Raw genomic sequence first — 56968 nt, forward strand, 5'->3', positions numbered from 1 at the left:
CCGAGGCGGCTGTACGAACCCACGGCATTGGGTTTGCGCGCGCTTGTTGCGGCGCGACTCATGGAAGGCGACCTGCCGTTGGGCTCGAAAATCTGAGCCCTTGTAATGGCGAAATGTCACAAATGACCGAAGTGGCGAAATGTCTGCAATGGGTGAATGGCTCAATTCTCGAATGCCGGAAAGAGCAGTGAAATCTCAGGATCACGCCGCCACACCGTCGCCGTGGCGCGAGTCGTGGGCGGACTTCCTGTTTGAGTCACGGCGCGCAGCCGGAAGCAGCGCTCGCGCGGGTGTTGTCCTCGGGTTCCTTGCCGCACTGCTGCGGCTGTCGCTTGCCTCAATCCCCACAGGAGTCCCGCCGATGCTTAACCTTCGAGACGATTTCAGGCACGCCGCCCGGCGTTTGTGGCGGACTCCGCTGTATGCCGCGTTCGCCGCAGTCACGCTCGCGATCGGTATCGCCGCCACCACGTCGCTCTATTCGCTCTTGTATTTCATCGTCTGGCGCCCTGACGCGGTCGTCAATCCGGAACGCATTGTCGAACTGAGGGGCGATACGGTGATCGCTGGCCGGGCGGGAGTGCCGGGGCGATTCTCGTGGGCGGACTGGCAGTCACTGACCGAACAGCAACAGAGCTTCAGTCACGTCGCGGGAATCCACCGCATCGGTGTCTCGATTCTCAACAACGGAGTCACAGACGTCGCCATGGGCGAAGGTGTGACGGGGGACTATTTCGCGATGGTCGGCGTCGGGCCGCTCCATGGCCGCGTACTCAACCGCGCGGATAGCGCGCCTGACGCACCGCCGGTCTCGGTGCTGTCGGCCCGCCTCGCGAGAGCCCAGTTCGGGGACGAAGCTCAGGCGGTGGGCCGCACGGTCAAGATAGGGGGCCAGATCACAGAGATTGTCGGCGTCGTCACCGACAACTTCTTTGGGATTGGGGTCGCGTTCGCTCCTGCAACGCTTTGGCTACCGCTCGAACAGACTCGCACCCTGTCACCGTCACCAACCCCATCGGCCTACTTCGATCCCGCACGCCGGGACCTGCGCTGGCTCACTGTTCGCGGGAGGCTGCGCGACGAGGCCAATCTGCGAATGGCGGCCGAGGAGGTATCGCTCATCGGTCAGCGTGTCGAGGCGGCGTTTCCCAGCATCGGAGTGTCGGAAGGCCCTCGGAGCGGCAGTCCCGCAGGCCGGTACTGGCGCGCAGAGCCGGTCAGTGCGCGAGAGGCCGACACGTTTTCAAGCCTCGGCGTCGCGATGATGGTGGGCGTGACGCTCGTACTGTTGATGGTGTGCTCGAACCTGGCCAGTCTGGGGCTGTCAAGAAGCGCGGCACGACAGCCTGAGTTCGCCGTGCGTCGCGCTCTAGGCGCTTCGCGATGGCGCCTCGTGCGCGAACAACTTGTTGAGTGTTCGCTTGTTGTTGGCCTTGGCGCGGTGCTGGCCTTATGGGCCACGCGGTGGTTTGTCACCATCTTGCACATGGACGTGCCCATCAGCCGAGGCATGACCCTTTCGCTGCAGCCCGAAGTGACCTGGCCGGTCGTCGCCGCTGCCGCAGGCGCCTCGATACTCTCGATGATCTTCGTGGGCCTCGGTCCAGCCTGGCGAGCCACGAGCGCGGACATTCGCCCGCTGATAGCCCAGGACGGGGTAACGACGCGGCCTCGCGTGCGGTCGCAGCACTTGCTCGTAGCCGCCCAGGTGGCTGGTTCGGCAGCGCTGCTGCTGTTGGCGGTCTCAATCATGAACACGGTGACGCGGGCGACCCGATCGCCAGGCGTGGACGTCGACCGAATCGCCGTTGCCACGGTCAGTTTCTACCTGAGTCCGCGTGACGGCGTGGAGGCCGATCGGCTGCGCGACGACATTCTGCGGCGGGTCCGCCAGTCGCCCGGCGTTGAGAATGTGGCCGCGTCCGTCGGATTGCCATTCGGTACGTTCGTCGATCAGGGAAGCTTCGCGGCCAGCGACCTGGACCTTGTGAGTCGCGACGGTGGAGAGAATGCGTATCTGGTCTTCGGCACTGCGGGCCTGATGGACACTCTTGGCGTCCCAATTGTCGCCGGGAGGGCGTTCTCAAACGATGACGTGCGCGAACGACGGCCAGTGATCGTCTTGAGCGAAACCACGGCGCGCGGGGTGTTTGGTTCCACCGAAGTTGTGGGCCGGCCCGTGTGGTTCAAGCGCAGCACACCGGGCACGCCGGGGAGAGAAGCCCCGCAGCAGTTGATGGTCGTGGGTGTTTCGCGCGATACCGACACCTTTGTGATGGGTTCCAGCCGGAGGCACTCCGAGGGTTCGGGTGCCGTGTTCATGCCATTCAGCCGGGATGCGCGCGAGCCAATGATCATCGTGGCCCGGACAACGGGCGATACTGCGGCGCTTGCAGGAGTCGTTCGTCGCACCATTCGCGAAGTGGATCCCGGGCTCGTCGTGGATACCGCAGGGGCTGGGTGGGTCGTACTCAGCGGCCCGTTCCTCTTCCTGGGCGCGCTGGGCTGGGCGTCAACCGGGCTCGGCGTGCTGACCTTGGTGCTTGTCATGACCGGATTGTTTGGTGTCCTGTCCGCGCTTGTCACTCAGCAGACCCGCGAATTCGGCATCCGCATGGCGTTGGGCGGCACCCCAGGTGACCTGCTGCGGCTCGTGGTCCGGCAGGGCCTTCGTCCGGCTCGTGACGGACTGATCATCGGCATTGCCATCGGTGTCCTGTCAAGGATCGCGTTGGGTGCGATCCTCCCGTCGGGCCTGGCGGTCGTCGATGTCTTTGCGTTTGTGGTCGTGCCCGTCGTGATCGTCGCCACCGCCGTGGCGTCAAGCATCATCCCCGCAAGGCGCGCCGCCAGCGTGGATCCCAATGTGGCGCTCCGGCAGCACTGACATCGTCCAGGGTCCAGGGTCCAGGGTCCAGCGTCCAGCGTCCGGGGTCCCCATTCAATCCCTCAATCGCTCAATTACACAATCCCAGAATCCCGCAATCCACCAATCCGTCAATTTCCGATCAGCAATCCGAAATCCGCTATCAGCAATCCCGATCCTCAATCGCTCAATCCTCAACCCTCAATAGCGATAAGATCTGCCAATGTCTTCCCTCTCGCTCGACTGGAAAGGTGATCTCACGTTCGTCAACAGTCCCGGTTCGCCGGCCATCCATCTGGAAAGCAGCACGCCGGGTGTGTCATCCCCGGTTCACGCCCTGGCGTACGCCGCGATGGCGTGTATGGCCATGGATCTGGTGCACATCCTCAAGAAGGGGCGCCACGAGTTGAAGGGGCTGTCGGTGCATTTCGACGGCGAGCGCGCCGCCGACTACCCGAAGCGTTACACCGCCATGCACCTGCGGTTTGATGTCACAGGCGACATTCCCGAAGACGCCGTCGAGCGCGCCCTGGCGCTCTCGCACGAGAAGTACTGCTCGGTGTCCAATTCCATCCGCGCCGACATCGACTTCAAGACTTCGTTCACGGTTACGAAATAAGGGGACGGGTGTCGATTGGTGGAAAAGTCGCGGAAAACGACCTCTGAGGTAGTTTTCGCTGAAATCGAAACGAAAACTACCTCAGAGGTCGTTTTTCAGGACTTTTCCACCGATCGACACCCGTCCCCCTCGCCCACCCCGCGTCGCCCGTACATCGACTGGCTTCGCGGCGTGGCCGTGTTGTTCATGATCGAGTGGCACGTGGTGGATGCGTGGAGCACCGATGCCTCACGACAAGGCGGCGTGTTCACGGCGCTGGCGCTCATCGGCGGCACGGCCGCGCCGCTGTTCCTGTTTCTCGCCGGCCTGGCCATTCCGTTTGCCGCCGCGTCGCAGCAGCGAAAAGGGAAGTCGCTGCGTGACGCCGCCTGGGCGCTGCAGAAACGCGGCTGGCAGGTCTTCCTGTTCGCGCACATCTTCCGGCTGCAGTCGTTCCTCGGCAATCCCTGGGCGCGCGTGGACAGCATCTTCAAGCCCGACATCCTCAACATCCTCGGCCTTGGCATGGTCGTCACCGCATGGTGCTGGGGACGCAGTGACGCGCTGAAACGGCGCGTGGCCTGGCTGTTGGTGCCGGCATTCATCCTGGTCGTGATCACGCCGCTCTCACGAGTCTGGTGGTGGCCCACCTTGCTGCACCCGCGGCTCGAGGCCTACATCAGGCCCAACGGCGGATGGGGCCAGTTCGCGCTCTTTCCCTGGTTGGCGTTTGTCCTGGTCGGCTGCGCGGTTGGCGTCTGGATCGCCCGCTCACGTCCTGCCGCCGACGAACGCCGCTTCCACGGCCAACTCGCTCAGGCCGGCGCCGCCATCGTCATCGTCGGCACCATCGCGGCGTTTGTGCCGTCGCCATTCAACTCCAGTTTCTGGACCACCTCGCTGTCCTTCTTCCTCATCAGGACCGGGGTGATGACGATGGCGTTGTCGGGAGCGTGGTGGTGGATGTCACGAGCGAACGCACACCGGTGGAGTCCGGTGGTGCTGTTCGGGCAGACGTCGCTCTTCGTCTACTGGGTGCACGTGGAGTTGGCGTACGGCATGTTCAGCGCCGCCTGGAAGCGATCGCTGACGCTCGGCGAAACGGCGCTCGCCTATCTCGCGTTCACCGCGCTCATGCTGGTGGCGGCGCGATGGTGGGCGAAGCGCACCGAGCGGCCCTGGATACCGGAGCACCTGCGGGCTTAACGTCCAGGGTCCAGAGTCCAAGGTCCAGGGTTCGCGGAGCTGCTTCGCAGGGCTTTCTTGGAAAAAGCCCCGGCACCGCAAGGTGCCGGCTCAATGAACTCTGGACCCTGGACTCTGGACCCTGGACTCTACCGATCGTTCCAGTTCACGATCGAGTTGAACACCATGTTGAACTCGCCGTGGTTCTGCCACCGGTAGATCGGGTTGTTGGCAAACAGGAGCACGCGGCCTTTGCCGTTGCGTGCGCCGGGCACGTCAACCGCGATGGCTTTCTGCGAGAGCACATCCGCACCGGTCATCAAGCCGGAGATGACGGACGAGTCGCCGCCGACGTAACGGGCGAGGACGTTTTCCTGATCCGACATGCCCACGCGCAGGAACGGACCGCTCACGTACTTCACGCCGAAGTTCTTGTTGCCGTAGCCGTAGAACACCGGATGGTCGGGCTTTGAGATCTCGGCCTGCACGAGCGGGCGCTGCGCCGTGATGCCGGCCACCTGATCGGTATCCACGGTGCGCGCGAAGCCGAACTCGATCGGGAACCGCACCGCGTTGTGCGCGGCGATGAGCGTGCCGCCGCCTTCGAGGAAGGCCGCGAACGCATCCACGCCCACCTGGCCGAAGCCGCCCGTGATGTCGGGGGATTCGCCGTACATCCCGAGGAACTTGTACTTGTCGGTCTTCATGTACGGCACAGGCCGCGCGCTGGGTGCCTGCATCACCGATTGCCGGTTAATGCCCTGGTACGCCATGACGATCACGTCGTAGTCGGCCTTCAGGTTGCCCTTCATCACGCGTTCTTTGTAGATGAGGTCGAAGGGAATGCCGAACTGGTCAAACGCGTGCCGGTACCAGCCCAGTTCCTGCGTGCCGCCCCACTGCGAGTAGATGGCCACACGCGGCACGTCTGCGTCGTGCGTCGCCACGGTCGGGATGGACGCCAGCGTGGCAGCCGTGAGGCCGAACTTCTCCACCGCAGCGCGCACGGCCGCGATGTCGGAGGGCGTCGACACGATGAACGAGCCGGCAGGGAAGTCCATGCCCGATGCCGTGAAGCTGGCCTTGGCCACCTTCATCGGCACGTTGCGCACCGCGTAACGGAACGACACCATGTTGTTCGAACCCAGGTGCGCCACCGCGATGCCGGCCGTTCCGGTGCCGATGATGCGGGCCGCGTGCGTGGACGTCTTGACCACCTTCGTCCCCACCTCCAGCACGTCCTTGTTGTTGATCTCGCGGATATCCACACCCATCGCCGGGCCCATCGTCCACCCCGAGTCGTCGTAGGTGGAGAGGCGCTCGTCGGGATAGTCCTGCTTCTCGAAGAGGTTCTTCGCAAGGTTCCAGTAGGGCTGGCCGGCCTTCACGAGGTACGAACCTGCGGGGAAGGTCTCTTCGCCGAGCTTGAACTCCGCCGTGGCCTGGCTCACTTCGATGCCCTGGATGCCCATGATGCGGATGAGTTCGGCCACGCGCGTCATGTCGCGCTGCACGGGAATCACATACGCGTGGGGCGGATTGTCGAGGCCGCGCCGGATGGAATTGCGTGTCTTCATGTAGAAGTTCTCGACCACGAGGTTCGGGAACATCGACGTGAGCTGCAGGGCCGAGAGCACGCCCGTCTGCATGTAGTTCGCGTTGTTGCGACGCGTGAAGTTGGCCACGGCATCCGGCGGCACTGGCAGGCCGCGATACCACTCGCGCGGCTGACCGCCGCCGCGACCTGTCGGCACGCCGCCCGCGCGACCGCCTCCTGCCGCCGCGCCTGCGCCCGGGCCGGCGCCACGCCCGGCACCAGCCGGGGCGCCTCGGCCCGCGCCCTGGCCCGCACCCAGCGCCGCATCAGGCGCACCGGCGCCACGACCGCCGCCTCGTCCCGCACCGCGGCCGCCACCGGCGCCTGCCGCGGCAGGCGGCGCTGCGCCACCTGCAGCAGGAGCCGTTCCAGCCGCCGCCGGCGCACCGGGCGTCGGAAGGTCACGGCCCGACTGCGTCTCGTACATTTTCATCAGGCCGTTGTGGTTGTAGGCCAGCGAGCCGAGGTACCCCGGCGACCAGCCGTCCATGAATGCGTGCGTGTAGACGCCCGGCATGCCGTACTTGGTCATCTGCGCCATCTCGAAGTTCGAGAAGAAGGGCAGTTCCGAGAAGAGGATGGGGTCCAGGTTCGGGTTCTGGGGCGGGCCGCCGCTGTAGGTATAGAGCAGCGTCAGCGACTCGTGCAGGTCGTGCATGATCGGCGGGTGGGCGGTGAAGTACCAGTCGCCCAGGCCGCGCATCTGCATCTGCGAGAGGTTAATGTCGCGGTTGTTGTCGTGATAGACGTACTTGCCCCAGTAGGGGACGCCCGCGCCCCCGCCGCGCCCACCGCCGCCCACGGCGCCCGGCTGACCGGCCGCTGCGGCCGCAGTCTCATCAAGGCCTTTGTAGAACCAGTCGATGTTGCGGTCGCGCCCGTCGGCATCGGCCACCGGGGTGACCGACACGATCACGTTGTTGCGGATCTGCGAGATGAGCGGCGAGGTTTCCACCGCCAGCCGATACACCAGCTCCATCAGCATCTCTGGGGGGCCGAGTTCGCCCGAGTGCAGACCGCCCATCAGGTGGTAGTGCGGCTTGGTGGTGGCAATGAGGTTCTTGATCTGCGGGTCGCTCAGGCCGCGGGGATCCGCCAGCTTGGCCAGGTTGTCGCGGTTGCCCTGCAGGCCCTTGATGTTGGCGTCTGAGGAGACCCAGACCACCACCAGCTCCCGGCCCTCGTCCGACTTCCCGATGGATTCAATCCGCACCCGGGGCGTGGCTGCGGCCAACGCCCGGTAATACTTGAGGATGTCTTCGTAGTAGGTGAGCTTCCCGGGGGCTCCGATGTGATACCCCAGCACATCCTTGGGGGTGGGGATGCCCGGCACCTTCGGCAGGTGGTCCACCAGCGGACTGCCGTAAATGGGATTTCCCGTCCATTCCTTGTAGAGTTTCGCGAATTCTTCGTCCTGGGCCTGTTTCGGGTCCCGGGTCTCGGTCACCGATTGCTGGGCCGGGGCCGTAGCCACCGCCAGGACAAATACTGCCAGGCCGACGGCCGACATCCACCAACTTCGGTGGGAAACTCCAGCGATTCTCATCGGTAACTCCTTCAAGGCTTGAGATTCTACAGGCCGCAACCTACAATCGCGCCTATGATTTCCGTCGCCGCACTCCGGATGCAGCAATTTGGCGTCCAATTCTATCAGGCTTCGCTGACCGCGAAGGACATCGACAAGCTCGTACGCTTCGAGGTCCTGAGCTATGGCGATCAGGGCGCATCGGGCGTCCGCGGAAACGCCAGGCAGTCCAAGGTCCGGTGGGACTTTCTGGAGCGCCGAATCGCCTCGAGCGACAAGGCCTACCAGCGCCAAATCATCCGGAAGAAGATCGACGAGCTGGTGGGGTACTACGACCAGTGCCGCCAGGCACGCGACCTTCCGTCCATCCCAGGCGCCGTCATCATCTCGTGCGACGAGGCGCTCAAGTTCGACGCCATGCCGGGCGAACCGTCGCTGGGCATCCTCAAGGTGCCTGAGCGCGAAGGCATTCTGCGCGCGATCGACGGCCAGCATCGCCTGCTCGCGCTCCACGCGGGCATCGAGCACTTTGGCGACGAGTCCTTCACGGTGCCGGCGATCATCTTTGACCGTCTCCCCGAAGACCACGTCGTCCAGATGTTTGTCACGATCAACGCGAAACACACGCGACTCAACCCGTCGCACCTGGTGGCGCTTTCGGGGCGGCAGCTGTATCGCGATGAAAACCTCGCGGCCGCGCACGATGTGGTTCGCGCACTCAGCGAGCGGGAAGACTCGCCGCTGTTTGGTGAGATCAAGTTGCTGGGTGTGGGACATGGACGCGTGGCCCAGGCGCCGCTGGCGCAGGAACTCAAGAAGTTGTTCGGCGCTGAAGCGTTTGGCTCGGTCAAGAAGACCAATGAGTTCCGCGACGAAGCGACGCGCTTCTTTGTGAACTACTTCAAGCAGGTGGCCGTCGTGTTTGGCGCCGCCTGGAACGGCCGCAAGTACAGCATCAAGTCGGCCTCGGCGCTGCGCGCCTTCATCAGGCTTGCGCCAGATATCGTCAGGCACCTGGACCAGCAGCACGCCGACCTCGCGGACTTCCGCGCCATCGGCCGCATCATCGCCCCTTGGGGCCGCCGCATCGGCGACCTCCGGTTCGAAACCGACGGCGCCTGGAAGCGCTCGGGCTCGACAGTCGATCAGCTCGTGAAGGAACTCCGCCTCGCCCTGCAATATCCCGAAGGGTCTATCGGGTAGGGCCAGGACGTCGGGTGGGGGAAGGGTGTCCGGGGGGCCTCCTGATAGCGGCGATCCTACCCTTCCGTCTCGCGTCGAGTCAGTGCGCTTGCCCGTAGATGCACCCCGCGCGGGCTCGGCCACGACTGCACTTCCTGCTTCAACGCGTCCAGCCGCTTCCAGTGCTCGGTCAGAGCCTTCCGGCCCGTCACCGTAATCCGGACCGTTGTCTGAGGATATTTGCTGAGGAAGGCCTTGGCGAGCGTGACGAGGCCTGCCTCCTCGAGTTTGGCCAGGTGCTGCGAGAGATTGCCGGGCTGCAGGCCTGTCAGGCGCTGGAGAAACACGAAGTCCGCTGATTCACACGCCGAGAGCGCAGTGAGCACGGCGAGCCGGGCCGGCTCGTGCACCAACTTGTCCGCGGCCACCAGCCGTTCGAACGGCGCGTCTTTAGACGTGGGCATGCCGGAACTCCCGCACCAGGAAGAGGTGCAGTTGCACTGCCGAGGCGATAAGCACGGCCACCATTCCGAGATGACCCACCACCTGGAACGGCCGAAGGACCGGCGCCACAAGCGTGGCGAACAGCATCGCGGCGACAGCACCTGCCATCAGCCGAGCCCGTTGATCGCCACGGCTGGCCGCCAGTGACATCGCCGTGGCTCCAGAGATCATCACCCACAAAAGATCCCTGGGGCGCGCCCCGGCTTCCGCCCCGAGAACCAGGGCCGCCAGAAGCAGTAGCCCCAGTGCCGTTGGGCCGACGACGCCGTACCTGAATTCCTGAAAGGGGCGATCCCATAGGGACGGCCTTGGGGGCTCCACTCGTCCGAAGCGCCATTGGTAGTACGTTCCGAGGGTCGCAGCCGTGACGACGGCGCCCAGGTCGAGCCACAGTCGTAGGCGCGGATTCGGATCGCCGATGATCTTCAGTACCGCATAGATGTTGTGCATCAGCGCCCACCAGAAGAGCAATCCCAGGAACACGCGTGCGCCGATGTAGGCACGGGTCAAGTGGCGAATCGAGTCAGCGGCCATGGCCATGAGTCAGTCTGTGCTCGGATTTAGTTATTGTCAATAACCAGATTGCGGGCTGGTGTGACCTGCAGAGCGGAGCCCCAGTTCCTCAGTTCCCCAGGACCCTGGACTCTGGACTCTGGACCTCTGGACCCTGGACCTCTAATATCCCTTGGTGCGTTCACGTATCGGCATCGACACCGGTGGTACGTTCACCGACTTCGTTCATCTGGGGCCGGATGGTCTCGTCGTCCACAAGCAGCGGTCCACCCCCGACGACCCGTCGCGCTCGATTCTCGACGGCATTCGACACCTCACCGGCCAGGCCACGTCCCTCGACGTCGTTCATGGCTCCACCGTGGCCACCAACGCCGTGCTGGAACGCAAGGGCGCGCGAGTGGCACTGGTCGCTACGCGCGGGTTCGAAGACGTCCTGAAGATCGGGCGGCAGACGCGCCCCGAGCTCTACAACGTCTTCGTTGCGCCACGGCCTCCGCTTGTGGACCCGGACCTGACCTTCGGAGTCACCGAGCGGCTCGATGCTTCTGGCGCGGTTCTCCAAGCGGTCAACGAAGAGGAAGTGGACCGCCTCGCCCGCCTCATCCACGACCGCGGCGCCACCATCGTCGCCGTCTGCCTCCTGCATTCATACGCAAATCCGGCCCACGAACAACAGGTGGCCACGCTGCTTCGGCAGTCGGGTCTCGCGGTGTGTACGTCGCACGAGGTGCTGCCGGAGTACCGCGAGTTTGAACGCTGGAGCACGACGGTGGTCAACGCCTACGTGACGCCCCTGATGGATCGGTACTTGGGAACGCTGGAGCGAACCCTGACCCGGGCCCGACTATCAATAATGCAGTCCAACGGCGGATGTATTTCAGCCGGGGCGGCGCGGGCGCAGGCTGTGCGTACGGTGCTCTCCGGCCCCGCCGCCGGCGTCGTCGGGGCCAGCGCTGTGGCACATGCCGCCGGTTTTCCGCGCGTCATCTCATTCGATATGGGCGGCACGTCCACCGACGTCAGCCTCATAGACGATGGGATTGGACGGACGACGGATTCGAAGGTAGGAGACTTTCCGGTGCGGCTGCCTCTCATCGATATCCACACGGTGGGTGCCGGCGGTGGATCGATCGCGTACCTCGACACAGGCGGTGCACTGCGGGTTGGGCCCCGGAGCGCCGGCGCGAATCCTGGTCCCGTCTGTTATGGCGTTGGTGAGGAATTGACAGTCACTGACGCCAACCTGCTGCTCGGCCGGCTCGACCCGGACTACTTTCTCGGTGGGCGCATGACAATCGACGCCGCCCGCACGCAACGCGTGGCGGCCGCGCTTGCCAAACAGACCGGGCTGTCGGTACCCGAACTCGCCGACGGCATTGTGCGAGTGGCGAACGCGAACATGGAGCGCGCGATTCGTGTGGTGTCGGTCGAACGTGGTCACGACCCGCGCGACTTTGCACTGCTGGCCTTCGGCGGCGCGGGCGGCATGCACGCCTGCGAGATCGCGCAGCAACTGGAGATCAAGACGGTGATTGTGCCCAGGCATGCAGGCGTGCTGTCCGCACTCGGCATGCTGGTGGCCGACGTGACGAAAGACTATTCGGCCAGCGTGCTCAAGACGAGTTCACAAGTGGGCGTGAAGGACTTGGAACGCCTGTGTGCGCCGCTCGTCGCAGCCGCGAAGGCTGAACTCGAGGGCGAAGGGTTCCCGGCGAAGCGTCAAGTGATCACGCTGTCTGTGGACGTGCGGTACGTCGGCCAGTCGTTCGAAATCACATTGCCGCTCACCGCTGACTATCGGAAAGTATTCGACCAGCAGCATGGCAAGACCTACGGCTACTCAAACCCGGCACGCGCCACTGAAGTGGTCAACGTTCGCGTCTCGGCCGCGGGTATCACCGACAAGCCAAAGCTGCCGTTCACCAAAGTCCGCGGCGCGTCGAAGGCAAAGCCCACTGTTGTTCGCCCCGGCCGTTTCGCTGGGAAAAACGTGAAGGTCGCGTTCTACCGCTGGGATGATCTGAAACCAGGGTCGCACGCGTCTGGTCCCGCAGTCATCGCCGGCGGTGAAGCAACCGCCGTGGTCCCGCCCGGCTGGAAGTTCAAGGTGGATGGTTTCGGCAACGTTGTTGCGCAGAAAGGGCGGGCGTCATGAAGCCGAACCCTATCGAATTCGAAGTCTTCAAGAACCTGTTCCTCTCCATCGCCGAGGAGATGGGCGTCACCCTGTGCCGCACAGGGTTCTCACCAAACATCAAGGAACGGCTCGATTACTCGTGCGCCGTCTACGACGCCGATGGCAACACCATCGCGCAGGGCGATCACATGCCGGTGCATCTGGGCGCAATGCCGCTCTCGGTGCGCGCCGCCATCGATGCCGTGGACATGGAACCGGGCGATATCGTGATGCTCAACGACCCCTTCCGGGGCGGCACACACCTGCCCGACATCACGCTGGTGTCACCCGTGTTTCTGGACGCAATTGCCGGGTCTGAAGACCCGGCCTCCATCCGGAAAAGCCGGTCGGGTCTTCAGGCGCAGCGTTCCGTTCCTCGGAGGCCGGGTCTTCAGACCCGGCAGCGCCCGGCGTTCTACGTGGCCAATCGCGCGCATCACTCGGACGTCGGGGGCATGAGTCCGGGGTCGATGCCAGTCGCGCGCGAGATCTACCAGGAGGGCCTGATCATCCCGCCGGTCCGTCTGGCCCGGCGAGGGCAGATCGTGGAGGACATCATGGCCCTCCTCCTCAACAACGTGCGCACACCCGATGAACGCGAGGGCGACATCGCCGCGCAGATCGCCGCCAACCGCGTGGCCGAGACTCGCCTCCGCGCGGTCGTCGCCCGTTACGGTCGCGCGCAGACCATGCGTTATGCCGCGGCGTTGCAGGACTACACCGAACGCGTGGTGCGCCACGCCATCAAGGGCATTCGCGATGGCGAGTACACCTTCGAAGACGCGCTGGATGACGACGGGTTCAGTGATGCGTCGGTACCGATTCGCGTGAAGGTGACGATTCGGAAGGACCGCGCCGTCGTCGACTTCACCGGCTCAGCGCCGCAGGTCACCGGTAGCGTGAACGCGAACTACGCCATCACGCTTTCGGCCTGCCTGTATGCCTTCCGGTGTCTCGTGCAAGACGACGTGCTCTATAACGCGGGCGTGGGTCGGCCGATTCAGGTCATCGCTCCCGAAGGGTCGATCGTGAATGCGCTTCGGCCGTCCGCCGTGGCTGGAGGCAACGTCGAAACGTCGCAACGCATCACCGACGTGGTGCTGGGCGCTCTTGGGAAGGCGCAACCCGATCGATGGCCGGCGGCCAGTCAGGGCACGATGAATAACGTGACGCTGGGGGGGGCCGACCCCAGGACCGGCCGGCAGTTTGCGTATTACGAGACGATGGGCGGCGGCATGGGCGGGCGCAAGGGCATGGCCGGCCTGAGCGGCGTGCACGTGCACATGAGCAACACGCGCAACACCCCGTCTGAGGCCATTGAGCACTATCTTCCGGTGCGCATTCGGCAGTATGGTCTGCGGCAGGGAAGCGGCGGTGCCGGTGCCGCCCCCGGCGGCGAGGGCCTGGTGCGCGAATACGAGATGCTGGTGGAGACGTCGGTCACGTTGCTCACGGATCGGCGTCGCCTCGCGCCGTACGGCGTCAGAGGCGGCGGGCCTGGAGGCGTGGGTAGGAACACGTTGATTCGCGATGGCAAGGAAACGCCCTTGCCGGGCAAAGTGCAGATCACGCTGCGCGCAGGAGATCGTCTGCGGGTAGAAACCCCCGGCGGCGGGGGTTATGGGAAGTAGTTAACAACATGTTCAGCTGGTGGCATGACGCAGATCGGACCGCACGAAAGTCGCTGGTCGCAGCCTCGCTTGGCTGGATGCTCGATTCGTTCGACGTCATGTTGTACGCGCTGGTGCTGCTGGCCGTGCGCAACGAGCTGGGCATCGACGCGGCCACCGCTGGGTCGCTGCAGTCGCTGACGTTGCTGGCGTCGGCGGCCGGCGGACTGATCTTCGGCGTGCTCGCCGACAAGTGGGGACGCACACGCGCACTGATGTTGAGCGTGCTGGTGTACTCGGTCTTCACTGCCGCGTGCGGGTTCGCGCAGACGGTGGCGCAGTTGGCCGTCTTCCGCATCTTCCTGGGTTTCGGAATGGGTGGTGAGTGGGCCAGCGGTGCCGCGCTTGTGTCCGAGACCTGGAAAGAGAAAGACCGCGGCAAGGCACTCGGCTTCATGCAGAGTTCCTGGGCCATCGGCTACGCCCTCGCTGCCATCGTGAACTATCTGGTCCAGGATGTCGCGGGGCTGGGGTGGCGTGCGGTGTTCTTCGTTGGTGTGCTGCCGGCGTTTTGTGCGTACTGGGTGCGCCGCAGCGTAGAGGAGCCCGCGATGTGGACGGCCGAAAAGGCCAAACCCACTCGTGTGTCGCTCGGCGAAGCGATGGGTGGCCCGATGCTGCGCATCACGCTGGCTGTGACGCTGATGAACGCGTGCACGATGTTCGCGTGGTGGGGACTCAACTCCTGGATTCCGTCGTATCTGCGCGCGGCACCTGACACCGGAGGCATCGGCTTGTCGAATGCCGCGATGAACTGGTTCATCGTGGTCATGCAGGTCGGCATGTGGTTCGGGTATGTCACGTTCGGTTACGTGAGCGACAGCGTCGGCCGTCGCAAGACCTACGTGGGATATTTGGTGGCCGCCGCCGCGCTTGTGCTGGCCTACGCGTACACGACCACGCCATGGGTCTTGCTCGCACTGGGACCTGTTGTCGCGTTCTTCGGCACGGGTTACTTCAGCGGGTTCGGTGCGGTCACAGCGGAGCTGTATCCCACCGCCGTGCGCGCCACCGCGCAGGGCATCACCTACAACGTGGGCCGCGTCGCAAGCGCCGCCGCGCCGTGGATGGTGGGCTCAATCGCCCAGACAAACGGCTACCCGAGCGCGCTCTCGATCACGGCCGTGGCATACCTGCTCGCGGCCGCGTTCTGGATAGTGATCCCCGAGACCAAGGGCCGGGCGATTCAGTAAGAAAAGACCGCCGGCGAAGCCAGGCGCTCAGCGAACCCTGGACCTTGGACTCTGGACTCTGGACTACTTGGTTATCTCGGTGACCATCCCCATGAGGTAGTGGAGCGTGACCGTGTCTCCCGCAGCCATGTGCTTCGGCACCGCTTCGTTTCCGACGCGCGCGTGACGGATTTCGCCTTCGGGATCTTCCGGGTCGGTCCAGAACACATCAAGCGAGATCTGGCCGTGAATCGACATCGGCTGGATACGGTGGATGACGGCTGTGCGGGTGCCTTTGAGCATGCGTTACCGCTTCACATCATAGACGTGAAGGGCGTCTTGTTCGCGAAGATACATCCGGCCCCCGGTGACCACGGGATGCGACCAACTGGGGTTGCGAACGCCTGGAATCTGGAACTTGCCCTTTTCGCGGTACGCCGTGGGTGAGGCCTCAATCAGCATCATCACGCCGTTTTCGTAGCGAAAGTAGACGTGTCCGTCGGCCGCCGTGATCGCCGCGGAACCGCTGCCGTCATTGCGGAAGTTGCCGCCCCACATCACTTTTCCTGACGCGAGTTCGATGCACATCGGGAAACCCAGGCGATGTCCGTGGCCCGCGTAGACGTGGTTGCCAATGAGCACCATGCCGCCGTGGTGATTCTGGAACGTGCGTCCCTCAAGGAAGTACTTCTCGGACGCCGTGACGCGTCCTTCGGCGCCTGATGCCAATTGCAGCAGGGCCGACCCGGTGCCATAACCCGAAGAGGCAAATACCAGGTCACCTTTGACCAGTGGCGTGGGGATATTGGCCGTGCCATTTGCCACGCGGTTGTATCCCCAGAGGAACACGCCATCACTCGCACGCACGCCGATCGCGCCCCGGCCGGCCAGGCGCACGTACTGCTTCACGCCTCCGCCGTTGGAAATGACGATCGACGAATAGTCGGGGCCGTTGACGCCGCCCGATCCAATCCCGGGCTGCTGCGTCCGCCAGATTTCTTTCCCCGTGGTCTTTTCGAGCGCCACCATTGCGGCAGCGTTCGAGCCGGGGCTCACGATGACATGGGCGCCGTCCACAAGCGGCGATTCAGCGAACAGCCACGTCGGTGTGGGAGCCCTGTAATCGCGCGTCAGGCTTTTGCTCCAGATGTTTCGCCCGGTCGCGGCATCGAGTGCGACGACAGTGCCGTCGGAACTGAGCACGTACACCGAGTTGCCATCAACCGTTGGTGTGGCACGCGGCCCGCCGTATTCGTCCTGATGTGTTTCGCCTACACGCGCGGCCCAGATCGGTGCGCCGTCGGCTTCGTTGAACGCCAGCGCGTACTGTCCGTCGCGCCTGTCGCCCATCGTGTAGATACGTCCGCCCGTGACGGCCACGCTTGAGAAACCGGCCCCCATGCCCATGGCGGTGAAGAGTTTGCGCGGGCCACCCTCGGGCCATGTCTGCAACAGACCGGTATCGGTGGAAATGCCATCGCGGTTGGGCCCGCGCCACTGCGGCCAATTGCCCGATGCCGCGGGCTGGTCAATCGCAGGCAACGCCGCCACCGCGGACAGCAGCACCAATGTCGCACTCATGAGGCGCAGTCGCATTCACATCTCCTTGTGACCCGCGTCAAAGGTGGCGCGGGCCGCGTATCATCAACTACGGATAACTTATGGTGACACGTTCTCATGGCCGTCTGACGCGGCGAATGCGTGCCTTGGCCGGCGTTCTCGCTCTGGGTGGCGCCTGGGGCGCAGGAGCGTCCGCTCGCGAACAGGATCTGCCCAGCGGTGCGAGCCTCGTCGCGAAACATCTCGCCGCCATCGGTGGCGCAGACCTCGTTCGCGCAACGACCTCACTTCGCGCAACAGGCGTGACGGAGCTGCCCGCGCAGAACATTCGCGGCACGTTCGAAGTGTTGGCCGGGCGGCCGGCGAAAGCGATCCTCCGACTGGAACTGGGTGGGATCGGAAAGGCCGAGAGCGGCTACAACGGCACGGTGGGATGGATGCTGGATCCCGATGGTGGGGCCGTCGATTGTGACCGGCCCACAGCTCGACGAGATGCGCAACGACGCGCACTTCGACGCCGTCCTGCATCCACCCGATCTCGTGAAATCGATCACCACCACCGCTCGCGTGGAGTTCGACGGCCGGCCGGCGTTCAAGACGCACGTGGTGTTTGTGTCGGGCCAGACCCGAGAACACTTCTTTGATGCCGAGCGGGGTTACCTGCTCGGTTTTTCCGGCGACAGCCAGACGCCGATGGGCGTGGTGCCCACCACCGTCACGCTCAGGGACTACAAGGCGTTTGGCGCCATGACCCACCCCGCCCGGCTGATCCAGGCGGCGATGGGCGTCGAGCAACACTTCATCTTCGAGACCTACGAATACAACACGCTCAAACCCGAGGTATTCGATCCGCCCGCCATCATCCGCGCCATCATGAAGACCGACGCGGCGCCCGCCCAGCCCGTGGAGCCATGGCGCGCCGAGGCCGTGGCCAGTTTCGACGAAGCCTGGACCACCATCAACGATTCATTTTTTGATCCCGGCTTCGGCGGCTTGAACTGGGCCGCGGTGCGCGACGAACTCCGGCCTCGCGTCTTGTCCGCCACCAGTCCGGAAGATTCCCGGCGCCCCATCCACGAGATGCTCGCTCGCCTCAAGCGCTCGCACTTCGTGCTCATGACTTCGACAGCCACAAGCGACGATCCCCCGCGCGCGGGTGGGGCCACCGTGGGCGTCGATGTTCGCGTGCTCAAGGACGATGTGGTGATCACGCGCGTGACTGCCGGCTCGGCCGCGGCGAATGCCGGCCTTACCTCAGGCCAGGTGCTGCTCGCGATTGACGATGAAGCGGCATCGAAGTGGTTTCGACCACAGGCCTCGGGTGTTGATCCGCGTACGCGTGCTCTGGATGTATGGCGTCGCGTGCAGCGGAGTCTCTCGGGCGCGCCCGGCTCAACGGCCACCGTGCGCGTGAGTGATGACCGAGGCGAACGAGTCATCAAGGTCAGTCGATCGGTGGAGGCCGGTGAACGCGTGGTGCTTGGCGACCTGCCGCCGTTTGTCACGGCGGTCACCGAGCGCGCGGCGGAGACGCCAGCTGGCCGGCCCGTTGGCGTCATTGGGTTCAACGTGTGGATGACGCCGGTGAACGACCCCGTGGCCCGCGCGGTCAATCGCTTTCGATCGGCGAAGGGCATCGTGATCGACCTGCGAGGGAATCCCGGCGGTCTGGCGGCAATGATCTCCGGCGTGGCCGGACACCTCTTCACCACACCCGAGGTGCTGGGCCATATGAAGACCCGCTCGTCGGATCTAGTATTTCGCGCGAACCCGCGGATGGTCACACCCGAGGGCGTGCCGGTGGTGCCGTACGGAGGCCCTGTGGCCATCCTGGTGGACGAGCTGACCGCCAGCGCCTCAGAGTGCTTCGCCGGAGCCCTTCAGAGCCTTGGCCGGGCGAGGGTCTTCGGCCGCCAGACCCTGGGGCAGGCCCTGCCGGCGTCCACCCGTCGTCTACCCAACGGCGACCTGCTGATGTACGTGGTCGGTGACTTTGTGACCGCCACCGGACGCCGCCTCGAGGGCGAGGGCGTGGTGCCCGATCAGGTCGTCCCTCTCACCCTGCAGGCCCTCAGGGCTGGCCGCGACGCCACGCTTGAGGCGGCCCTGCGCTGGCTTGACTCGTCTGCAGACGTGAATTGACTCTGGGCGGAGGGGTGGGTTATCCTCCCTCGACCTACACGAACACCCGATGTATTGCGCTTTGAGGTCATGTCTGACCTTGGTTTTGGGTGGTCGCAATTGCAGGAGTACTAATACGAATGGAACAGCAGCGCCCGCTGCGCTTGGGCGATCTCGTGGACGACTACTGTCCGAGAGAACGCCGTGTTACCAACCACGCGATCGTCGCCATCGTTGAGGACGCGATTCGGCAAACTCGCTGCACTGCATGCGAGGCCGACCACGTCTACAAGGGAGGCAAGGCGCCCGCTCGGAAGAAGGCCGCTCGAACGAAAGAAGACGAGCAGACCGCTCTTTACGACCAGGTGCTGGCGAACGTGACCGGAGGCACGCCCGTGCCCCCGCCGCCTGAGCCGGTTGTCGTCCCGGTGCCGGTGGTGGTGGCCGCGCCTCCTCCGCCTGTCCACGCGCCAATAGCCGAGCCAACGCCGCAAGCCGTGGCCGCTGCCGCCCCGGCAGCCGATCCCGAACCGGCTCCGCTGGTGATAGACGAAGGGTGGTCGCTCAACAGGCGCTTGATACGCGCATCCCTTCCCCGCAACGACAGCCAGCCCCCTCCCCCCCGAGCGATTCCCGAATTCACGATGCACCAGCGCAATGTGCGCGGCTCGCAGCAATTTCGTGGCGGCGGTGGGAATGGCAACGGCAATGGCAGCGGGTACGGAGGCTCGGGTGGTGGCGGATGGCACGACCGCAGCAGCCAGGGCGCCAACGGCAATTCCAATGGTCACCGCGGCGGGTTCCGCCCCGACCCGCAAGGACAAGGGCAGGGACCAGGACAGGGTGAAGGCCAGCCCGGTTCACCGAACGGACAGCGGCCTGGCGGTGGACGCCGGCGGCGTCGGCACAAGTCACCCAGACCACCGCAGAACTAATCGCTCATGACACAACTCACTTCCAAAGTTGGCCTCATCGTCGGCGTGGCCAACAAGCGGTCGATTGCGTGGGCGATCGCCCAGGCGGCCTCGGCCCAGGGCGCGTCACTCATCCTCACGTATGCCGGCGAACGGCTTGAAGAAAACGTTCGCGAGCTGGCGGCGACCTTGCCCAACGTCACGGTTCTGCCGTGTGATGTGACTGACGATGCGCAGATCGATGCGCTGTTTGAGAACATCCAGACGCAGCACGGTGGGTTGGACTTCATGCTGCACGGCGCCGCGTATGCCCTGCGCGAAGACCTGGCCGCGCCGTTCTCGCAGACGTCGCGCGAAGGGTTCCGCATTGCGCTTGATGTCAGCGCGTACTCCCTCGTGGCGCTCACGCGCCGTGCCGCGCCGCTGATGGCCGCCCGCGGTGGTGGCAGCATCGTCACGCTGACGTATCTGGGCAGCGACCGCGTGTTCACCAACTACAACGTGATGGGTGTGGCCAAGGCCGCGCTCGAGGCGTCGGTGCGCTATCTTGCGAGCGACCTCGGCCCGCAGGGCATTCGCGTGAACGCCATTTCCGCGGGGCCCATCAAAACGCTGGCCGCATCCGGCGTGTCGGGGTTTTCGTCCATTCTGCAGACCTATCGCGATCGTGCCCCCCTGCGTCGCACAGTGGACACCAGCGAAGTGGCAGACGCGGCGATCTTTCTGCTGAGTCCGGCGGGTCGCGGAATCACGGCTGAAGTGCTGATGGTGGACGCCGGCTTCCACGCCATGGGCGTGTAGTGTCCGTCACGCGAACCTTCCTGTCGGGCGCCGATGTGGTCTTGCCGGACCGCGTGGCGTCAGGACTCACGGTGGTGATGGAAGGTGACCGCATCGTTGACCTGACGAGCGGGCCAAGGGAACTCTCACACAGCGAGCGGCGCGTGGATGCCACCGGGCAACTGGTGGTGCCGGGGTTCGTCGATGTGCACGTGCATGGCGTGATGGGCATCGATGTGCTGGACGGCGCCACAGCCGTGGCGTCGGTGGCGCGCGAGCTTTCACGATTCGGGGTCACGGCGTTTTGCCCCACGTCGGTGGCGTGTTCGCCCGACACCCTCTCTGCATTTCTGGATTCGGTGGCGGCCGCGCGAAGCGCACCCGAACCCGGCGCCGCACGCGTCTTGCGCGCGCACCTCGAAAGCAACTTCATCAATCCCGCGTACTGCGGCGCGCAGCCGACGGAGTGGCTGTGGACGTACGAGCAGAAAAACGACCTCAGAGGTCAAGAAAACGACCTCAGAGGTCGTTTTGCGGGAGATGACAAAATCGACCTCAGAGGTCGTTTTGCAGACGATGCAACAAAACGACCTCTGAGGTCGTTTTTGTCTCCCGACGTCGGCATCCTCACCATGGCGCCGGAGATGCCCGGCGGGATGGACCTGCTGCGCGCGGCGGTCCAGGCGGGCATCAGGGTGTCGCTGGGCCACTCCGGCGCCACGTTCGACCAGGCGCGCGAGGCCATCGACGCGGGCGCCCGGCACGCCACACACCTGTTCAATCGCATGTCGCCCATGGGACATCGCGACCCCGGCCTCGTGGGCGCCGTGTTGTCGAGCGACGAAGTGGCCGCTGAACTCATCTGCGACGGCCATCACGTCCATCCCGCGGTGATGCGCGTGGCCATTGCCGCCAAAGGACACAGCCGGATGATGGCGATCACTGACGGCACGGCCGGCGCGGGCCTGCCGCGCGGTTCCTGCGCCCGTCTCGGTGGCCGCAATATCACCGTCGGCGATGTGGCGCGGCTCGACGATGGGACGCTGGCGGGGAGCGTGGCCACGATGGATCGGGTGTTTGCAACCCTGGTGACCCAGGCGGGGCAGTCGCTTGTAGAGGCCGCCCTGCTGTGTTCCACCACCCCGGCCCGCGAACTCGGCCTCATCGGACAAGGCGTGATTGCCCCTGGCAGCCTGGCGGACCTGGCCATCCTGACCCCCGGCCTTCGGGTGGTCCAAACCTGGGTGGGCGGTCGAACGTCGCACCCCGTACGACCGTAAGGATAACCATGCGCACCCTCACCGCCTCGGGACTCCTGCTTTGCGCCACATCCCTCTCTGCCTGCAGCATCAACGTCGACACAGAAGGGTTCATCGTCCGCGAGGAGAAACGTTTTGCCGTTGAAGGCATTGCGGAACTGACGCTCCAGACGTTTGACGGCGGCGTGGAAGTGCGGGGCTGGGACCGCCCCGAGGTGCTTGTGGAGATCGAGATGCGGGCCGAGGACAAGGAAGCCGTCTCGAAGATCACGGTGCTGGCCGAGCAGACGGGCCAGAAGATTCAGGTCGATGTGCGTCACTCAGGAACCACACGGTTTGTGGGCATAGGCGTATTCACGTCGCCGAGCGCGCGCTTGATCGTGAGTGCGCCCCGCAAGGTCAACCTCGACATCAGAACATCGGATGGCTCGGTGGTGGTCGAGCGGATTGATGGCAAATTGCAGCTTCGTACCGCTGACGGCAGTATCCGGGCGACCGAAACGGCCGGGGACCTGTTGGCCGAGTCGGGCGATGGATCGCTGACGCTTGAAGATGTTGAGGGCCGGGTTGAGGCTCGCACCACGGACGGTACGATCAGGGTTTCTGGCGTGCCCGGCGTGGTGCGCGCACGTTCGGGCGACGGCTCCATCGTTCTCAGAATCCGCCGCGGCGCGGTGATGACCGAAGACTGGATGGTGGCCACCAACGATGGGTCCATCTCGGCAGAGCTGCCGGATGACTTCAGCGGCCTCATCGAGGCCGAGCCCGGCTCCGACAGCCGCGCGCGCTCAGACCTCAAGCTCGAGGATCAAGTGGGCGGGACGCGCGAACAGCGATCACTGCGTGGGCGCCTCGGCGCCGGCGGCAAGACCATGGTCCTTCGCACGGGCGACGGGTCCATTCGGCTCACGCAGTATTGAGTCCAGAGTCCAGAGTCCAGAGTCCAGGGTCCAGGGTCCGGAATCACCCAGACAGTCGGGCGAACCTCCGCGTGGATTCCGGGAAGTCCACGCCCATCGCGAACCAGTACACAACGCCCGCTGCCAATGCGGTCGAGAGCAGCCGCACATCGGCGAGCGTCGAGGGTGGCGGTGCGGATGGTCCGCCGAGCGATGTCAGGGCCATGCCGGCGAATACACTCGCGATAGAGAGGGCCTGGTAGATCGGCATGCCGAGCCACTGCCGGGTCTGCGGCTCGCCGCGATGACCCTCTTCCACGAACCGCGCTAGCCCGGCCAGGACCAGATACGCACCAGAGATGAACCAGATCGGCGCCTGCAGGTTCCAGAGCCGCAGCAGGAGCACACCAATCGCGATGTTGCCGGCTATCGAGTACACCTGTGTGGGATGAATCGACTGGCCTGAAAGGTGCGACAGCGAGACCACGCGGGAATGCTCGTTCGCGACCCGAATGCCGAAGCGGGGATCGACCGGCGCGCCGTGACAGCAACCTTGAACGAGACAGCGCAGGCGGCCAAGCGCCTGAATCCAGGGCGACATGGTGGCGGCAGCGGCGAGGATGATCGCCGTCGGCTGGCCGAATGCGCCGGACGCGATCGTGCCGAGGCAGCCCCCAACCACCGCTCCGTAGTAACCGAATGGTCGTTGCACGGTGGTAGCCGCATCTGCCCACTGCGCCCACAAGGCGGCGCCGACCAGAGCGAACGTCGCGAGCATCATCACGCCCGGCCACGCATCGGGTCCGGCCAACGCCACCATCCCGCCGACGCCCACCAGAGCGGCCAGGCCAGGGTAGATGCCGTGGTTGATGATGCGGATCGGCCCCAGACGCCATGCGTGCCAGGAGTTGGCGAGCCTTTCTGCGGCATCGAGCGTTGCGCGCCACGCGCGTACTGGATGCCAGAGGAGTAGGACGAACGCCATCGCAGCGGGAATGTCGGCCACCGCGTGCATTCCTGTTGTCACACAACTCACGGCGACAGCCGCGGCCCAGATCCAGCCCACGAGGGCCCAGCCACGCGATCGCCGCGAGAGTGCGCCCGCAACAAACGCCGCCCAGACCACATGGAACGCGGGCCACGCCGCCACGGGGGGATTCGCATACTTCTGGTCAAGGGCCAGCACCCAGCCGAGCGGGCCAGCCGGATCGAACGGCCGGAACGGGGCGATGACCGGCACCGTGAGGTAGATGATCGACAGCACCACAGTGGCGGCCACGGCTTGCTCCGCCATTCGCCGCAACGCTGCTCGCGTGGGCACGAGGAACGCCGCGAGGGGCACCATCAGATAGGCGCTCACGTAGATGGGCACGGTCCACAGGAGGACTGGCCAGTTCTTCTCCGCATCAAGGCGAATGTCAAAAGCGTCCGGTGGCACGCCGAGCTCCTTGACCGCGGTATATGCAAGGAGCCACGGTGCAAGGACGACGAACATGAATGAAAAACGCTCAGCGAACGTCGGCGGCCGCTCATCGTCAGGGGGCAGGCTGAGCCATGGTCTGAACGATGCGGCCTCGGAGCCGAACCGGCGCCGCAGGTCTGGCCGCTCGAAACCATAGACAAGCGCCGCGCAGGCGAGAGCGACGACCGGAGTCACAATCCACAAGCCCGAGGCCGAACCGGTGGTCCATGACACTCCGGCGCAGGCCACGACCCAACCAAAATAGATGGGATGTGCGATGACGTGGTAGATGCCTGAGCTCACGAACCTGGCGGGCGGAAACGCGTTCATCGGCAGGCCGTGGCCCCGCCGGATAATCTGGACGACACCGGTGATCCAGATCAGTACGCCCAGCGCAGTGAGGATCGCGCCACCCGTGATCGACTGATACGCCGGGAGATCGAACTGTCGATCGAGCGAGCGGGCCCAGAGCACCAGCGTCACAGGCAAGGCGACGGTGAATGCCAGGCCGTAGAGGATGCGGCCGATGCTGCGAGTGCCCGTTATCCCCATCGCACCACCTCATGAATGACCCACCCGGTTTCCGCGGCGCCACGATCGCTACGGAGCACTGCCGGTGAAATCCACTTCGTCTCCACTGCGTGAGCGGCCCGGCGGGGCACACAGAACGAAAAGACACCGGCCACGGTCTGCCCGAGCTGGCCATGGCGCCAGACCCGTCCGGGGTCGATCTCCAGCGTCGCGCCAGGCCAAGCCACCCTGTCACGCTCCACCACGCTCGCGTCCACGGCAACTCCTTCGGCGAATACCCAGCGCCGGTCGAGTCCACCGCGCCAGTCGATCCAGACGACGCTCCGGCGCTCACTGACAAACCTGCCCCATCGCAGTTCGCTGAAGGGCAGCGCCCAGGGCGCCACGGTCATTTCCAGTGTTTCGGCGTAGCCGAAGCCGGCGAGGATCTGGGCGTTCGGCAGGCGCAGCGACGCGCGTCCGCCGGGTTGCTGGCATCGCCACACAATCTTCCCGCGCTCATCGTCGAGCAACGAGATGGTGATGGGGGGATATCGCGAGGTCCATTGACCCGTGACGCCCAATGGCGACGCGTCGAGTTCGAGGTCGTGGCCCGCGGCGGTGATCTTCGGTCGTGCGGAGAGACGTCGGTGGTCCGGGCGCGGCAGGGAGCCCGGAGCGTTCATGATCTCGAAGTACGGCAGCGAGACCGGTCCCACTCCCACGCGCGCAGAGTAGACGATAGCCGCGTCACCCCCGGCGGTGACACAGTCCAAGTACCACTTGCGAAGCGCGAAGCGCACCTGTCCCAAGCATACGCTCTTACCTGGGACGCAGGGCTCCTTGTCGCTCCCTGCACTTGCTGCACGCTCCACAATGGCCATCATCTGGCGTGGGGTTCATGCACGACAACGTAAGGTCCAGCGGCACGCCGAACTCCAATCCTCGCTGTGCCACCTCGCTTTTCCGAAGCGCCAGGTAAGGCGCGCTGATCTCCAGGAAGTGGTGGTGTTCGCGCGTCATGGCGTCCGTCATCTCCGCGAAAAACTCCAACGTCGCGTCGGGGAATGGGTTGCCGGCGAGCGGCGCCAGCAGCAAACGGGTGATCCCGAGCTCTTTGCACACCACGGCGGCGTTCGAAATCAGCAGCCGGTTCCGGTCTTCGAGGTAGACGTCCTCGTCAGGCGAGTCGAATGCGGGCGGGCGACCCACGACCGCCCAATGGTCGGCCGGGTAGAGCTGTAGCGCGTTCACCTCCACCGTGATGACCGGCTCGGATCGGCCGGCCAGCGGCGCAAGGGCGAGGAGACGGGCGATGGTGCGCGCCTCAGCCGGCTCCCACGCCAGCCCGCACCGGACGTGAATGGGCTGCACCGCGCGTCCGGCCGACAGCTCGTCGGCCAGCAGCACCGTGCTGTCGAGCCCCCCGGACCACAAGACCGCCGACCGACCGCTCATCCCCTCACCATGAAATACTGAGCCAATGTACTCCGTCACGAAGCGCCTCGATTTTTGCTACGGCCACCGCCTGCTCAACTACGAGGGCGTGTGCCGGCACCTGCATGGCCACAATGCCATGGTTGAAATCGACATTACCGCCGAGGTGCTGAACGATCTGGACATGGTCGTGGATTTTTCCGACATCAAGCGCGTGGTCAAGGCGTGGATTGATCGCGAGCTTGATCACAAGATGATCCTGCGGCACGACGACCCGCTGGTGGATTTGTTGCGCGCGCAGGGCGAGCCCATCTACACGATCGATGCGAATCCGACCGCTGAGCGCCTGGCGAAGCTGATTTTCGAAAAAGTCAAAGAACTGGGCTTCAACGTCTCTGCCGTACGCCTGTGGGAAACGCCAGGCTCGTGCGCGAGCTGGGCGCCCGCTACCAGATAGACGCGACGATAAACGTCACAAGGAACGCCAGGGTCAGCGGCAGCAACGTGCCGACCACCGTCCACTTCAGGCTCAGCGTTTCCTTGTACATCGTGATGATCGTGGTCGCGCACGGATTGTGCAGCAGCGAGAACAACATCAGGTTCACCGCCGTGAGCAGCGTCCAGCCATGTTCGGTGACCAGCAGCCGCTTGATCTCTTCAAGCGACACATCGTCGGTCATCATCCCGGTGCCGAGATACACCATGAGCAACGTGGGCACGACGATCTCATTCGCGGGGATAGCAATGATGTACGCGAGCAGAATGACGCCGTCGAGTCCAATGGCGTGGCCGAGGGGATTCAGCGCGTTTGAGATGTGCCGGGCCAGGCTGACGTCTCCGACGAAGATGTTCGCCAGGAGCCAGATGACGGCGCCGGCGGGTGCCGCCGTCAGGACCGCGCGCCACAACACGAAGAGTGTGCGATCGATGATCGACGTGTAGAGGATCCGCAGGATGCCCGGTCGGCGGTACGGCGGCAACTCCAGCGTAAACGCCGACGCCTGGCCCTTCAGCACGGTGCGCGACAACACCCAGGACACCACCAGGGTGACCACGACACCGATGAGCACCACGCCGACCACGGTGCCCGCCGCGGCGATCGACGCCACGGCGTCAGGCACCAGCGGCCCCACGAAGATCGTGGCCAGCAGAATCAGCGTGGGGAATCGGCCATTACACGGCACGAAGTTGTTCGTGAGGATGGCCACCAGGCGTTCGCGCGGCGAGTCAATTACACGCGTCGAAATGATGCCGGCTGCATTACAGCCGAATCCCATCGCCATCGTCAGGGCCTGTTTGCCGTGAGCGCCGGCGCGTGAAAACAGGAAGTCGAGGTTAAATGCCACCCGCGGGAGATAACCGAGATCTTCCAGCATGGTGAACAGCGGGAAGAAGATCATCATCGGCGGCAGCATGACGCTGACCACCCACGCCAGCCCGCGGAAGACGCCGTGCCAGATGAAACCGGTGACCCACCAGGGAGCGCCGAAGTTTGTGAAGACGGTCGCGGCCTGATCCTCGAACCAGAAGAACCCGGAGGCCAGCATCGCCGACGGCACATTGGCCCCGGCCACGGTGAGCCAGAACACGATGGCCAGCAGCAGCGCCATGATCGGCAGGCCGAAGATCGGCGACGTGACGATGCGATCGATGCGCTGGTCGAAGTCATACCGCGCAGTGCCGGCGTGATGCGACGCGCGGCCGGCGATGCGCTCGGCCTCCGCATAGATCGACTTCACGGTTTCGTCACGGAACTGGCCGGTCAGCGTGGCTCGCAGTTCGGCGGCCCGTTGCAGGACGGCGGCGGCGTTGGGGCTCGGCATTACTGCGTGCCCTGCAGCGAGATCTTTGCGCTGAACCGCTGCGCCGTTTCCTGCTGGCTGGCCACCAACTCCACGAGGCGGCCCGACGAAAGCGCTTGTTCGACTTCGGCATCGCCATCGAGCAGGCGAATGGCAATCCAGCGTGCGTTCGGCACACCGGGTGCGAGCGATTCGATGAGCGGCACGAGTTCAGAGATGGCGCGCTGGAACTCGGGTGTTCCCTTGATTCGGAGCGGCGCTGTGTGAACGTCGCCCGATGAAACACCCGCCACCGCTTCGAGCAGTCCATGGATGCCGTCGCCGGTGCGTGCGGTGATGCCCACCGCCGGCACACCCAGGTCGCGCGAGAGACTGCGCACGTCCACCTCAATGTTCTTCCGCTTCGCTTCATCCATCAGGTTCACGGCGATCACCACGCGGCTCGTGATCTCGAGCACCTGCAGCACGAGGTTCAGGTTGCGTTCGATGGCCGTGGCGTCAACGACGACGATGGTGGCGTCGGGGTGACCAAAGAGCAGGAAGTCGCGGGCGATTTCCTCGTCGTGCGAGGCCGAGAGCAGCGAGTAGGTGCCCGGAAGATCCACGAGCTTGTAGCGCACGTTGTCGAACGCAAACGCGCCTTCTGCTCGTGTGACCGTCTTGCCGGGCCAGTTGCCGGTGTGCTGCTTGAGGCCGGTCAGCGCATTGAACAGCGTGGACTTGCCGGTGTTGGGGTTGCCCGCGAGCGCAACCACACGATCGACCTTGTCGAGTGACACACCCATGCGGGCCAGCTCGGCGTTGATGCTGCAGGAGCCGCAATCGTGGGCGCTCATGACGCTTTCTCCAGCGGCTGCACCAGCACCTGCGACGCCTGCTCGCGTCGAAGCGCGATGAGGGTGCCGCGAATTTCGTACGCGCGCGGATCGCCGGCAAACGTGGTGAGCGCCGCGCGAATGGTGGCGCCCTCGGTGAAGCCCAGATCCATCAGGCGCCGCCGGCTGTAGCCCTGGCAGCGATCGTCCAGGCCAAGCACGTGAGCGACCTGGCCGGTGGAGAGCTCGGCCAGTCGCAGCGCGCCCGAGTGCGCGGGGGTTTGCGGGGCGCTTTCCAGAAAGATGTTGGCGGCCACCGCGGGCGCCAGGCGAAATTCATTCTCGCCGTCGGTCAGGACCATGCGTTCGGGCGAGGAGTCGATGATGCGAATCAGCTGCCCGACTTCGATCCCCTCTGCAACGAGTTGGGCGTAGGAGATCGGCGGCTCGTCTTCAAGATGCACGATACGCGCGAGCCGATCGATGGGCCAGGCCGTGGCCGGAGTGCCCGAGGCCGGGGGCACGAAACCTTCGCGAGTGGGAATCGGATCACCGTGTGGATCGACCGACGGGTGGCCGAGCGAGGCGGAGAGGCGATCGGCGGCGTCCGGCGACAGATGATGTTCGCCGCGTTCGGCCGCGGCATGGACTTTTGGCAGCGGGAGGCGCGCCTCGTCGGCGAAGTACCGTTCCAGGAGGCGATGAGCCCGGATGACCTGAAGCGCCAGGCGTTCGCCTTCGGGGGTGAGATCGAACTCGGCGCCGCGCGCCACGAGAAGGCCCTGGGTCTGCATTCGTTTGACCAGGTCCAGCGCCGCGCCGTCGCGCACCCGGAGTGCCCCGGTCAGGGAGGCGAGCGACCCGTGCCGGCCGCGGTATTCCAGGTCAAACAGGTGCTTCAGGGCGTCTTCGAGCCGGTGGCGGCTCTGCAGGGCTCGCCGCCGACTCGCCCAGGAAATGGCCAGAAGGAGCGCCAGAATTGCGGCGCCAATCGCGACAGTTGTGACAAGCGGCCCCATTTCGATTACCCATAATACAGATTTTGACCACTCAAAACAAATGTACACAAAACGACCTCTGAGGTCGTTCCTTTTTTTCAGAGGGGAAAAATAAACGACCTCAGAGGTCGTTTTTATTTGGGGCGGACGAGGACCTTGGACGCGGCGCGGGTGCCGATCGTGGTGTGGCGATCGGCGTCTGACCGCAACCGGACGGCGTCGGCCGCCGAGTCGCGAGCTTCGATCACCACAGACCTGCCCGGCATGAGGTCGCGTTGCTCGACGAACCTCAGGAACTCCGCGTCCTGATCGATCACGCGCGTAATCACCAACGGGGTTTCGAGCGGCGCGTTCAGCAGGTCCACAGATTCGCGATGCGAGATGGTGCCTTCCGCATTGGGAATGGGGTCGCCATGTGGGTCCACTTCGGGACGGCCGAGCATCTCGTCGATCCGATCGATCAACTGTTCCGACACGGCATGCTCGAGGCGCTCGGCTTCGTCATGCACTTCGGCCCAACTCATCCCCAGCACCTTCACCAGGAACAGTTCGATCAGCCTGTGGCGCCGCAGCACGAGCGACGCCAGCTTCTCTCCTGCGTCCGTCAGTCGCACGCCCATGTACGGCTCGTAGTGCACGAGCCCTGACTCCGCCAGCGCCTTCATCATCGTTGTCGCGGTGCCGGGCACGACGCCCAGCGCCGACGCCAGTTGGCCCATGGGCACCAGTGCCGGACTGGTTTGGGCGGCCTGCGCAAGGTGGATGGTCTTGAGGTAGTTCTCCACCGTTTGTGACGGAAGCATAGGCCCTATTATCGGCCACAATGGCCAGGTGACGCTGGAGCGCGCGTTTGATTCTCCTGAAGACAAGCGGCGCTATGTGCGGCGCCTGTTTGCGACCATCGCCGGGCGTTACGACCTGATCACCCGTGTCCTCTCGTTCGGCCTCGACCAAAGATGGAAGGCGCGCCTGGTGGAGGCAACTGGCGCCCGCGCAGGTTCACGCGCCCTCGATCTGGCGTGTGGCACTGGCGACCTCGCTCAGCGGTTAGCCGCGCGTGGGGCCGCTGTTACCGGGCTCGACGTCACACCGGCCATGCTCGTCCTCGCGCGCGCCAAGCCGGCGAATGCCGGCATTCGCTGGGTCGCCGGCGACATGACCGCGTTGCCGCTGCCCGACAGCTCGGTCGACGTGATCACCACTGGCTACGGCTTGCGGAACGTCCCGGATCTGAAGCTCGCTCTGTCTGAGGTGTACCGCGTGTTGGATGACAACGGGCGCCTGGCATCGCTCGATTTCAATCGGCCCGAATCCGCGATCGTCCGCGGCCCGTACCTGGCGTACCTCACGGTCGTCGGTTCTGCCCTCGGATGGCTGCTGCATCGCGACCCCGACACCTATCGCTACATTCCGGCGTCGATCAGGCGATATCCCGGCGCGGCGGGCGTGGCCCGTCTCATGGAAGACGCAGGATTTGCTGACGTGCGGGTGGTGCCGGTGCTAGGTGGCCTGATGGCGATTCATCTGGCGGCCAAGCGGCCGATCGCAGGGATGAGGAACGGCAGTAAGTCGGCGTCCTGAAGATCGCCAATCGCTTTGCCCGGCGCGATTGCGACTTCCTCCACCACCACGTTGCGGCGTCCTACGGTGGCGCTCGAGCGACCCATGACCCTGGGTGGCCGCACGCTTGTGTCGAGCACGAACTCGATGAAGTCATCCGCAGACGACTCGGAAGCGATTCGCGCGGAGTCCGCAGGTGTCTGCGCCTGAAATGGCAACCGTTCGGCCCGCAGAATCTGGACGGTCTGCACCACCAGGGGCCCGGCGACCTCGACGATGAACTTGGCGTAGGCGCCGTGCGCCGCGTCTCCGCTTTGGCGGCGTTCAACGGCCGCCCGCTGGGCGCGTTCAATTTCACGGAGGATCTGCTGGCGGAGTTCGGCGACTTCCATAGCCCTTCAGCGTACTACGTTCGCAGCACGCCCACCGCGCCGGATGCGGCCAGGGCGGCAATTCGTTCGCGCGCGTACCCGAGGTCGCCTTCGAGCACGGCGGCCGTGTGTTCACCCAGACGCGGCGGCGGCGTGCGCACGGATCCACCCGTTTCCGACAATTTGACCGGCACGCCAAGCACCTCCAGGGGACCGATGGAGGGATGGACGACGGATTCGACCATGGCGCGAGCCAGGATCTGGGGATCCCTGAGGGCTTCTCCCACCGAACGCACGGCCCCGCAGGGAACGCCGGCCTCGCGAAGGCGCGTGGTCCATTCCGCGGCGGTGTCAGTCGCCAGCACACGATTGACGACGATCTCAAGCTCGTCGATGTGTTCGACACGTCCGGTGTTGGTGGCGAACCTGGGATCGGCTGCCGCTTCAGGAAGTCCGGCGACAAGGCAGAAGCGCTGGAACTGGTCGTCGTTGCCCACGGCAAGCACCAGCACGCCGTCGGCGGTGACAAAGGTGTTGTACGGCGCGATGGCCGCGTGTTTGTTGCCGAGGCGACTGGGCGATGCGCCGGTGGCGAGGTACCGCCCGGCCTGATAGGTCAGCAGCGCGGCGCACGAATCCAGCAGGCTGATGTCCACGTGCTGGCCGCGGCCCGTCCGCCCCTTGGCGATCATCGCGAGCAGCATGCCCTGAAACGCGAACATGCCGGCCGCGATGTCGGCGATCGCCACACCCAGGCGCACGGCTGGGCCATCGGGCGCGCCGGTCACACTCATCAATCCGCCTTCGGCCTGAATCACTGCGTCGTAGCCCGCTTCCTCGCGGCGTGGCCCGGTGTGCCCGAAGCCAGAGATGGACACATAGATCAGTCCAGGGTATTTGGCCGACACCGCGTCGTAACCCAGGCCACGATCGTCAAGAGTGCCGGGCCGGAAATTTTCGACGATGACGTCGGCGCGAGCGATGAGCTCGTCCAGCACGACGCGGCCTTCGAGCGTGGTGTAGTCGAGCGCCACACTCTCTTTGTTGCGGTTGACACTCAGGTAATACGAACTCTCGCCTTCAAGAAACGGCGGACCCCACGCGCGGGTGTCGTCGCCGCGGCGCGGGTGCTCGATCTTGATGACGCGCGCGCCCATGTCGGCGGCGAGCATGGTGCAGTACGGACCCGACAGCACGCGCGTGAGGTCGAGGATGGTGACGCCGGCGAGCGGGCCCGTGCGTGGATCGGCTTCGGCCGAAACGACCTCAGAGGTCGTTTTCATGGTGTTCCCTTCCGAAAACGACCTCTGAGGTCGTTTCGGACGCCTTCCGCCACCGTCACCAAATCCACAAACAGCGCATACGCCGTCTTCTCAAGTCCACCATCCCGCTGTGTGATCACCACGCGCCCCAGGATATCCGTGTCGATCTCCAGAGCGTTGGCCTGTCCTTCAAGGCTCCCGAGCGGATCACTCACGTCGAGCGTCTCCAGTTGCACACTCGCACGCACGCCCTGGTCCGTCCGCGTGGCCCGGCCCACCAGTTTCACCCGACGGCCCTCGGCCACGGCGGCCAACACGCGCGGTGCGTCGGCCGCCGAAATGCCTTCGCGCTCCACATCACGCGGCGTGATGCCGGCATCCATCCACACATTGGCCAGCGCCGCCACTTTCGCGGCCGCGTCCCAACCGTCCACATCCAGCGACGCATCGGCTTCTGCCACGCCTTCGGCCTGCATGCGGGCGAGCGCCGTGTCGAAGGCTTCGCCGCGTTCCATCGCCGTGAGAATGTGGTTGGTGGTGCTGTTCACAACGCCGCGAAACGAGCCGATCACCACACCCGGCATCGTCTCGCGAACCAGATTGAATACCGGGATGCCGTCCATGACCGCACCTTCGAAGAGGAACTGCAGCCCCGCCTTGCGGGCCTCGCCGGCGAGCGCGCGATAGGCATGTGCCACGGGGCCTTTGTTCGCGCTGATCACGTGCGCGCCCGAGGCAAACGCGGCACGGATGTGCGAGATCGCCGGTTCTCCAGACTGCACGTCCAGAGGTGTCGTCTCAACCACTACGCGGGCCTCGGTGTCGAGGGAAGCAAGCTGGTGGATGAGGTCAAGTGCCGAACGCGATGCCGCGCCTGGCCCAACCAGGCCGCCGCCGGCCACCTGTTGCGCCGCTTGTACGGCGTCGAGGCCCGTTTTGTCGAATACTGCGCCGTGACGACCAGTCGCGATTCCCACAATCGTGACTTCAATGCCTCGGGCGTCGAGCGCCGGTTTCAGTTCCTGCAGAAGCAGCGCAAACCTCCGGCCGACATGACCGAACCCGATGAGTGCCAGCGCGATACGCAATCGGCGTAAAGTGTATAGAGGATTCCATCACCATGCGAAATACAGCCCGTACGTTGCTTGCCTTGTCGTTCGCCGTCGTCCTCGCAGGAGCCACGCCGGTGCTGGCGCAACCGGTCGCACCGCCGCCATCTGTGGTTGTGGCCACCGGCGAGCACCGCATCAAGGTGGCGCCCGATCAGGCCTGGGCCACGGTGTCGCTCGAGACGCGGGATTCGCGCGGGGCCGAAGCGCGCCGCCTGGGCGCAGCCGCGATGACGACGGTCATGGCCACGCTGAGGAAGGCCGGCCTGGAGGGTGATGCCGTTCAGACGATTGGCGTCTCATTGCATCCGGAGTACGAGTACACGAACGGTCGTCAGCGCACGAAGGGGATGATCATGTCGAATCAGGTCCAGGTGCGGATCGACGACATCTCGAAAGTGGCCGACGTACTGGACGCGGTTGGCGGGCTGACGTTGCCGGCGTCTTCAACGCTGACGGTCGGCGGGCTGCGATTTGACCTGAAGAACCGTGCCGGCGTCCAGCGCGATGCCCTTCGATTTGCCGTGGAGGATGCCGTGGCGCGCGCCAAGGCGATGGCCGCAGGCGCGGGCATGTCCGTTGGCCGCACTCTGCGCATCGAAGAGGCCGGCGCCGCAGGCCAGATGAAGTTTCCGCAGGAGCAGTTCATGATGGCGGAGTCGCGAGTCGGCGCCGATGCTCCGATGCCAACGCCCATCTCGCCGTCGGACATCGAGATTCGCGCGCAGGTGACGGTGACCGTCGAAATCAAATAGGCCGCGTCCGGCTCGTGTCGTCTTCCTCGTCGCTGCCAAGGTCGAGCAGCGTGAGTTCGCCCTTCTGCACGCGACGCATCGAGAGGTGCAGAGGATCGGGCGCTTCGAGTTCTTTGGTGGAACTCACGCCGAGATCCTTGAAACGCCTGGCGCCCGGCAGCACCTTCTGCTCCAACGATCCGATGAAGCGGTCGTAGCTGTCGGCGGCCTGCTTGATGCCATACCCCACCTTGTCGAGGTGGTCCACCATGGTGGCCAGCCGGTCGTAGAGTTCGCGGCCCAGTTGCTGAATCTCTTCCGCGTTGACGGCCAGTTGCTGCTGCTTCCAGCCGTACGCCACCGCGCGCAGCACCGCGACCAGGGTCATCGGCGTGGCCGGCACCACGCGCATGGTGGACGAAAACTCCAGCAGTGTTGCATCGCGCTCGAAGGCGGCGGCCAGCAGCGGCTCGATTGGCAGGAACATCACCACAAACTCCGGCGACGGCTGGAACTGCGCCCAATACTCCTTGCTGCCGAGCGACCGCACATGTTCGCGCACCTGGCGCGCGTGGGCGTCCAACTGCACATCCCGCTCCGCATCATCGCGGGCGGTCGAGGCTCGCAGGTAGGCGTCGATGGGCACCTTCGAGTCGATGACGATGCTGGCGCCGCCGGGGAGTCGGACGATCATGTCGGGCGTCAACCGCGCGCCGGTGTGGGTGGTGGCCTGGGGCTGCTCCTCGAAGTCGCAGTGCGCCAGCATGCCCGACATTTCCACCACGCGGCGCAGTTGCACCTCGCCCCACTTGCCGCGCGCGTTGGGTGAGCGCAGGGCCTGCGAGAGCCCTTCGGTGGTTTTGCGCAAGTGTTCCTGCGACAACGCGAGGCCGCTTAGTTGCGAGGCGACCGCCTTGAAGGAACCTTCGCGCTCGCGATCGGCGGACGCCACCTGCGTCTGGACTCGTCCGAGGGTTTCGCGCATGGGCTGCAGCAGCGCCTCGGCTCGCTGGACGAACTCGGTGCGATTCTCACGGAGCGCATCCTGCGAAAGGGCCGCGAACGATTCACGCAAGCGCGACTGGGTTTCGGCCGCGGCTTGCCGCTGCTCCTCGGCTGAGCGTCGCGAGGCGTCGAGTTCAGCCGCCAGGCGGGCCATATCGGCCGACAAACGCTGTCGTCCGATGAGGAACCAGATGGCGGCCGCGGCCGCGCCGAGCGCGGCGCCGACGACGAGGAACAGCAGGTTCTGGGTCATGAAACTGTTTTATGCTCTCCGCGTGACAGCCCCGGTCACAGCGCGAGTCACGGCATTCGATCGCCTTCGAGGACTGATTATGGTCCTGATGGCGATCGATCACGCCGCCTTTTTCATTGCGCGCGTGCATCCGGCAGAGACCTGGGCGGCCCCGCCGCCCTATTACGCCGACGTGCCGGCGTTCCTCACGCGATGGCTCACACACCTGTGCGCGCCAGGCTTTTTCATGCTGATGGGAATCGGCCTGGTGTGGTTTGCCGAGAGCCGGCGCGCGGCGGGATGGTCCGGCGCCCGCATCACGCGGTTCTTTGTCACGCGCGGTGCCATGTTGCTGCTGGTGCAGCACGTGCTTGAGAACCCGGCGTGGGTGATGGGCCTGGTGTCAATGGACCCCGCGGTTGATGCCGGGCAGCCCGGGTTGCCCGGTGTGCCTGGCAACATCATGGTGGGGCTGGCGGTGTTGAGTGCCCTGGGCGTCGCGTTGATCTTCTGGGGGATCTGCTGGCGGTTGCCGATGTGGGCGATTGGTGCGGTTGGCTGCGCCGCGTTCTGGCTGAGCCGCGTGATGCTGCCGGACATCGCACAAGCGTCCCAGGCCATCCCCGTCTGGAAGTTGTTGCTCTTCGTCCCCGGCCAGGGTGGCATTGTTCAGAACATGTATCCGTGGGTGATCTGGCTCGTGCCGGCCGGCGTTGGGGTCGCACTTGGCCGGGTGTTTCAGCGAGAGCCACAGCGTGTAGGTGCGGTGGCAGCCGCTGCGGCGCTGGTCGGCGTGGGTGCTTTTGTCGTGATGCGACTTGCAGGTCTGGGTGAGGTGCATACGCCTGCCGAGGGTGTGATGGGCTGGTTGAGCGTCACGAAGTACCCGCCGACCGAGGCGTTTCTGGCGCTCATGCTCGGGCTGGATCTGGCGATTCTCGCGGTGCTCTCGAAGTGGACGTCGCGCTGGCTGGCTCCTCTAGAGGTCTACGGCCGTGTGCCGTTCTTCTTCTACCTCGCACACCTCTGGGCGTTTGGCGCTCTCAGCTGGGCGTTCCCGTCGGGCACGTCATTTGCCGTGATGTATCTGGTGTGGGCCGCCGTGATCGCCGTTCTCTATCCGGCGTGCACCGCCTACGCCCGCTTCAAGTTTTCGAACCCTGCCACATCGCTGTGGCGACTGTTCTAGCGGGGGATCTTTGAGGGGGACGGGTGTGTTTTCCACAGAAACGGCCGAAATGGGGACAGGTCTCAAAAACGACCTCAGAGGTCGTTTTCAACACGATCCATGAAAACGACCTCTGAGGTCGTTTCTAAGACCTGTCCCCATTTCTAGCGTTTCTGTGGAAAACACACCCGTCCCCCTAGCAATTCGCGCACCCTGTCTCTGGCGCGGATGCGAACGTCGTCGGGGAGAGGGACGTTGGCCGCAGTGCGGCAGAGGCCGGTGGTGGTTCTGAAGTCGGTCAGGATGCGACCGCACACCGGACACGACGCGGCATGCTGCTCAATGGCCGCACAGGTGGCGTCGGGCAGCTCGTCGTCGAGGTACGACGAAATCTGCTCCAGGAGCGTGTCACAGGTCACGTGCACTTCAGCCGTCATCATGCTTCCTGTCCAGCGAGCGCCTCGCGCAGCATGACTCGCGCGCGGTGCAAGCGGGTCTTGACGTTGTCTTCACTCATTCCGCTGACCTTCGCCACTTCACGCGTCGAAAGCCCCTCCATTTCACGCAGCAGCACAATCATCCGGTAGGCCGGAGGCAGCGTGGCCAGCGCGCGTCGCAGACGCGTTCCCAGCCACGCGTTCATGGCGAGATCGTCCGGACCCATCCCTGCCGACGCCACGTCGCGCGACACAGAACCGCCGTCTGGTCCGACCGGGGCAGGAGCATCGAGCGATTCGACCCGTGTCGGCTCATCCACACGCTTCCGTCGCTTCATCAGGCACGTGTTGCGAACGGTCCTGAACAGCCACGCACGAAACGCCGTCGGGTCCTTGATGCTGCCCACGTGCTTATAGGTCTTGATCAGCGCGTCCTGCATCACGTCCTCCGCATCTTGCGGATGTCCGCACACCAGTAGCGAAAAGCGATACGCCACTTCCTGGGCCCGGATCAGGAGTTGTTCCATCGCCGCGTTGTCGCCGGCCGAGGCCAGCCGAACCAGATCCGCATAGACGTTGGTCGGATTCGAGTCCGGTCCCTGGTGAGAAAGATGCGGATTTCCGATCTTGGTGACAGACACGCGTCTTGAATTGTAGCTGTGTCACCTTTTCCTGCGCTTCTGCATCTATGGGCTGATGGCTCGACCCCTCTCGATCGTTCTTCTGTTGATGGCCGTCTGGCCGGCGACCAGCGCGGCGCAGACCCGCTTGTCGCTGGCGGATGCGGTCTCGGCGGCCACGACCAGGAATCCTGGTCTTCAGGCCGCACGGGCACAGGCGGACCGCGCTGAGGCCGAGGTTACGGTGTCCCGCAGCGCGTGGTGGCCCCGACTCACGGCCACGGAAGCCTGGCAGCGGTCAGATCAGCCCGTGTTTGCATTCGGCGCGCTGCTGGCGGCTCGTCAGTTCACCGCTGCCGACTTCGCGGTGTCACGCCTCAATGCGCCTGGCGCGACCAATCTGTTCACCACGCGACTTGGTGTGGGCCAACTCGTGTTCGATGGTGGCCGCACGCCAGGCGCTGTTGCCGGCGCAAGCGCGCTGCGGGACGCTGCCCGGGCGGAAGCGGATAGCGCCATCGCGCACGCCGTATTGGCTGTGACACGGGTCTACGGCCAGATCCTTTCTGGACAGAGTCACGCGCGAGCCACCGACGCCGCTATCGCTGCAGCAGTGGAAGACCTGACCCGGGCCGAACGACGCCGCGACGCCGGTGCCGCCACCGATGCGGATGTGCTCGCCGTTTCCGTCCATCTTGCTGAGATGCGTCAAAGGCGATTGCAGACCGATGCGGACCTTGCCTCGGCGCGGGCCCAGTTGAACCGGCTGATGGGCGCGCCGATTGAGGAGACGTTTGACGCGGTCGAAGACCTTCCGCCGCCGGTCGGCGTGGGGGCACTGGCGTCCCTCTTCGAAGAGGCTGCATCCGCCCGGCCGGAACTCAAGCGAGCGGACGCCCAGGTGCGCGCGGCAGATGCGGGCGCGAGACAAGCCGGCGCCGTGTGGTGGCCTCAGGTCTTCGCGCAAGCCGGTATCGAATGGAACGGCGTGCGGGCAGGTGAACGCGCCAGCTCGTGGGTGATTGGCGGGGAAGCACGCTGGACGCTTTCATTATCAGGCGCAGACGCCGCTCGACAGCGTGCCGCATCAGCCGCGCGCGCGTCGGCGGTTGCACAACGAGATGACCAGCGCGCCGCCGTTCAGGTGGAAGTGTTGACCGCGGTGCGGCAACTCGAATCCGCGATCGCGCGGACTGCCGTGGGTGCTGCTGCGGTCACGCAATCTGAGGAACGCGCCCGTGTGGTGCGTAACCGTTACGAAGCCGGCCTCGCATCCATGACCGATGTGCTCGCGGCAGCTTCGGCCACGCTCGACGCCGAATCCCGCCGCGTCGCTGCGGCTGTTGATGCCCTCGTCGCGGGCGCTGAACTGCAGCGCGCCGTTGGACGCACTTCGCGGAATTGACCATGACCACAAAGAGGTTTCCTGTGATGACACGTGCCTGGCTGGTGACCCTGACTCTGTCTTTGGGCGCCGCCGCCTGCGGTTCTTCATCAGACCCCGCGCCGGCCCCTTCCGCGGATGCGTTGGAGGTGGCGGTGGACCGCGTGGAGCCGACGCCGATGTCCGCCTCCTTCGAGGCGGGCGGCGTGCTCGTGTCGCGTCACACCGCAGAAATCTCCAGCCGGGTCATGGCCCCCATCGTGCGGGTCCTTGTGCGCCCCGGCGAACGGGTCCGTCGAGGACAGCCGTTGGTCGAACTCGACGCCGCTGAAGTGAGCGCGCAGGCGGCTCGCGCGAGGGCCGGCCTTGAAGGCGCCCGCGCCAACGCACGCGTCGTTGCCTCCGATCGTGAAGCTGCCGAGGCGGGCGTGGCGCTCGCCCGTGCCACTCACACACGCATCGCCGGCCTGCACGCCGCGCGCTCGGCCACCACGCAGGAACTCGATCAGGCGACCGCTGCGCTTCGCCAGGCCGAGGCAAGGCTGGCGATGACCGCCGCGCAGGCAGAAGCCACGAGTCAATCCATCGAGGCCGCCGACGCAGCGTCTCGCGCCGCCGCCATCGCGCAGACGTGGAGCGTGCTGACATCTCCCCTTGACGGCACGGTTGCGGCGCGTCACGCGGACCCTGGGTCCATGGCCACGCCGGGACAACCCCTGCTTGTGGTTGAAGCCTCCGGCGCCTGGCAGATGGATGTGCGCGTGGATGCCTCGCGCGTGGCCGGACTGGCCGTCGGGCAGACTGCGAATGTGCGAGTGGATGGCAGCGCGGCAGACGCGTGGGTGTCCGGGCGCATCAGCGAGATTGCGCGCGTGGACCCGTCATCACACAGCTTCCTGGTGACAGTGGATCTGGATCCCAACACCGCCTGGAGGTCGGGTCTCTTCGGACGTGCGCGCTTCGCCGGTCCCGCAGAGGAACGGCTCACGGTGGCCGCCGAAGCGATGGTGACTCGTGGCCAGCTGACGTTCGTGTACGTGGTGGGGGCCGATGACCATGCGCGCCTGCGGTCGGTGTCCCTTGGCGACACCGCCTCCGGCCGAATCGAAGTCCTGGCTGGCCTGGCCCCTGGCGATCGCGTGGTGCTCCGGCCCGCGCAGAGTCTGCTCGATGGCGCCAAGGTGCGCGTAACCACCGCGCCGCGAGGAGCACAGTCATGAGCCATCCGATTGGCATCGCGGGGCGATTCGCCTCGCTGTTCATCCGCTCGAAGCTGACACCGCTCGTGATCGTGTCGTCGATCCTGCTCGGCATCTACGCGGTGGTCGCGCTGCCGCGTGAGGAAGAGCCACAGATCATCGTGCCGATGATTGACGTCTTCGTGAATCTGCCGGGCGCATCGCCGGCCGAAGTGGAACAGCGCGTCACCCGTCCGCTCGAACAGCGGCTCTGGGAAGTGCCGGGCCTCGAGTATCTCTACTCAACGTCGAGCCCCGGTCGCGCCATGTTGATCGCACGGTTTCTCGTGGGCGAAGACGAGGAGCGCGCGCTCGTCCGTCTGAATCAGAAACTCGCGGCCTCCGCCGGTCTGCTGCCCGCCGAGAGTTCGGCGCCGCTCGTGCAGCTTCGCTCGATTGACGACGTGCCGGTGATGGCGCTGACGTTGTGGGGCGCCGGTTACGACGCCGCGCAACTGCGTCTGCTGGCCGCCCAGTTGCGGGATGTCCTCAAGGAGGTGCCCGATACCTCGGAAATCACCATCCTCGGCGGACAGCCGCGGCAGGTCACGGTCGAACTCGATCCGCCCGCGCTTGAGGCGCGCGGACTTGATCCGCTGCGCGTGCAGCAGGCGCTGGTCCAGGCGAATGTGCGCCTCGAAGGCGCCCGTGTGGTGGGTGCCAACTCGTCGACATTGGTCGAGGCCGGCAGCTGGCCGGGCACGGTGTCGGCCCTCCGCGATCTTGTCGTCGGTGCGCCCAACGGTGTGCCCGTCCGGCTTGGCGACGTGGCGCGCGTCACCGATGCGGGCGGCGAACCGGATCACTACGTGGCGTTCCATGCCAGCGCCACCGAGTCACACCCGGCCGTGACGCTTTCGATCGCAAAGCGGAAAGGCACAAACGCGATCGCGCTCACGCGGCTCCTGAGCCAGAAAGTGGAAACCGTCCGCGGGCAGCTGCTGCCCAATGACTTGAACGTGACGGTGACCCGCGACTATGGCGATACCGCCGCGCACAAGTCCAACGAACTGCTGTGGCACATGCTGCTGGCCGTCCTCTCAGTGGCGGCCCTCATGTGGTGGGCGCTCGGCCGGCGTGAATCCCTGGTGGTGCTCACGGCCATTCCCGTCACGCTGGCGCTGACGTTGTTCGTCTTTTATCTCTACGGCTACACCCTCAACCGCATCACGCTCTTCGCGCTCATCTTCTCGATTGGCATCCTGGTAGACGACGCGATTGTGGTGGTGGAGAACATCGTGCGGCATGCGAGGCTGTCGCGGGCGAAGGATGTGCTTGATGCAATCGTGGTGCGTGCGGTGGATGAGGTCGGCAATCCGACCATCCTGGCGACGCTGACGGTGGTGGCGGCCATCCTGCCGATGGCCTTCGTCGGCGGGTTGATGGGCCCTTACATGCGGCCCATTCCCGTGGGCGCCACGGCCGCGATGCTGTTCTCGCTCGTCGTGGCCTTCATCGTCACGCCCTGGGCCGCGGTGAGGCTGCTGGGCGCGCATGCCGGTCATCACGATGAATCAGAGGATCGGCTGACCCAGATCTACCGGCGCGTGATGTCGCGCCTGATCAACAGCGCGCGCACGCGGTGGGTCTTCCTGTCGGGTGTTGCCGTCATGCTCCTGGGCGCCGTTGCGCTTGTGCCGCTCGGCCTGGTCAAGGTCAAGATGCTGCCGTTCGACAACAAGAGCGAACTGCAGATCATTGTCCGCATGCCCGATGCTGCGCCGCTTGAGACGACGGCCCGCGCGGCTGAAGCGCTGGCGGAAGAGGCGTTGCGCGACCCCGCGGTGCTGGGCGCGCAGAGTTACGTGGGCACGTCGTCTCCCTACACGTTCAACGGATTGGTGCGGCACTATTTCCTGCGCCAGGCGCCGAACCTCGCGGATGTGCAGGTGCAGTTGCGGCCGCTGGACGACCGCGACGAACAGAGTCATGCCATCGCGACGCGTCTGCGCGAGCGTTTGATCCCGGTGGCCGCGCCGCTCGGCGCCACGATTCAGGTGGTGGAGGTCCCGCCCGGCCCGCCGGTGCTGCAGACGTTGGTGGCCGAGGTGTACGGCCCAGACGGCGACACGCGACAGGCGATGGCGAAGCAGGTACGCGACGTCTTTACGCAGGCAACCGGCGTGGTGGATGTGGACTGGTATGTGGAGACGGACCGGCCCAAAGTGGAGCTCACCGTGGATCCCGATCGTGCCGCGCTCAGCGGTCTGGCGGCCGAACACGTGGCATCGGTCGTGCGCATGGCGGGCGCCGGTGCGCCGGCAGGGTTGCTCCATGACCCGCGCGCGCGAGAAGCCGTGCCGGTGATGCTGCGTCTGCCAAAGGCGCAGCGCGGGTCGATCGAGGCGCTGTCGGGTATCCGCCTGCAGGGCGTGACACCGGTCTCGGTCGGAGAGCTCACGCATGCGGTCACCAGCGTGGAAGCGCCGAGCATTTATCACAAGAACCTGTTGCCGGTGACCTATGTGACGGGTGATGTCGCGGGCGCAGTTGAGAGCCCGGTCTACGCGATCCTGCAGATGAACGAGTCTCTGCAGGCCGTGAAGGACCCCGCCGGCGCGCCACTGCAGATCTTCAATACGGCACCGCCATTCGACAGCGGGCGGTATGCGATGAAATGGGACGGCGAGTGGCACATCACGTATGAGGTGTTCCGCGACCTCGGGATCGCGTTTGCCGCGGTTCTGGTGCTGATCTACATCCTGGTGGTTGGCTGGTTCCAGTCGTTCACCACGCCGCTGACCATCATGATGGCGATTCCGTTTTCGCTCGTAGGCATCCTGCCCGCGCACGCGATGGGCGGCGCGTTTTTTACCGCGACGTCGATGATTGGTTTTATCGCCGGCGCAGGCATCGTCGTGCGGAACTCGATCATTCTGGTGGACTTCATCGAACTGCGTGTCAGCGATGGCATGCCGCTGGCCGAGGCCGTCATTGATGCCGGCGCGGTGCGGTTCCGTCCGATGGCGCTGACGGCCGCAGCAGTCATTGTCGGTTCCGCCGTGATTCTGGCCGACCCGATCTTCCAGGGATTGGCTATTTCGCTGATGGCGGGAGAGGTGGCGTCGCTGCTGCTTTCGCGGATGACGGTGCCGGTGGTGTACTTCGCGATGGCGAATCGCCGGGGTGCGGCGAATGCGCCGGCGATTGAAGAAGGGGTGCCGGCATGACTGCGACGCTGAAGCAGATTCTCGTGCCCGTCGACTTCGGTGAGGCGTCGTCGGCGGCAATCACCCTGGCCGGGGCCATGGCGCAGGGTTGTGGCGGACACCTGGTGCTGTTGCACGCGGAGGCGCTTGAAGCGCCGGTGTATTTCACCAAGGAGCAGATTGAGACGATGGCGGCGGAGCGCCGGCATCGTCAGGCGCAGGCTCAGAGATTTCTTGAGGTCTTCGGCAGAAAACACACGCGCGCCCCATTTACCGCCGTCATTGAGATGCGTCCCCTGTGGAGGCCATCGAGCGCCACGCCGACGGTGCCGACCTGATCGTGATGGGCACGCACGGGCGCACGGGTCCACGATTGTGGTGGTTGGGTTCAGTGGCCGAGCGCGTGCTGCGTGACACCGCCGTGCCGGTGCTGGTGGTGCATGGTGGCGATTCGCCGGCGCTCGCACGACTCGCCGTGTATGCCGCGCCCGGACTGCGAGGGGATGCGGCCTGGGAGCTGGCGCAGAAGCTGGCGGTGGCGTTGGGTGCGACAGCCACCGATCGTCGCCACGATACGGTGCCGGCGTCCGACATGTTTGCCGATGTCTCGATGGTGGTGGTGGCCGAGCCCCGCGTGCATGACCGCGTGTGGCGCACCACGGTCGGTGAGCCGTTGATTCGATCCGGCGTGGGGCCGGTGTTGTTCGTTCCCGAGGCGTAGCCTCTGAGGCAGGAGTGGTTGATGACGATTGAAGCAATGTTGCGATTGATTGCCGGTGCGTTCGTGATGGCGAGCGTCCTGCTCGGCATGTATGTGGACGCCCGCTTCTTCTGGTTCACCCTGTTCGTGGGCGCGAACCTGTTCCAATCAGCCCTCACCGGCTGGTGCCCGATGATGTCCATATTGAGGAAGGTAAGGGGACGGGTGTGATTTCCACAGAAACCCGCGAAATGGGGACAGGTCTCGGAAGCAAAACGACCTCAGAGGTCGGTTTCAAGAGACCAGAGGAAACCGACCTCTGAGGTCGTTTGGTCGCGAGACCTGTCCCCATTTCGCGGGTTTCTGTGGAAATCACACCCGTCCCCCTTACCATCAGTAGATGCCCTCGGCTGACGCGGTTCGGTATGCGCGGCACTTGTTGCTGCCGGAACTCGGGCGACAGGGGCAGCAGCGATTGCTCGATGCGCGAGTCCTCATCATCGGCCTGGGCGGTCTGGGGTCACCGGCGGCGTTGTACCTGGCTGCGGCGGGTGTCGGCACGCTCGGTCTGGTGGACTTCGATGTGGTGGACGAGTCCAACCTGCACCGGCAGATTATTCATGGCACTGGGGACATCGGCCGCTCCAAGCTCGCATCAGCGGCCGCGAAGATCCGTTCGGTCAACCCCGATGTCGTCCTTGAACAGCACGAAGTTCCGTTTGGCGTCTCGAACGCCCGCGCGCTGGTGGACGCGTACGATGTGGTGCTGGACGGCACAGACAATTTTCCGACCCGGTACCTGGTCAACGACGCGTGCGTGATGAGCGGCACGCCAAACGTCTACGGCAGCGTCTTCAGGTTCGAAGGACAAGCCGCCGTGTTCGCGGCCCCGGGCGGGCCCTGTTACCGCTGTCTGCACCCCGAGCCGCCCCCGGACGGCCTGATTCCGAATTGCGCCGAAGCAGGGGTGCTGGGCGTCCTGCCGGGCATCATTGGCACTGTGCAGGCCACTGAGGCCATCAAACTCGTCACCGGCATGGGTGAGTCGCTGGCCGGACGCCTGCTGCTGTACGACGCGCTGCGCATGACATTCCGCACCATCACCCTGCCGCGCGACCCGGAATGTCCGGTGTGCGGCGATGCGCCAACAATCGGCACGCTTGTCGCTTACGATCAGGTGTGTGGACCATCGGAGACCGCTGAAATGAAAGACGAAATGACTGTTGACGAACTGCATCAGTGGCGCGAGTCGGGTCACCCGCACATGTTGCTGGACGTGCGGGAGCCGTTCGAACACGCGTCGGCCCACATCGAAGGCGCCGTCCTCATTCCCATGGGCGCGGTCATGCAGCAACTTGACGCCCTGCCAAGAGACCGGACGGTGGTGGTGCAGTGTCAGTCCGGGGCCCGCAGCGCCCGGGTGACCGCTGCCCTCAGACAGAAGGGCTTTGAGGCGGTCAATCTGGCCGGGGGCATTCACGCGTGGCGAATGGCGGGGTATTCGTAGCGGCGCCCTCGACGGCTTGCAACAACCCGCCGGTACTTCTAAGATGGACTAGTTCGGTCGGACATATCCGGCCTCGCAGTAAAAAGGCCCCGCAATGTTACGGCTCTCAAAAAAAACTGACTACGCGCTTCTGGCGGTGAGACACCTGGCCGCCAATGCCGATCGGGGAGCGGTTTCGGCGAGGGAATTGGCAGAAACCTACGATATTCCGCCTGAATTGCTGGCCAAGGTGCTCCAGAAGCTCGTGCGAGGCCGGCTGCTCGAATCGCAGCAGGGGATTCGCGGCGGATATGCCCTGGCACGTGCCGCCTCGGCCATGTCGGTGGCAGATGTCATTCAGGCGGTCGATGGTCCGTTAATGGTCACTGCGTGTTCTGAAGAAGACCATAGCTGCGACCAGTACTCGAAGTGCAACATCCGCGATCCGCTGTGGCGCATCAAGGACCGCATCATTGCCGCGCTGGCCGCCACGTCGGTCGCCGAACTCGCGATGGAAATGCCGACGCCTCTGCCGCTTCCCACCGGAGTGATGCCAATGCAGATGGTGAAACGACCATGATTGCCGTGACCCCAATCGCCGCCACGCAGATGCACAAGCTGCTGGCCAGGCACGAAGGCGCGACCGGCCTGCGTGTCGGCATCAAGGCCGGCGGCTGTTCCGGCTTCGAATATGTGTTTGAGTGGGAAGCCGCGCCGACGCCAGCCGACCTCGTGTTCGATGGACCCGAAGGCGTGAAGGTGTGGGTGGATCCGCGCAGCCATCGCCTGCTTGACGGCACCACGCTCGATTACGACACGAGCCTGGTCAGCCGCGGTTTTGTGTTCCAGAACCCGAACGCCAAACAGACGTGCGGGTGCGGGACGTCTTTTAGTGTCGCCTGATGTGACGGTACGGAGGCCGGGCCTTTAGGCCCGGCGTCACGCCGGGGCTGAAGCCCCGGCCTCCCAAGGATCCACAAATGTCCACGCAAGAAGAAACCATCGAACAACTCGCGACCCGCGAGTACAAGTACGGCTTCGAGACCATTCTCGAATCCGACACCTTCCCCCCCGGCCTCAACGAGGACGTCGTCCGCGCCATATCGGCGAAGAAGGATGAGCCGGCGTGGATGCTCGAGTTCCGCCTGAAGTCGTTCCGCGCCTGGCAGAAGATGACCGAGCCGGCGTGGCACAACCTGCACATCGAGCCGATCGACTACTACGGCATCAGCTATTACTCGGCACCCAAAGCCAAGCCGCAGTTGGCCAGCCTGGACGAACTTGATCCCGAAGTGCGCCGGACGTTCGAAAAATTGGGCATTCCGATCGAAGAGCAGAAGATGCTCGCGAACGTCGCTGTGGACGCCGTGTTCGACAGCGTCTCGGTGGCCACCACCTTCCGCGCGAAGCTTGGCGAGATGGGCGTCATCTTCTGCTCGTTCTCGGAGGCCGTGAAAGATCACCCCGACCTGGTCAAGCAGTATCTCGGTTCGGTGGTCCCCTACACCGACAACTTCTTTGCCACGCTCAACTCCGCGGTCTTCAGCGACGGGTCGTTCGTGTATATCCCCAAGGGCGTGAAGTGCCCGATGGAGCTCTCCACGTACTTCCGCATCAACGCGAAAAACACGGGACAGTTTGAACGCACCCTGATCATTGCCGACGAGGGATCCCAGGTCAGCTACCTCGAGGGCTGCACGGCGCCGATGCGCGATGAGCACCAACTGCACGCGGCCGTCGTGGAATTGGTCGCGCTCGATCGGGCGACGATCAAGTACTCCACCATCCAGAACTGGTACCCGGGCGACAAGGACGGCAAAGGCGGCATCTACAACTTCGTCACCAAGCGCGGCCGTGCGATGACCGACTCGAAGATCACCTGGACGCAGGTGGAGACGGGGTCGGCGATTACGTGGAAGTACCCGAGCTGCATCCTGCAGGGCGACAACTCGGTGGGCGAGTTCTATTCGGTGGCCACCACGAACAACCGTCAACAGGCCGATACCGGCACGAAGATGATCCATCTCGGGAAGAACACCCGCAGCACGATTGTGTCGAAGGGCATCTCGGCCGGCTTCGGCCAGAACACCTATCGCGGCGCCGTGAAGATCGGCAAGAACGCGCATGGCGCGCGTAATTACTCGCAGTGCGATTCGCTGCTCATCGGCGACAAGTGCGGGGCGCACACGTTTCCGTACCTGGAGATCAAAAACTCCACCGCGATGGTCGAACACGAAGCGTCGACGTCAAAAATCGGCGAAGACCAGATTTTTTACTGCCGCCAGCGCGGCATCGCCACTGAAGACGCCGTGAACATGATCGTCAGCGGCTTCTGCAAAGAGGTCTTCCGCGAGCTCCCGATGGAGTTCGCCGTGGAAGCCCAGAAACTTCTCTCAATCAGCCTGGAAGGAAGCGTCGGTTAAAGATGTTGCTCGAGATTTCGGATCTGCGTGTCAGGGTCGAGGACAAGGAAATCCTCAAGGGCCTGAGTTTGTCGGTCAACCCTGGCGAAGTGCACGCCATCATGGGGCCCAACGGCTCGGGCAAGAGCACGCTGGCCCGTATCCTCTGCGGCCACCCCGGCTATGAGGCCACGGGCGGCACGGTGGCCTACGACGGCAAGGACCTGCTGGACATGGACCCCGAGGAGCGCGCCCGTGAAGGCGTGTTCATGGCGTTCCAGTATCCGGTGGAAATTCCAGGCGTCAACAACTCCTACTTCCTGAAGGCCGCGCTCAATGCCGTGCGCAAGCACCGTGGACTGCAGGAACTGGACGCCGTCGAGTTCCTCCAGGTGATCCGCGAAAAGGCGAAGCTCCTCGAGATGGATCAGTCGATGCTGCACCGCGCGGTCAACGAGGGATTCTCGGGCGGTGAGAAAAAGCGCAACGAGATCTTCCAGATGGCGGTGCTCGAACCGAAGCTGGCGATTCTCGACGAGACCGATTCCGGCCTCGACATCGACGCCCTCCGCATTGTCGCCAATGGCGTCAACGCGCTGCGCAGCCCGGAGCGCGCCATCATCGTGGTCACGCACTATCAGCGCCTGCTCGACTACATCGTGCCGGATTTCGTGCACGTGCTCAGCGGCGGCCGCATCGTGAAGTCGGGCGGCAAGGAACTGGCGCTGGAGCTTGAAGACAAGGGGTACGGCTGGGTGGATGCCGTGGCCGGAGCCCGGGCGTAGCCATGCCGCAGGTAGCCGAGCGTCACGAGACTTACGCGGCCGACTTCGAGGCATTCCGCGAATCACCGGCCTTTGGACCCGAGTGGCTCCGCACCGCGCGGTCCTCGGCCTTTGCCCGGTTCATCGCGCGAGGCTTCCCGACCACGCGCGACGAAGAGTGGAAGTTCACGAACGTGGCCGCGATTGCCGCCACCAGTTTCCGGCGCGTCACCGGCGGCCCCAGGGTGACGACGGCCGATCTCGAGCCGTTCCTCTTCAAGACACGGTTCGCCATGCAGGCCGTGGTGGTGAATGGCCGGCTGTCTTCTGAACTCTCGTCGCTCGAGAACCTGCCGGCGGGCGTCACTGTGTCCGGCATGGCTGAAGCGATGACCGACCAGCCGCCCCTGGAAGGCCCGAGCCTCAAGAGCGACCATCCGTTTGTCTTGCTGAACACGGCCTTCTGCGAAGGCGGTGTCTTCATCCACATCGCCCCGAAGGCCGTGGTGACCGAGCCCATCCATGTGCTCTTCGTCTCGGCACCAGGCGCCGATCCTGGCCTCGTGGCTCCGCGCCTCTTCGTTGTCGCCGGTGAGCAATCGCAGTCATCCATCGTGGAGAACTACGCGGGAGTTGGCGCCGCGCCGGTGCTGACCACCGCCGTGACCGAGGTCCTGCTGGGCCCCGGAGCCATGGTGGACCACGTCAAGGTGCAGCGCGAAACGGCCGAGGCCTTCCACATGGCCAGCACGTTCGTGCACTTGCACCGCGCCAGTACGTTTACGTCGCAGGCCATCACGTTCGGCGGGCGCATCGCGCGCAACGACATCACGGCCACACTTGCGGGAGACGGCGCCGAGTGCACGCTCAACGGCCTCTACGTGGCCGACGGCGAGACACTCGTGGACACGCACACCACCATCGACCACGCGATGCCGCACTGCCCGAGTCACGAAGTCTACAAAGGCATCCTGACCGGACGCGCCAAAGCGGTGTTCAACGGCAAGATCATCGTGCGGCCCGACGCCCAGAAGACCGACGCGAAACAGACCAACAAAGCCCTGCTGCTCTCAGACGAGGCCTCGATCAACACCAAGCCTCAGCTCGAAATTTTTGCCGACGATGTGAAGTGTACGCATGGAGCCGCCATCGGCCAACTCGACGCCGACCAGCTGTTCTACCTGCGCGCTCGTGGCATCGGCGTGCAGGATGCGCGCAACATGCTCATTCACGCGTTTGCCAGTGATGTCCTCAACGGGATCAAACACGACGCCGTGCGAGACCGTCTCGAAGAGGTCCTGGTCGAGAAACTGCACCTGCCGGCATGACCCCTCACGCCGCTCACGCCGCGTCACCGACGCCAGCACCCCTGGATGTGGTGGCGGTGCGCGAGCAGTTCCCCGCGTTGCATCAGCTGGTGCACGGCAAGCCACTCGCGTATCTCGACAATGCCGCGACAACCCAGAAGCCGCAGGTGGTGCTGGACGCTTTGCGCCATTACTACGAGCGCGACAACGCCAACGTCCACCGGGGCGTGCACACCCTCAGCGAACGGGCGACCGCGTCCTACGAGGCGGCCCGCCGCAGCGTGCAGCGGTTCCTGAACGCCCGGAGTGAACGCGAGATCATTTTCACGCGCAACGCCACCGAGAGCATCAATCTGGTGGCCCGGGCGTGGGGCGACTGGCAACTGAAGCCGGGCGACGAGGTGCTCATCACCGCGATGGAGCACCATTCAAATATTGTCCCGTGGCAGATGGCCTGCGCGCGGACAGGCGCCATCCTCAAGGTGGCGCCGATCGACGATCGCGGCGACGTGATCCTCGAGGAATTCGCGAAACTCCTGACGCCCAGAACGAAGATGCTGGCGGTGGTGCATCTCTCCAATGCACTCGGCACGATCAATCCGGTTGAGGACATGATCGCGGCGGCCAGGCGGGTGGGCGCCACGGTGCTCATCGACGGGTCACAGGCGGCGTACCACATGGCCGTGGACGTGCAGGCGCTGGACCCCGACTTCTACGTGTTCACCGGCCACAAGGTGTATGGCCCCACCGGCATCGGTGTGTTGTATGGCCGGGAGTCGCTCCTTCAAGCCTGCCCGCCGTTCCTTGGCGGCGGCGACATGATCAGTTCGGTCACCTTCGAGAAGAGCGAGTGGAACGAGCTGCCGTACAAGTTCGAAGCCGGCACACCGAACATTGCGGATGCCATCGGACTGGGCGCAGCCATCGAGTTTGTCCGCGGCATCGGCTTTGACGCCATCGGCGCGCACGAATCCGCGCTGCTCGCGTACGCCACCGCTCGGCTCTCCGCCGTGCCGGGCCTGACGATCATCGGCACCGCACGGCGTAAAGCCAGTGTCGTGTCGTTTGTGATGGACGATCTGCACCCTCACGATATCGGGACGATCGTGGACCGCGAGGGTGTGGCGATTCGGACCGGGCATCACTGCGCGCAGCCCGTAATGGACCGCTTCGGGATTCCGGCGACGGCTCGCGCGTCGCTGGCGATGTACAACACGACGGACGAAATCGACGCGCTCGTGGTGGCGCTCGATCGCGTCCGTCAACTGCTAGGGTAAGGCATGGGCATGTTTTCATTTCTCACGGGCAAGAAGGACCAGGCGGAAGACGCGGCCGTGTCGCAGACGCCATTCACGGCCCCCGACGCCTGGACGTCCGAGGCATTAACCAGCCCGAAGCCCGAGACGACGCACGACGCGTTGCAGGTGGGGCCTCTCGACACCGAGCAGACGGCGGAGTTCCAGGGCAAGATTGTGGAAGCGATCAAGACCGTCTACGACCCGGAGATCCCGGTCGATATCTATGAGCTGGGCCTCATCTACGACATCATCGTGGACGCCGAGAAGCGCGCGCTCATCAACATGACGCTGACCAGCCCGGCATGCCCGTCGGCGCAGCAGCTGCCGCTCGAGGTGGGATTCAAGGTGAAAGCCATTCCCGGCATCACCGACGCGAAAGTCGAGATTGTCTGGGAGCCCGCCTGGACGAAAGAGCGCATGTCGGAAGCCGCGAAGCTCACGCTGGGATTCTTCTGATGCAAGACCTCAACGACCTCTATCAGGAGGTCATCCTCGACCACAATCGCCGGCCGCGCAACTACGGGCCGCTGCCCGACGCCACCCAGTCGGCAAAGGGGCACCAACCCCTGGGTGGCGACAAGCTGACGCTGTCACTCAAGGTCGAGGGCGATCGCATTACGGGAATCGCGTTCGAGGGCTCCGGGTGCGCCATTTCGAAGTCGTCTGCCTCGCTCATGACCGACGCGGTCAAAGGCCACACGATTGATGAGGCGACTGAACTGTTCGACAAGTTCCACCAGATGGTGACCACACCCATCGACCAACCGGTAGACGAGGAAGCCGTCGGCAAACTTGCTGTGCTTGCCGGTGTCCGCGAGTTTCCCGCGCGCGTCAAATGCGCGTCGCTCGCCTGGCATACGCTCAAGGCCGCGCTCACGAACGCACCCGTACCCGCCAAAACGGAGTAGGCCTGTGCTGAGGGGTGCCGTCCTGCTCGGCCTCTTCCTGTCACAAGCGATCGGAGTGGCTCAGTCCGCTGAACCGACAGCTGCCGGGCTCTTCAATCTCTACCGGCAGGGTCAGTTCGAGGCGTTCACGGCACAACTGGCACGCGTCCGGGACTTTGGCATTCTTCGAAAACAGATCGCCCGCGAGGGCGTGGCCTGGCCGCCCGAGGCGAAGGCGGCCTTTCTTCTCGAAACCGCCGACGCTGCGCTTCAGCACAAGGCACTGACGGCCCGGACCGGGCCCGAAGTTGAACTGTTTGAAGACGCCTGCAAGGCTGTCAGACAGCTTCCGCCTCAGGGACAGTTTGAAGCAGCGTGGCAGGGCATGGCGCTTTCGGTGCTCTCCGCGCGTTACGCGTCAGTCATCTCCGTCGGCGATCATCTGAAGCATATTCGCGGGCGATTCGATGAAGGTCGCATGGCCCTGATCCGGGCGATGCCCGGCGAACGCACCTCCTGGCGTGAGGCCACGCAAGTGCAACCGACAATGACCGGTCCCGCAGACAACGACATGTGGTTCACCCAACGCAGCAGGATGGGCCGCGCGAGCATGCGCGACGCGGTGAAGCTGTTTGAGGCCGCGCGCCAACACGAGTCCGTCCGTGCCGAGGCGACGCTGCGCCAGGCTGCGCTTCTCTCGACCTGGGACCAGCATGGCGAAGCGTTGTCGCTTCTCGCCACCGTCGAGACCATGTCGGACGACCCCTGGCTGCGCTACATGACCGCGTTGGTCTCGGGTCGGAGCCTCGAAGCCGCAGGTCGCATCGGCGATGCTCAGCTCGCGTACCGAACCGCAGTGAGCCTGCAGGCCAATGGCAAGGCTGCAAAATTGGCCCTTGCGTCCATGGTGTTTGCCACTGGCGGACGCGAGGAGGCCGACCGTCTCGTTGCCGAGGCGTTGTCCGAACGCGCGGGCCCGCCAGATCCGTGGAAAGAGTTTCTCCTTGGTGACTTCCGATTTCTGGAAGTGCGCCGGACGGCGATGCGGGGGCAGCTGCGATGAGGCGCGCGTGTGCGTTCGTGGCGGCGGTCACCGCGCTCTCAGGGATGGCCCTGCACGGGCAGGTCGTATTTCGCTCCAACGCCGACGAAGTGCTCGTGGATGTGTCCGTGATGCGAGGCAGGTCGCCGGTCACTGGCCTGTCGGCGGCCGACTTCGTGGTCACGGACAATGGAGTTCGCCAGGCCATCCGGGACGTCAGGACGAATTCGGGGGACATAGACGTGACGCTGGTGATCCAGCGCGAGGCGGTCCTCTCTACGCTCCTCACCGATACGCAAGGCCAGTTTGCAGGAATCCGCAGTCAAGCGGCTGAGAGTTCGATCGACGCTGCCAACGTACAGGTTCGCCGGTTGATACAGCCGGCAGATGCACTTCGAATCCTGACCGCCGACGGCGAGGTCATGCTGGGGGCAGAGCCGCAACCGAGGTCCGGCCGTTCGTCGATCCTCGATGGCCTCACGGCGGCCATGATGCTCAAGCCGACGGCAGTTGGGCGGCGGCAGTTGATCATCGGCCTCACAGGCGGCACTGACGACCGCAGCTTCGTCCCCGAACGGAGCCGCTTGAATGTCGCGCTGCGTACCGACACCGTCGTGCACATCGTCGCCCTGGGCTCCGGCATGCTTTCTTACCTGTTGCCCAACGGTGAGAGGGGTGGGGTACGGTATGGCGTCGGTGTGGCCGCCGCACCGCTCAAGCCCATCGCAGAGGCAACGGGTGGCCGGTTGTATCAGGTCGATCCCGGCGCCAATGTGGAGAAGATGCTCGGACCCGCGCTCGAGGAATTCAGAACGCGTTACCTTCTTCGTTACGTGCCAACCGGCGTCGCCAGGGATGGCTGGCACGACATCGTCGTCACCGTGCCGTCAGGTTCGTTCGAGATCCGGCATCGCCGTGGGTACGAGGTCACAAAGCCACGCCCTGCCGTGTGACTAGAACTTCCAGACGAAGTTCACGATCGGAAACGCGAACGCCTCGCCGGTGCTGAGGGGCGTGAGCAGACCAATGTCGGCCGATAGTGATTCGCCGAGGAAGCGCACGCCGCCTGAGATCACGGCGTCGCCGCCAATGAAATAGTTTTCGGTGATGAACTTGATTCGGCGGCTCAGGCGTCGTTCGGCGCCGATCATCAGCATCGCGGTCCCGGTGTTGTCTTCCCCGTACACTTCGTACGCCCAACCCGCTCCCACTGTCACCGCATCGTTGCGCGAGCCGAATGTGCCCGCGGCGTAGGCGATACCGAAGTTGCCGTCGCCGACGTTCAGGAAGTGCAAGGCCCCGACAGCGACGCTGGCACCATCTCCTTCGTACAGCTGGAACTTTGGAGTGAACCAGAATGGGTGCTCCCCGCCACCAAAGAACAGCGGCGTGCCGCCGCCGATCGACAACCGGTCGGTGATGCCCACCTGGACGAAGGGCATGACGGCTTCGTAGATTCCGAAGTAGGATTCGCCCCTTTTCAGGGAGCGGCCCGTGGGCCCAAAAAACAGCCGGGTTGGATTCGGATCCTCCCTGAAGAACTCCTTCCCGACCAGCGCCCCCTTACCCGCGGTGATCGACGCGATGTTGGCCCTTGCCAATTCGATGATGGCCCCGCCTGGTGTCCGCAGGATCACCCGATCGGGCGTGTCGAGCTGCAGGTATCCGTAATACCGCGCTCCGTCCGTCGTCTTCACCTCGTAGATCTGAAGATCGGCTGCCGCAGGTGGGGATTGCTGGGCAAAAACCGGCGCCGCGCCGGCGATCCCAAAAACTAGAACAAGGACCGTTCCAACGAACGTGCTGTGCAGGAGCCGCATAGGGGGCCTCCAAGCCGGCCGCCCGATGGCCGATACGTCAAGCCTAACAGCGATTCCCTGGACCCGCCTCCGCGAGGCAAGCCCTGGACCCGCCTACGCCAAGGCTACGGCGAGGCAAGCTCTGGACCCTGGACTCTGGACCCTGGACTCTATTGCCCCCAGGGTGCCGGCGGAACCGGCACTGGCGTGGTCAGGTCGAACTCCACTCGAAACCGGCGACCGGGGCGCGTGAGTTCGTACGCAAACATCTTTCCAGGCTCGATCTCCATGGCCCAGACGTTGGTGTTTGATACGGCGCGATTCTCCCGGGTGAACAGGGCCTTCGAAAAGTCATCCACCGGGAACTCCTGGCGGGTCGCGGTGCCTGGCGAGGTCGAGTCGCCGCCATACATCGAGACCGTATCCGGCGTCCCGTCCTGATGGCGGTGGTCGTGTTTGAGCCGCAGGCGGTCAGTCACCAGCGTCAACACCCACGTGCGAGAACGGTCTTCGCCAACGTGAAACGGCACCAGCACCTGTTCTGCTGAGTTGCACGTCCGCACGTGCATGACCAGCGCCTTGCCTTCGAATGGGTCATCGGGCGCAGCGGGCTCATTCGCGACCACCCGTCCCGCATATGCCTGACCACACATGGCGGCCACGGACGTCAGGAAGCTGGCGGCCGGGGACGCTGCCGCTGGCGCGCCGCGGTCGGCGCAGGCAACAGACGCGACAAGTAATGAGCCAATGAGCCAACGGGGCAATGAGGCAATGCCTGAAAATGAGCTCGGAGGCGAATAGGTTCGACCCATCCTATTCGCCTCCGAGCTCATTTTCAGTGCTCACCGAATCCCCGAGACATCAAGCGTGTACATCCCACGCCCGTACGTCGAGATGACGAGCACGTGATCCACAGGGTGATACTGCAAGTCCGACACCTGCGTGGACGGCAAGTTGCCGCCGAGCACTTCCCACTTCGCGCCACCGTTGGTGGACACAAACACACCGAAGTCCGTGCCAACGAACAACACGTTCGCGTTGGTCGGATGTTCGCGGATGACGTTCACCGGGCCAGCGGGGATGTTGTTCACAATGCTCGTAAACGTCCGGCCGTGGTCTGTGGACTTGTAGATATACGCCGCGAAGTCGTCGTCTTCACGACCGCGCTGCACCACGTAAACCGTTCCCTCGGCATAGCGAGAGGGCACCAGTCCCGCGAACCACTTCCTCACCGGCAACTTGCTCGTGAGTTCGGTCCACTCCTTGCCGCTGTCAATCGTCGTATGCAGCCGTCCATCGTCGCTCCCCACGTATGAGGCCGGCCTTTCGTGGCGATTCGGCGAGGGCAACGATGGTCTGGTAGGGGATGGCGTTGGAATTCTTGATGAGCATCTCCGCGGCGTTGTTGTTCGTGAGGTCCGGGCTCATGATCTCCCACTTGTCGCCGCGACTTGTGGACTTGTAGACCG

At 64.7% G+C, this 56968-nt stretch carries 55 protein-coding genes and 1 pseudogene (2 of these 56 only partly in view); 34 read left to right on the plus strand and 22 right to left on the minus strand.

Going from position 1 to position 56968, the window contains the following annotated elements; genetic code table 11:
- The 4 genes from IPL75_04375 to IPL75_04390 form a co-directional block, all read left to right on the plus strand.
- A protein-coding gene (locus IPL75_04375) for a PadR family transcriptional regulator (GenBank protein ID MBK9239497.1) crosses the window boundary here: on the plus strand, positions 1 to 96 show its end. 186 nt of this gene lie to the left of the window's left edge; the window shows 96 of its 282 coding nt (coding positions 187-282); its start codon lies off the left edge, out of view; the stop codon is at positions 94 to 96.
- A gap of 91 nt (positions 97 to 187) precedes the next feature.
- Positions 188 to 2887 (plus strand): ABC transporter permease, encoded by a 2700-nt coding sequence (locus IPL75_04380; GenBank protein MBK9239498.1) that lies wholly within the window; start codon positions 188 to 190, stop codon positions 2885 to 2887.
- Between the two features lie 202 nt (positions 2888 to 3089).
- Positions 3090 to 3485 (plus strand): OsmC family protein, encoded by a 396-nt coding sequence (locus IPL75_04385; protein MBK9239499.1) that lies wholly within the window; start codon positions 3090 to 3092, stop codon positions 3483 to 3485.
- Positions 3486 to 3656: 171 nt separating this feature from the next.
- Positions 3657 to 4670: a DUF1624 domain-containing protein gene (locus IPL75_04390; GenBank protein MBK9239500.1), complete on the plus strand. Its 1014-nt coding sequence runs from the start codon at positions 3657 to 3659 to the stop codon at positions 4668 to 4670.
- A gap of 1991 nt (positions 4671 to 6661) precedes the next feature.
- On the opposite strand, the pseudogene IPL75_04395 reads toward IPL75_04390, so the two are convergent.
- Positions 6662 to 7792: pseudogene (locus tag IPL75_04395) on the minus strand (hypothetical protein).
- A gap of 54 nt (positions 7793 to 7846) precedes the next feature.
- Here IPL75_04395 and IPL75_04400 point away from each other — a divergent pair.
- Entirely contained in the window at positions 7847 to 8974 is a 1128-nt protein-coding gene (locus tag IPL75_04400; protein ID MBK9239501.1) for a DGQHR domain-containing protein, read from the plus strand.
- Between the two features lie 56 nt (positions 8975 to 9030).
- Here IPL75_04400 and IPL75_04405 read toward each other — a convergent pair whose 3' ends face one another.
- Together IPL75_04405 and IPL75_04410 are read right to left on the minus strand one after the other, a co-directional pair.
- A complete protein-coding gene (locus IPL75_04405; protein MBK9239502.1) occupies positions 9031 to 9417 on the minus strand; it encodes a transcriptional regulator in 387 nt (128 codons plus the stop codon).
- Complete coding sequence (locus tag IPL75_04410) at positions 9404 to 9991, minus strand: hypothetical protein (GenBank protein ID MBK9239503.1); 588 nt, start codon at positions 9989 to 9991, stop codon at positions 9404 to 9406. The genes IPL75_04405 and IPL75_04410 overlap by 14 nt, the downstream gene beginning before the upstream one ends.
- 151 nt (positions 9992 to 10142) lie before the next feature.
- Between IPL75_04410 and IPL75_04415 the strand changes: the two genes are divergently transcribed.
- From IPL75_04415 to IPL75_04425, 3 genes are read left to right on the plus strand one after another with little or no spacing between them, the layout of a single operon-like run.
- On the plus strand, positions 10143 to 12125 hold the full coding sequence (locus IPL75_04415; GenBank protein ID MBK9239504.1) for a hydantoinase/oxoprolinase family protein: 1983 nt from the start codon (positions 10143 to 10145) through the stop codon (positions 12123 to 12125).
- On the plus strand, positions 12122 to 13777 hold the full coding sequence (locus IPL75_04420) for a hydantoinase B/oxoprolinase family protein (protein ID MBK9239505.1): 1656 nt from the start codon (positions 12122 to 12124) through the stop codon (positions 13775 to 13777). The genes IPL75_04415 and IPL75_04420 overlap by 4 nt, the downstream gene beginning before the upstream one ends.
- An 8-nt stretch (positions 13778 to 13785) precedes the next feature.
- Positions 13786 to 15009 carry an MFS transporter gene (locus IPL75_04425; protein MBK9239506.1) on the plus strand — a complete coding sequence of 408 codons (1224 nt, stop codon included), beginning with the start codon at positions 13786 to 13788 and terminating at the stop codon, positions 15007 to 15009.
- 63 nt (positions 15010 to 15072) lie between these two features.
- Here the strand turns inward: IPL75_04425 and IPL75_04430 are convergent, their stop codons facing one another.
- Positions 15073 to 15291: a hypothetical protein gene (locus IPL75_04430; protein MBK9239507.1), complete on the minus strand. Its 219-nt coding sequence runs from the start codon at positions 15289 to 15291 to the stop codon at positions 15073 to 15075.
- Positions 15292 to 15294: 3 nt separating this feature from the next.
- Positions 15295 to 16584 carry a PQQ-like beta-propeller repeat protein gene (locus tag IPL75_04435; GenBank protein MBK9239508.1) on the minus strand — a complete coding sequence of 430 codons (1290 nt, stop codon included), beginning with the start codon at positions 16582 to 16584 and terminating at the stop codon, positions 15295 to 15297.
- A 414-nt stretch (positions 16585 to 16998) separates the two neighbouring features.
- Between IPL75_04435 and IPL75_04440 the strand changes: the two genes are divergently transcribed.
- The 5 genes from IPL75_04440 to IPL75_04460 all read left to right on the plus strand — a co-directional run bounded on the left by IPL75_04440 (position 16999) and on the right by IPL75_04460 (position 22542).
- The gene (locus IPL75_04440) at positions 16999 to 18690 is read left to right on the plus strand and encodes a hypothetical protein (protein MBK9239509.1); all 1692 of its coding nucleotides are present in this window, start codon (positions 16999 to 17001) and stop codon (positions 18688 to 18690) included.
- A 119-nt stretch (positions 18691 to 18809) separates the two neighbouring features.
- On the plus strand, positions 18810 to 19604 hold the full coding sequence (locus tag IPL75_04445; GenBank protein MBK9239510.1) for a hypothetical protein: 795 nt from the start codon (positions 18810 to 18812) through the stop codon (positions 19602 to 19604).
- A 6-nt stretch (positions 19605 to 19610) separates the two neighbouring features.
- Entirely contained in the window at positions 19611 to 20384 is a 774-nt protein-coding gene (locus IPL75_04450; protein ID MBK9239511.1) for an enoyl-ACP reductase, read from the plus strand.
- On the plus strand, positions 20384 to 21643 hold the full coding sequence (gene nagA / locus IPL75_04455; GenBank protein MBK9239512.1) for an N-acetylglucosamine-6-phosphate deacetylase: 1260 nt from the start codon (positions 20384 to 20386) through the stop codon (positions 21641 to 21643). Before IPL75_04450 ends, nagA begins: the two co-directional genes overlap by 1 nt.
- A gap of 8 nt (positions 21644 to 21651) precedes the next feature.
- The gene (locus tag IPL75_04460; protein MBK9239513.1) at positions 21652 to 22542 is read left to right on the plus strand and encodes a DUF4097 family beta strand repeat protein; all 891 of its coding nucleotides are present in this window, start codon (positions 21652 to 21654) and stop codon (positions 22540 to 22542) included.
- Positions 22543 to 22585: 43 nt separating this feature from the next.
- On the opposite strand, the gene IPL75_04465 is transcribed toward IPL75_04460, so the two are convergent.
- Genes IPL75_04465 through IPL75_04475 form a run of 3 tightly spaced genes read right to left on the minus strand, consistent with a single transcriptional unit; the run spans position 22586 to position 25951 of the window.
- Positions 22586 to 24535 (minus strand): prolipoprotein diacylglyceryl transferase, encoded by a 1950-nt coding sequence (locus IPL75_04465; GenBank protein ID MBK9239514.1) that lies wholly within the window; start codon positions 24533 to 24535, stop codon positions 22586 to 22588.
- Positions 24526 to 25296 (minus strand): hypothetical protein, encoded by a 771-nt coding sequence (locus IPL75_04470; protein MBK9239515.1) that lies wholly within the window; start codon positions 25294 to 25296, stop codon positions 24526 to 24528. The genes IPL75_04465 and IPL75_04470 overlap by 10 nt, the downstream gene beginning before the upstream one ends.
- A 19-nt stretch (positions 25297 to 25315) precedes the next feature.
- Positions 25316 to 25951, minus strand: a complete 636-nt coding sequence (locus tag IPL75_04475; protein MBK9239516.1) for a 7-cyano-7-deazaguanine synthase — start codon at positions 25949 to 25951, stop codon at positions 25316 to 25318.
- A gap of 25 nt (positions 25952 to 25976) precedes the next feature.
- On the opposite strand from IPL75_04475, the gene IPL75_04480 reads away from it, so the two are divergent.
- Positions 25977 to 26387 carry a 6-carboxytetrahydropterin synthase gene (locus IPL75_04480; protein MBK9239517.1) on the plus strand — a complete coding sequence of 137 codons (411 nt, stop codon included), beginning with the start codon at positions 25977 to 25979 and terminating at the stop codon, positions 26385 to 26387.
- On the opposite strand, the gene IPL75_04485 is transcribed toward IPL75_04480, so the two are convergent.
- The 4 genes from IPL75_04485 to IPL75_04500 all read right to left on the minus strand — a co-directional run bounded on the left by IPL75_04485 (position 26377) and on the right by IPL75_04500 (position 30348).
- A complete protein-coding gene (locus IPL75_04485) occupies positions 26377 to 27753 on the minus strand; it encodes a ferrous iron transporter B (GenBank protein ID MBK9239518.1) in 1377 nt (458 codons plus the stop codon). The genes IPL75_04480 and IPL75_04485 overlap by 11 nt on opposite strands.
- On the minus strand, positions 27753 to 28568 hold the full coding sequence (locus IPL75_04490) for a 50S ribosome-binding GTPase (GenBank protein ID MBK9239519.1): 816 nt from the start codon (positions 28566 to 28568) through the stop codon (positions 27753 to 27755). Before IPL75_04490 ends, IPL75_04485 begins: the two co-directional genes overlap by 1 nt.
- On the minus strand, positions 28565 to 29566 hold the full coding sequence (locus IPL75_04495; GenBank protein MBK9239520.1) for a metal-dependent transcriptional regulator: 1002 nt from the start codon (positions 29564 to 29566) through the stop codon (positions 28565 to 28567). The genes IPL75_04490 and IPL75_04495 overlap by 4 nt, the downstream gene beginning before the upstream one ends.
- Before the next feature lie 113 nt (positions 29567 to 29679).
- Positions 29680 to 30348 (minus strand): metal-dependent transcriptional regulator, encoded by a 669-nt coding sequence (locus tag IPL75_04500; protein MBK9239521.1) that lies wholly within the window; start codon positions 30346 to 30348, stop codon positions 29680 to 29682.
- A 28-nt stretch (positions 30349 to 30376) separates the two neighbouring features.
- Here IPL75_04500 and IPL75_04505 point away from each other — a divergent pair, with 28 nt between their 5' ends.
- Positions 30377 to 31126 (plus strand): ubiquinone/menaquinone biosynthesis methyltransferase, encoded by a 750-nt coding sequence (locus IPL75_04505; protein ID MBK9239522.1) that lies wholly within the window; start codon positions 30377 to 30379, stop codon positions 31124 to 31126.
- Here the strand turns inward: IPL75_04505 and IPL75_04510 are convergent.
- Genes IPL75_04510 through IPL75_04520 form a run of 3 tightly spaced genes read right to left on the minus strand, consistent with a single transcriptional unit; the run spans position 31066 to position 33826 of the window.
- Entirely contained in the window at positions 31066 to 31497 is a 432-nt protein-coding gene (locus tag IPL75_04510; protein MBK9239523.1) for a hypothetical protein, read from the minus strand. The genes IPL75_04505 and IPL75_04510 overlap by 61 nt on opposite strands.
- A gap of 14 nt (positions 31498 to 31511) precedes the next feature.
- Positions 31512 to 32759, minus strand: coding sequence for a CoA transferase (locus IPL75_04515; GenBank protein ID MBK9239524.1), 1248 nt, complete (start codon positions 32757 to 32759; stop codon positions 31512 to 31514).
- Complete coding sequence (locus IPL75_04520; GenBank protein ID MBK9239525.1) at positions 32756 to 33826, minus strand: homoserine dehydrogenase; 1071 nt, start codon at positions 33824 to 33826, stop codon at positions 32756 to 32758. The genes IPL75_04515 and IPL75_04520 overlap by 4 nt, the downstream gene beginning before the upstream one ends.
- A 32-nt stretch (positions 33827 to 33858) precedes the next feature.
- On the opposite strand from IPL75_04520, the gene IPL75_04525 reads away from it, so the two are divergent.
- The gene (locus IPL75_04525) at positions 33859 to 34602 is read left to right on the plus strand and encodes an SIMPL domain-containing protein (GenBank protein ID MBK9239526.1); all 744 of its coding nucleotides are present in this window, start codon (positions 33859 to 33861) and stop codon (positions 34600 to 34602) included.
- On the opposite strand, the gene IPL75_04530 is transcribed toward IPL75_04525, so the two are convergent.
- On the minus strand, positions 34595 to 35839 hold the full coding sequence (locus IPL75_04530) for a DNA recombination protein RmuC (GenBank protein ID MBK9239527.1): 1245 nt from the start codon (positions 35837 to 35839) through the stop codon (positions 34595 to 34597). The two genes, IPL75_04525 and IPL75_04530, sit on opposite strands and share 8 nt — an antisense overlap.
- Positions 35840 to 35861: 22 nt before the next feature.
- Here IPL75_04530 and IPL75_04535 point away from each other — a divergent pair, with 22 nt between their 5' ends.
- Positions 35862 to 37007, plus strand: a complete 1146-nt coding sequence (locus tag IPL75_04535; protein ID MBK9239528.1) for a hypothetical protein — start codon at positions 35862 to 35864, stop codon at positions 37005 to 37007.
- A 143-nt stretch (positions 37008 to 37150) separates the two neighbouring features.
- Here the strand turns inward: IPL75_04535 and IPL75_04540 are convergent, their stop codons facing one another.
- The gene (locus IPL75_04540; protein ID MBK9239529.1) at positions 37151 to 37426 is read right to left on the minus strand and encodes a zf-HC2 domain-containing protein; all 276 of its coding nucleotides are present in this window, start codon (positions 37424 to 37426) and stop codon (positions 37151 to 37153) included.
- Positions 37423 to 38064 carry an RNA polymerase sigma factor gene (locus IPL75_04545; protein MBK9239530.1) on the minus strand — a complete coding sequence of 214 codons (642 nt, stop codon included), beginning with the start codon at positions 38062 to 38064 and terminating at the stop codon, positions 37423 to 37425. Before IPL75_04545 ends, IPL75_04540 begins: the two co-directional genes overlap by 4 nt.
- A gap of 55 nt (positions 38065 to 38119) precedes the next feature.
- On the opposite strand from IPL75_04545, the gene IPL75_04550 reads away from it, so the two are divergent.
- The 17 genes from IPL75_04550 (at position 38120) to IPL75_04630 (ending at position 54653) form a co-directional block, all read left to right on the plus strand.
- The gene (locus tag IPL75_04550; protein MBK9239531.1) at positions 38120 to 39448 is read left to right on the plus strand and encodes a TolC family protein; all 1329 of its coding nucleotides are present in this window, start codon (positions 38120 to 38122) and stop codon (positions 39446 to 39448) included.
- A 26-nt stretch (positions 39449 to 39474) separates the two neighbouring features.
- Positions 39475 to 40647: an efflux RND transporter periplasmic adaptor subunit gene (locus IPL75_04555; GenBank protein ID MBK9239532.1), complete on the plus strand. Its 1173-nt coding sequence runs from the start codon at positions 39475 to 39477 to the stop codon at positions 40645 to 40647.
- A complete protein-coding gene (locus IPL75_04560; GenBank protein MBK9239533.1) occupies positions 40644 to 43835 on the plus strand; it encodes an efflux RND transporter permease subunit in 3192 nt (1063 codons plus the stop codon). The genes IPL75_04555 and IPL75_04560 overlap by 4 nt, the downstream gene beginning before the upstream one ends.
- Positions 43832 to 44152 carry a universal stress protein gene (locus IPL75_04565; GenBank protein MBK9239534.1) on the plus strand — a complete coding sequence of 107 codons (321 nt, stop codon included), beginning with the start codon at positions 43832 to 43834 and terminating at the stop codon, positions 44150 to 44152. Before IPL75_04560 ends, IPL75_04565 begins: the two co-directional genes overlap by 4 nt.
- The gene (locus IPL75_04570; GenBank protein MBK9239535.1) at positions 44113 to 44535 is read left to right on the plus strand and encodes a universal stress protein; all 423 of its coding nucleotides are present in this window, start codon (positions 44113 to 44115) and stop codon (positions 44533 to 44535) included. The genes IPL75_04565 and IPL75_04570 overlap by 40 nt, the downstream gene beginning before the upstream one ends.
- A gap of 21 nt (positions 44536 to 44556) precedes the next feature.
- Positions 44557 to 44745 (plus strand): DUF2892 domain-containing protein, encoded by a 189-nt coding sequence (locus IPL75_04575; GenBank protein MBK9239536.1) that lies wholly within the window; start codon positions 44557 to 44559, stop codon positions 44743 to 44745.
- Between the two features lie 169 nt (positions 44746 to 44914).
- Positions 44915 to 46021: a molybdopterin-synthase adenylyltransferase MoeB gene (gene moeB / locus IPL75_04580; GenBank protein ID MBK9239537.1), complete on the plus strand. Its 1107-nt coding sequence runs from the start codon at positions 44915 to 44917 to the stop codon at positions 46019 to 46021.
- Positions 46022 to 46115: 94 nt separating this feature from the next.
- A complete protein-coding gene (locus tag IPL75_04585) occupies positions 46116 to 46580 on the plus strand; it encodes an Rrf2 family transcriptional regulator (protein MBK9239538.1) in 465 nt (154 codons plus the stop codon).
- Entirely contained in the window at positions 46577 to 46903 is a 327-nt protein-coding gene (locus IPL75_04590) for an iron-sulfur cluster assembly accessory protein (GenBank protein MBK9239539.1), read from the plus strand. The genes IPL75_04585 and IPL75_04590 overlap by 4 nt, the downstream gene beginning before the upstream one ends.
- Positions 46904 to 46980: 77 nt before the next feature.
- The gene (gene sufB, locus IPL75_04595; GenBank protein MBK9239540.1) at positions 46981 to 48423 is read left to right on the plus strand and encodes a Fe-S cluster assembly protein SufB; all 1443 of its coding nucleotides are present in this window, start codon (positions 46981 to 46983) and stop codon (positions 48421 to 48423) included.
- A gap of 5 nt (positions 48424 to 48428) precedes the next feature.
- A complete protein-coding gene (gene sufC / locus IPL75_04600) occupies positions 48429 to 49187 on the plus strand; it encodes a Fe-S cluster assembly ATPase SufC (GenBank protein MBK9239541.1) in 759 nt (252 codons plus the stop codon).
- Between the two features lie 2 nt (positions 49188 to 49189).
- Positions 49190 to 50494 (plus strand): Fe-S cluster assembly protein SufD, encoded by a 1305-nt coding sequence (gene sufD / locus IPL75_04605; protein MBK9239542.1) that lies wholly within the window; start codon positions 49190 to 49192, stop codon positions 50492 to 50494.
- A 41-nt stretch (positions 50495 to 50535) separates the two neighbouring features.
- Positions 50536 to 51750 carry a cysteine desulfurase gene (locus IPL75_04610; protein ID MBK9239543.1) on the plus strand — a complete coding sequence of 405 codons (1215 nt, stop codon included), beginning with the start codon at positions 50536 to 50538 and terminating at the stop codon, positions 51748 to 51750.
- A gap of 9 nt (positions 51751 to 51759) precedes the next feature.
- On the plus strand, positions 51760 to 52227 hold the full coding sequence (locus IPL75_04615) for a DUF59 domain-containing protein (protein MBK9239544.1): 468 nt from the start codon (positions 51760 to 51762) through the stop codon (positions 52225 to 52227).
- Complete coding sequence (locus tag IPL75_04620; protein MBK9239545.1) at positions 52227 to 52679, plus strand: SUF system NifU family Fe-S cluster assembly protein; 453 nt, start codon at positions 52227 to 52229, stop codon at positions 52677 to 52679. Before IPL75_04615 ends, IPL75_04620 begins: the two co-directional genes overlap by 1 nt.
- Positions 52680 to 52683: 4 nt before the next feature.
- Entirely contained in the window at positions 52684 to 53721 is a 1038-nt protein-coding gene (locus tag IPL75_04625) for a hypothetical protein (protein MBK9239546.1), read from the plus strand.
- A complete protein-coding gene (locus IPL75_04630) occupies positions 53718 to 54653 on the plus strand; it encodes a hypothetical protein (protein ID MBK9239547.1) in 936 nt (311 codons plus the stop codon). Before IPL75_04625 ends, IPL75_04630 begins: the two co-directional genes overlap by 4 nt.
- On the opposite strand, the gene IPL75_04635 is transcribed toward IPL75_04630, so the two are convergent.
- The 4 genes from IPL75_04635 to IPL75_04650 form a co-directional block, all read right to left on the minus strand.
- On the minus strand, positions 54654 to 55520 hold the full coding sequence (locus IPL75_04635) for a hypothetical protein (GenBank protein ID MBK9239548.1): 867 nt from the start codon (positions 55518 to 55520) through the stop codon (positions 54654 to 54656).
- A 149-nt stretch (positions 55521 to 55669) separates the two neighbouring features.
- Positions 55670 to 56125, minus strand: coding sequence for a hypothetical protein (locus IPL75_04640; GenBank protein ID MBK9239549.1), 456 nt, complete (start codon positions 56123 to 56125; stop codon positions 55670 to 55672).
- Positions 56126 to 56341: 216 nt separating this feature from the next.
- Entirely contained in the window at positions 56342 to 56809 is a 468-nt protein-coding gene (locus IPL75_04645) for a hypothetical protein (GenBank protein ID MBK9239550.1), read from the minus strand.
- Positions 56772 to 56968: the 3' end of a hypothetical protein gene (locus IPL75_04650; GenBank protein MBK9239551.1), read on the minus strand. 1804 nt of this gene lie beyond the right edge of the window; only the last 197 of its 2001 coding nucleotides appear in the window; its start codon lies off the right edge, out of view — the gene reads right to left on this strand; it ends in the stop codon at positions 56772 to 56774. The genes IPL75_04645 and IPL75_04650 overlap by 38 nt, the downstream gene beginning before the upstream one ends.

The sequence above is a fragment of the Acidobacteriota bacterium genome, from assembly GCA_016716905.1.
GTDB lineage: Bacteria > Acidobacteriota > Vicinamibacteria > Vicinamibacterales > SCN-69-37 > SYFT01.

What these genes read in the sequence shown, in the direction of transcription:
- IPL75_04555 (MBK9239532.1), top strand. Translation starts at nt 39,475, where the DNA reads ATGACACGTGCCTGGCTGGTGACCCTGACTCTGTCTTTGGGCGCCGCC.
- IPL75_04590 (MBK9239539.1), top strand. Translation starts at nt 46,577, where the DNA reads ATGATTGCCGTGACCCCAATCGCCGCCACGCAGATGCACAAGCTGCTG.
- IPL75_04495 (MBK9239520.1), bottom strand. Translation starts at nt 29,566, where the DNA reads ATGGGGCCGCTTGTCACAACTGTCGCGATTGGCGCCGCAATTCTGGCG.
- IPL75_04575 (MBK9239536.1), top strand. Translation starts at nt 44,557, where the DNA reads ATGACGATTGAAGCAATGTTGCGATTGATTGCCGGTGCGTTCGTGATG.
- IPL75_04405 (MBK9239502.1), bottom strand. Translation starts at nt 9,417, where the DNA reads ATGCCCACGTCTAAAGACGCGCCGTTCGAACGGCTGGTGGCCGCGGAC.
- IPL75_04475 (MBK9239516.1), bottom strand. Translation starts at nt 25,951, where the DNA reads ATGAGCGGTCGGTCGGCGGTCTTGTGGTCCGGGGGGCTCGACAGCACG.
- IPL75_04565 (MBK9239534.1), top strand. Translation starts at nt 43,832, where the DNA reads ATGACTGCGACGCTGAAGCAGATTCTCGTGCCCGTCGACTTCGGTGAG.
- IPL75_04430 (MBK9239507.1), bottom strand. Translation starts at nt 15,291, where the DNA reads ATGCTCAAAGGCACCCGCACAGCCGTCATCCACCGTATCCAGCCGATG.
- IPL75_04560 (MBK9239533.1), top strand. Translation starts at nt 40,644, where the DNA reads ATGAGCCATCCGATTGGCATCGCGGGGCGATTCGCCTCGCTGTTCATC.
- sufB (MBK9239540.1), top strand. Translation starts at nt 46,981, where the DNA reads ATGTCCACGCAAGAAGAAACCATCGAACAACTCGCGACCCGCGAGTAC.
- sufD (MBK9239542.1), top strand. Translation starts at nt 49,190, where the DNA reads ATGCCGCAGGTAGCCGAGCGTCACGAGACTTACGCGGCCGACTTCGAG.
- IPL75_04540 (MBK9239529.1), bottom strand. Translation starts at nt 37,426, where the DNA reads ATGATGACGGCTGAAGTGCACGTGACCTGTGACACGCTCCTGGAGCAG.
- IPL75_04510 (MBK9239523.1), bottom strand. Translation starts at nt 31,497, where the DNA reads ATGGAAGTCGCCGAACTCCGCCAGCAGATCCTCCGTGAAATTGAACGC.
- IPL75_04445 (MBK9239510.1), top strand. Translation starts at nt 18,810, where the DNA reads ATGGAACAGCAGCGCCCGCTGCGCTTGGGCGATCTCGTGGACGACTAC.
- IPL75_04440 (MBK9239509.1), top strand. Translation starts at nt 16,999, where the DNA reads ATGGTGGGGCCGTCGATTGTGACCGGCCCACAGCTCGACGAGATGCGC.
- IPL75_04465 (MBK9239514.1), bottom strand. Translation starts at nt 24,535, where the DNA reads ATGGGGATAACGGGCACTCGCAGCATCGGCCGCATCCTCTACGGCCTG.
- IPL75_04385 (MBK9239499.1), top strand. Translation starts at nt 3,090, where the DNA reads ATGTCTTCCCTCTCGCTCGACTGGAAAGGTGATCTCACGTTCGTCAAC.
- IPL75_04550 (MBK9239531.1), top strand. Translation starts at nt 38,120, where the DNA reads ATGGCTCGACCCCTCTCGATCGTTCTTCTGTTGATGGCCGTCTGGCCG.
- IPL75_04490 (MBK9239519.1), bottom strand. Translation starts at nt 28,568, where the DNA reads ATGAGCGCCCACGATTGCGGCTCCTGCAGCATCAACGCCGAGCTGGCC.
- IPL75_04630 (MBK9239547.1), top strand. Translation starts at nt 53,718, where the DNA reads ATGAGGCGCGCGTGTGCGTTCGTGGCGGCGGTCACCGCGCTCTCAGGG.
- IPL75_04615 (MBK9239544.1), top strand. Translation starts at nt 51,760, where the DNA reads ATGTTTTCATTTCTCACGGGCAAGAAGGACCAGGCGGAAGACGCGGCC.
- IPL75_04450 (MBK9239511.1), top strand. Translation starts at nt 19,611, where the DNA reads ATGACACAACTCACTTCCAAAGTTGGCCTCATCGTCGGCGTGGCCAAC.
- IPL75_04635 (MBK9239548.1), bottom strand. Translation starts at nt 55,520, where the DNA reads ATGCGGCTCCTGCACAGCACGTTCGTTGGAACGGTCCTTGTTCTAGTT.
- IPL75_04500 (MBK9239521.1), bottom strand. Translation starts at nt 30,348, where the DNA reads ATGCTTCCGTCACAAACGGTGGAGAACTACCTCAAGACCATCCACCTT.
- IPL75_04530 (MBK9239527.1), bottom strand. Translation starts at nt 35,839, where the DNA reads ATGACCCAGAACCTGCTGTTCCTCGTCGTCGGCGCCGCGCTCGGCGCG.
- moeB (MBK9239537.1), top strand. Translation starts at nt 44,915, where the DNA reads ATGCCCTCGGCTGACGCGGTTCGGTATGCGCGGCACTTGTTGCTGCCG.
- IPL75_04410 (MBK9239503.1), bottom strand. Translation starts at nt 9,991, where the DNA reads ATGGCCGCTGACTCGATTCGCCACTTGACCCGTGCCTACATCGGCGCA.
- IPL75_04400 (MBK9239501.1), top strand. Translation starts at nt 7,847, where the DNA reads ATGATTTCCGTCGCCGCACTCCGGATGCAGCAATTTGGCGTCCAATTC.
- IPL75_04425 (MBK9239506.1), top strand. Translation starts at nt 13,786, where the DNA reads ATGTTCAGCTGGTGGCATGACGCAGATCGGACCGCACGAAAGTCGCTG.
- IPL75_04585 (MBK9239538.1), top strand. Translation starts at nt 46,116, where the DNA reads ATGTTACGGCTCTCAAAAAAAACTGACTACGCGCTTCTGGCGGTGAGA.
- IPL75_04515 (MBK9239524.1), bottom strand. Translation starts at nt 32,759, where the DNA reads ATGAAAACGACCTCTGAGGTCGTTTCGGCCGAAGCCGATCCACGCACG.
- IPL75_04420 (MBK9239505.1), top strand. Translation starts at nt 12,122, where the DNA reads ATGAAGCCGAACCCTATCGAATTCGAAGTCTTCAAGAACCTGTTCCTC.
- IPL75_04480 (MBK9239517.1), top strand. Translation starts at nt 25,977, where the DNA reads ATGTACTCCGTCACGAAGCGCCTCGATTTTTGCTACGGCCACCGCCTG.
- IPL75_04435 (MBK9239508.1), bottom strand. Translation starts at nt 16,584, where the DNA reads ATGCGACTGCGCCTCATGAGTGCGACATTGGTGCTGCTGTCCGCGGTG.
- IPL75_04620 (MBK9239545.1), top strand. Translation starts at nt 52,227, where the DNA reads ATGCAAGACCTCAACGACCTCTATCAGGAGGTCATCCTCGACCACAAT.
- IPL75_04485 (MBK9239518.1), bottom strand. Translation starts at nt 27,753, where the DNA reads ATGCCGAGCCCCAACGCCGCCGCCGTCCTGCAACGGGCCGCCGAACTG.
- IPL75_04460 (MBK9239513.1), top strand. Translation starts at nt 21,652, where the DNA reads ATGCGCACCCTCACCGCCTCGGGACTCCTGCTTTGCGCCACATCCCTC.
- IPL75_04525 (MBK9239526.1), top strand. Translation starts at nt 33,859, where the DNA reads ATGCGAAATACAGCCCGTACGTTGCTTGCCTTGTCGTTCGCCGTCGTC.